Consider the following 57,671-nt stretch of genomic DNA (forward strand, 5'->3'; position numbering starts at 1 on the left):
CGCCTGAGGCAAGCGTCGGGCGGCGCGATGGTCGCGCTGTGCGTCGGCCTCGGCTCTCGCGAAGCACCCTCCTGCTGAACTTTGAATCCGATCGGTTGGGCATCTCTCCGTGTAGGCGGGTGAGCTTGCGGAAGCAGATGGAAGGCCGCGAACCAGCTTCGGTCATTGCACCAGGCGATGTCTCAGCAGGCGCGGCACCACAGTTAGACAAGCGTGAGTTCGACTGACTCGCCGTGAATCAACGCACGGTAAAAGCCATGTCAGCCCAGAATGAAACCCGTTCATGGAAGGAAAACCAGCCCATGGGCCAAGCATCGCCCCGCTTTGCACTCGATCATATGGCGACACCCGGACTTGACGTCAGGGCACTTTTCGCTTTTGCCCGCGACCAGGGCCTGACCGATGTCCAGATCCGCAGCCAGCTGTGCGGTAACGATATTGCACTCGGCATGCCCGCTGCAGACGTCCGGTCTGCCGCCGCCGAGGCGGGCGTTGGGATTATTTCCGTCAATGCCCTGCAGCGCTTCAATGAGTGGACACCCGCCCGCAAGGCCGAGGCGAGCAAGCTCGCCGATTATGCGGCGGCCTGCGGAGCCAAGATGCTCATGTTAGTGCCGGTCAACGACGGCTCATGGCCTGCCAATGGCGAGCGCCGAGGCGATCTCCGCGTCGCCTTGAAGGCGCTCAAGCCGATCCTCCAGTCGCGCGGTCTGATCGGTCTCATCGAGCCGCTGGGCTTCCAAACCTGCTCGCTTCGATCGAAGCACGAAGCGGCTAAGGCCATTGCCGCGATTGATGGCCAGTCAGTCTTCCGCCTCGTGCACGACACGTTCCACCACACGCTCGCCGGGGAGACGTTCTTCTCCTGCGACCTGACCGGTCTTGTGCACATTTCAAGAGTGAACGATCCAATTCACTGGATTTACCCGGATCGCGTCCTAGCCGGTTCCGACAATGGCAGCCAGATCCGGGCCCTGCTTGATGGCGGTTATGGGGGCCCCTTCTCATTGGCATCCTTTGTCGACGCAACCGACCCGCTGGAGGACCTCGCAGGCTCACTTGCAGCGAGCATTGATCTAGTCCGACACGGACTATTGACGCGAGTGGCGGCGTAAGACGCGGGAGTAAATTAGGCGTGCCTGCGACGCCTTTTGGCGTCCTGCAGAGAAGTCATTCGAGACGCCTCCTGTAACAATACCTCCCGCATCCATATGCTTGCCGGATCGCTGTTGTGAAGGGCGGGCCATTGGACGGCCTCAGTGAACGTGGGTAGTGGCAGCGGCAGTTCGACGATCCGCAGGGGCAAGGTTCTTTCGAAATATTTAACCAGCCGGAAGGGCATGCTCCCTATACGAGCTGTGCCTGAAACCATCGGCGGGATCATGCTGAAGGCCTGCACGACGACCTCGATACGTCTCTTCAGGCCATGCTCAAGCAAGAACCGTTCCTCGATGGAGGGCTTCAGCAGTCGCCCGAACTTGACCGCAACGTGCCTCATCGACATGTATCTCTCGAATGTCAGCTTCCCTGGCAGCTGCTTGTTCGTGGGGCAGCCTACGCATACGAATGTGTCGTCGAACAGCGCCGCTCTTGGATGCGCGCTCGACATGAAAAATTCCGCACAAATCAGAAAATCGACGTCGCCGCGCCGGAGAAGCTCATCGGGCTCGTCGTCGAGAGGCAGCAATTCGAAGCTGATGGCGGGTGCTTCGCGTGCAACACGCTCCACGACCTTTTCGAAAAACACAAGTGTGACGAAATCGGAAACAACGATCCTGAAGCGGCGATCGGATTGAGCTGGGTTAAACGGCTCCCAGGAAATAATCGAGCACTGGATTTTCAGGAGTGCACCGCGAACTGCCGGGGCGAGTGTTTCCGCACGCGCTGTTAGAACACGTTCGCGGCCGCTCATCGTAAACAGTTCATCGTTGAAATAATCGCGCAGCCGGGCGACGGCCGCGCTCATGGCCGGCTGACTTAGGTTGATGCTGTTTGCGGCCGCCGAGAGGTTGCGCTGGGTCAGCAGCGCGTCGAGCACGACGAGGAGGTTCAGATCAAGACCCTTGAAGCGCATGGCTTTCAATTATCCATAGCGTGGATGCTCGCGATCTAAACAATCGATTTTACCAAACTTCCATGGCGCTGCATAGACACCTGAGATGCAACCGATCACGCCACTGCACGGCGTAGCCGCTCACTTGGACCTGCTGCGCCGTTTCCTCACGGCTGGCGAGGTTGATTTTTTGGTAGGCGAACTCGGATTGTACACGGTGCATCCGGATCTTGAGAGACTCGGAATGAGCCATTCTATCCGCGTCATGCGCCCGGTGCTGCAGCAGTTCGGCATTCCATTCGCCTTCGGCACGGTTCGGCACGCGCCGCGGAACCATCTTGAGAGGTTCTGCACAGACGGCGTAGTGCCGGGCGTCTGCGTCGCCACACATGATCGCGACCGCCACTGCGGTCGAGATTGCGATCAGGCACTTGTCCGCTTGCACCCGGTCGGCCCTCAAATCCACCCCGCGATCCGCGTCAATTTCGATCCTTTGCACCGAAACTGGCGCACTCGCCGTGCCCGTAAGCGGCAAGTAGCAACTGCGATAGATAGGCTGAGGTCTGATGCTTGATCACATAACAGTCGGAGCGGAGGCACGCGGCTCGCGCCGAGCAGGAGTAAACAACCGAGACCTAAGCTTTGATTTCGCCAAAGGTATACTCATTACTTTGGTGATAATTGGGCACCTATTGCAATATTGTATTTACCGCGGCACTGACGCCTTTTGGCTGTCGCCGTATTACAAGTCGATATACATATTTCACATGCCTCTCTTTATGGCGATAAGCGGCTATCTCTCTTCCAGGGCAATTTTGCGAAAACCGTTCATTCAAGCGGTCAGCGATCGAGCAACCCAGTTACTGCTGCCAATGCTTTTCTGGTGTGCGTTGATTTGGACGCTAAAGTCCACCGTGATGGTTCCGCCGAAGAGTGTAACTGATGGATTCTTGGGACTGTTAACCGAGGTCATTGGAACATACTGGTTCATATGGGCTGCGTTTATTTCGTTCATCCTGGTTAAGTTTTTTACAACTTTCAATCGTCTATCGATGTGGATCATAGGCGCATCTGCAATTGCGATCGCAATCGCCCCCATCACATCATCGATAATCCCGTCGATAAGATACACTTACCCATTTTATTGTCTTGGGTTCTTTTTTGCTCAATCTAAAGGCTGGCAGGAGAGTATCATCTGGGCGAATAAATCAATTTTCTTATTTTTACTCTCGATAGCAGCTCTCATATGCCTCCTATGGTGGGATAAGCAGACCTACGCCTTCAACAATCACGTGTTCATCAATGATGAACTGTCAGCTAAGCAAGTATTGCTGATGTTTTCCGGCTCTGTGTCGGCTTCTGGAGTGGCAGTGCAGCTTATGTTTCAATGCTGGAGAAATGTCCATTCGACCAGAATAGCTCGCTTTGTCGCGGTCGAGCTTGGTCAGAGCACGCTGCTGCTTTATCTGGTTCAGGGTGCCGTGTTTCGCCTCACGGATTTTATACAGTTTGGGGAAGCCTGGAATCTCACGACCAGAATCGCGTTCGCAGGTGTTCTTGGAGTGGCCATCGTCCTGATCGCGATGGCAATTCGAAAGATTGCGCGCGACCTTGGATATGTGTCGCGCACCGTTGTCGGAGCGACGCCACGCCCAAGTCTGCTCAAACCTCAATCTGTAAGCAACTAGCCACGTGAAAAATTCTTTTCATCGCTCCGGACCTATCCGATCAACTGTTGTTCATGTCGGCCATTCGCTCATCTGCCGCGAAATCGGCATGAACACGACGAGCACGTCCTCCACACGCGTGGGCGGCAGGTCGAGATACAACACCTCTGAGTTGGACCGTACGCGAACGCACACGATGGTCGCGATGACAAGCAACCACGTTACGGACGGATAGGGCATGCGTTTCAAAGGCCTTGATCTGAACCTCCTCGTCGTGCTCGATGCGCTGCTGACCGAGCGCAACCTTACGGCGGCGGCAAACAGCATCAACCTTAGTCAGCCGGCCATGAGCGCCGCCGTCGGCCGGCTGCGTAATTACTTCAACGATGAACTGTTTACGATGAGCGGCCGCGAACGGGTTCTAACCCCACGTGCGGAAACACTCGCCCCCGCGGTTCGCGGCGCACTCCTGCACATCCAGTGCTCGATTATTTCTTGGGAGCCGTTTAAACCGGCTCAATCCGATCGCCGCTTCCGGATCACGGCATCGGATTTCGTCACACTCGTGTTTTTTGAAAAGGTCGTGGAGCGTGTTGCACGCGAAGCACCCGCCGTCAGCTTCGAATTGCTGCCGCTCGACGACGATCCGGATGACCTTCTCCGGCGCGGTGACGTCGATTTCCTGATCCTTCCGGAATTGTTCATGTCGAGCGCGCATCCAAGAGCGCCGCTGTTCGACGAAAGATTCGTGTGCGTAGGCTGCCCCACGAACAAGCAGCTGCCGGGGCAGATTACATTCGAGAGGTACGTGTCGATGAGGCATGTTGCCTTCAGGCTCGGCCGTGCGCAGATGCCCTCCATCGAGGAACGGTTTTTGCTTGAGCATGGCCTGAAGAGACGTGTGGAGATCATCGTGCAGGCCTTCAGCATGATCCCGCCGATGGTCTCAGGCACATCTCGTATAGCGTCCATACCATTCCGGCTGGTTCAGCATTTCAAAAAGACTTTCCCCCTGCGGATCGTCGAACTTCCGCGGCCACTACCCACATTCACCGAGGCCGTCCAGTGGCCCACCCTTCACAACAGCGATCCGGCAAGCACCTGGATGCGGCAGATAATGTTGCAGGAGGCATCCCGCATGTGAAGTCGCGGGCGCTCCTGGTCTAAGTCCAGATGGTACTCAGCGCCTCGTAGGGTGCAAACGACCCGCAAAAACCGGGTCTGACTGAGATTCGATGATTTTGCATGACCAGGTGTGGTGCTGATTTCCCGACGCTGCAGCCGGGTGCTTCCCGAAAGATCAGGCGGCGATTGAGATACCGCCGTTAGCAGAGACCAAGCCTGCAACCGCCAAAAATCGTGCGTAGGATCGGACCGCGCGGCTGATGTGTTTGCATCTTCCCCGCACTGCACTGACGGCCTCTTTCAAGCGGTCTAGGGTTCGCGCTTCGGGCCAAGCAAGAACACCGTCAAGGCGGCGAGGAACGAGGCTACGGCGCTGTAGGCAAAAACACTGGCCACTCCGGCAGTGTCCACGAGCAGTCCGCCGAAAGCCGCGCCGGCTGCGATGGCCACTTGGAACGTTGCGGCCATCAGCCCACCGGCGTTCTCCGCCTGCTCGGGAGCAGCGCGCAGCACCATCCATGTCTGCAGTCCCACCGGCACCGCGCCGAAGGCGAAGCCCCATACTGCAACCGCAATCGCCGCGGTCCAGGCCCATGCTCCCAGCGTAAGCAGCGAGACAGCGGCCGTCGTTATGATCAGGGGCGCCAGGGCCGCGACTGCCTTGAGGCTGTGCTCGGCCAAGAATCCGCCGGCTAGATTGCCGAAGAAGCCGCCGATGCCAAAGGCGAGCAACACGAGCGAGATTGTCTCGATATCGAGCGCGGGAACATCCTCAAGGAAGGCGCGGATATAGGTGAAGGCGGCAAAGTGCCCGGAAGCGGCCAGCAGGACCACCAAAATCGCGACTTTGATGGTCGGGGTCCTGGCCACATCCAGCAGACTGCGAAAGCTGGCCGCTCCAATCGGAGGCAGCCTCGGAAGCGTCACGAGTTGCACTACCAGTGTAGCGGCGCCTGCGACTGCAGCGAGCATGAAGCCGCTTCGCCATCCCCAGATGTCGCCGACATAGGCGCCAATTGGAGCCGCGCAAACGTTAGCGACGGTAACGCCGGTGAGAATAATCGACATGGCTCGCGGCAGGAGGTCACTTGGAACGAGCCGCATCGCCAGCGCTGCCGACATCGACCAGAAGCCTCCAATCGCTATTCCGAGCACGACGCGGGCAGTCAGGAGAACCGGCAGCGACCCCGCTACGGCCGACAGAACGTTCGACAGGATCAGCAGCAGCGTCATCGCCCACATGACGATCCTGCGGTCCAGGCGATTTGTGATGACGGCCATCATCGGCGCCGCGACGGCACCGACGATTGCAGTCGCTGTCAGCGCCTGTCCAGCTGCACCCTCGGTGATACCGAGATCATGCGCGAGCGGCGTCAGCACGCTGGCAGGCAGAAACTCTGCCGTCACAAGCCCGAAGGTGCCCAAGGCAAGCGAAATGACCGCACCCCATGCGGGGCCCGCCCGTTGATTTGGCTGTTCCGGGTCATGCAGAACGCCGCCCATGAAGCCTGTCGCCGAATCGGTCATGAACAGGGTCTCCAGTTTCGACGTGCTGCAACATCGGCGAGGCTGCGCTCCCGCATTGACGCCAGAAGGGCCTTCCGCTCGGGCGTTGCACGCAGGGGGTGTTCATCGCTTCGCGATACGCAAACGTTCGGCGCAAATGTGCACGGTCCTTGGGCGCTCGCGTTTTGCCATGGTTCTGTTGTTCTACGTGCGTTGATGGGCTCTAACGGGTGACAGCAAGCGCCATGCCATTTCGCTTGGAGGCACCGAATCGGACTGTCTTTGCCGAATTCCTGTTGGCTTGAGCAGGGCTGCGGTGCCTTGACCTAGACCGAGTGCGCCGCACATCGATTTCGTCACCCGAACCGATCAAAAGAGCGTATTGGCCGGGCACCGGCTCGGGAAGGCACCGAGCCCGATGCATTGCCGCACGCCGCCCTGCATCGACCGCGTAAGGCTTTGTCTCTAGCGGGCAATTGCGTCCGAAGGCCGCCGATCTTGGAGGACGCGGGCATCGCACCTCTACCATCGCGTTGTTGCTGCTCCCGCTATCGAGGAGGGTCTTTGACGCCTCCCCCCATCAGCACCGCGCGCGCCGGTTTGCCCGCGGCTCGGCCGTGCGCCTATCCGGAAACGTTGTTGTGTCCCAAGGCGGACGAGAATGTCGCAAGAGCGACCAAAAGATCGCCACGGCCGGTCTGCCCGTACGGGGGCATGAAAGGCAAATGACACGGCAATCACTTCCTCGACAATTTTGTCAGTGAAGACGTCAGCAGTGCTTCATAAAGCTCAGCCGTGATTGGCCAACGATTAGACGGCGTGGCGCTGTCGAATTCTGACGCGAAACACCGCGACGAGAGCCTTGATGCCCTATCGCCACGGGCATGTGACGCTGCCCGATGCTACAGCATGTATGCGCCAAACCGGGCGCGATCGTCCCCGTAGACCCAGCCAGCGCTATTGACGACGGGAGCGGCGACTAACCTGTCTTAGTCAACAGCAACCCATTGCTCCAAACGTGGTCCACGCATCCCCACTCGCACGCCGCCGCGGCATCCGGAAAGAACCCACGTCCGTTAAGGTTGGCACTGGTGTTGCAGAGCAGCGGAATGCCGGTGAGTTGTTCATATTTCTCCAGGAGCTCTGCAATAGGGTGATCAGATTTTCTAGACACTGTCTGTAATCGTGCCGTCCCGTCTAAATGAACGACTGCCGGGATTTTCTCTTTCCACTCCGAACGTGTTCGGTGATCGAACAGCATGTAAGGATCCGGCGTGCCAGGTTCGAATATCTCATGTGCACGATCCTCCAAGCATATTGGCGCTACCGGCCGGAAGTGCTCTCGACGTTTCACTTTATTGAGGTGGTCCTTCATTTGCGGCGAAGTCGCGGCTGCCAGGATGCTTCTGCCTCCCAAGGCTCGTGGACCAAGCTCTGCACGGCCGGTGAGGAAAACGACGGGCTTGCCGTCGGCGAGCACGCTGGCCAGTTCTGCCACGCTGCATGGAGCAGCCTGCCATCCCGGAGGCACAGGGCCATCCTTAATGTTTGGTCCGCTGTAGACCGACCAATCGAGGTGAACGAGGCCTTTGTCGGCAGACAGCGCGCAGCAAGCAGCACCGATCGCCGACCCGCTGTCGTTTGGAAACGGAGGCACCCAAACTGTGTCGAACAAACCGCTCGCCCGAAGTGCGCTGTTCCATTTGATATTCAGCCCGCATCCGCCGGCGATGCACAGGTTTCGCGTTCCGGCAACCGAGAGCCCACGCAGCGCGATTGCCATCTCGCGAACGAGAAGACGCTCGAGAAAGGCATGAAACGAAGCAAGTATGTCCTCAGGTGTCTCGGCGACCAGCCGTGACTCGGCTGCATCGAAGAAATCATGCACGGCCGTGAGTAATGCGTCTTCGGAGCGGCTGTTGTTTCTATATTCAATTGCACGCTTCGTGTCACCAGCGAAATGTTGGTCGTAAAGCTCCCCAAATACTGTCTCGATCTTTTCGTTGACAGATCCGAGCGCGATATAGGCCATCAGCTTGCCGGCAATATCCAGATTCCAGCCGGTCCTCGTTTCCTGCCTGTAAGGACCGAAGTGTTGGCCCGCGGCGGCATAGGCATGACCCATCATCGGAAACAGGCATTCGATAAACCGCACTCCGCTTGGTTCCACGTAGTAAAGCCGCGGAAAGATGAAGCCGTCCCATACCAGGCAAAGGGCAGGTTCTTTGGCTTTAGCGAATGGGCTGGTGCAGTATGCGGAAGCTACGTGGCCAAGGACATGCGGATAACTTTCATAAGAAAATACTCCGCCGCCCAGCACGAGGCCTGAGCCGTGACAAGCTGTCAGGGGACTTTTAGGATCCCGCTCCATATATGGTGCCCCGTTGAGAGTGACCGGCGTGCCCTCACTAACAACCTGGAATTGCGACTCGATCTCACCGTCCCAGCCATCGATGACGAACCGATCAACATCGCGCGGATCCAGGCCATGTTCCGCTAAGGCGGCAACAATCGTTTCAAGACGATCGATCGATTGATATCGTGGATTATTGTCGAGTTTCTCCTGCTCGATGCAAAAGACCAATCGGCCGTCCTCGACGACAGCGATTGCCCCGTCGTGCGTGAGCTTGATGCCGCAAATTCGCATTATGGATCCATGTCAAAGTTAGCTGTGGAACAACTTAGAACAGCCGAGGAAACGTGAGATGGAAAGCACGGAACATAGGCTTTCAAGCAATGCGCTATGCAATATGAGGCCCCATCGGTAAACTTGATTGTTTGGATATATTGCATCCATGCTGTGAATATGCGTGCCATGTCCACGGGCGACTGGCCCGGTTGATGCACGACGATGAGCGAAAGCTGGATGATCAATAAGTGGCCAATACCGCCGGCGAGTATGGGCAAAAGGTGCGTGGCCGTTCCTCTCTTCGGGGTCGGCCGCCGCACAACCGTGCGGTGATGAAGCACTCCGATGTCCTTGGCGGGCTCGACTACCTCGCGGCGGATTATCACCGGCACGACTTCTCCAGGCACGTCCACAACGAGTATCTGGTAGGCCTGATCGAGCGGGGCGTCCATGACGTCTGGTGCCGGGGCGAGACGTGGCACGCCGGCAGCGGCACCATCGCGACCTTCGCGCCCGGCGAACCGCATTTCGGGGGTGCCGGTGACGATCTTGGCTGGAGTCAGAAGATCTTCTACCTACCCGAAGGCCTTGTCAGGCAGGTGCTTGAGGACAGCGGCCAAACCGAACCCGGAACGATCGACTTCAAGAGCCCGTTCCAGGAGAATGCCGCAGTTGCGCGCGGCCTCAGCGCGCTTTGGCGCCAGCTTGAACATCAGCACAGCTCGGCACTGGAGATAGAGGAGCATCTGATCCGTTGCCTGCCCTACATCTTCGCACAGGTCGGCAGGTCGCGCGTTGCTGAGCGCAAATCCGTGCCACCCAGATTCCGCGACGTGCGCGACTTCATCCATGCCCACTCCGATGAAGTCCTGCAGCTCGCCGCCCTTGCCGCCCTCGCCGGATGCTCCAAAGCGACGCTGATCGACGGCTTCAAGGCCCATTTCGGGGTGCCTCCCACCCGCTACCTGATCCAGGTCCGCATCGACGAGGCGCGACGGCTGCTGAGGCGAGGTCAGAACGTCGCCGAGGTAGCCGTGGCGGTCGGGTTCGCAGACCAGAGCCACCTGACCCGACAGTTCAAGGCCGTATTGGGGGTGACGCCGGCACGTTACCTCTCAATTTGAATATCGTTCAATAAAGCGCTCGGCGACCCGTCTAACTTGGACGCTCAATGGATGAAACGAGCGTCAAGACCATGAGCGACAGCAAGCAGACCCGCCCTCGCGGCTTCACCAGCGACAACATCGCCGGAGCCTCCCCTGAGGTTATCGCAGCAATCACGGCGTGCGCTTCGGGTCAGGCGCTTCCCTACGGCAATGATGAGCTGACGCACACGGTCGAGCGCCAGCTCGCCGCAATGTTCGAGCATGAGGTCGACGTGTTCCTGGTCTCGACGGGGTCTGCGGCGAACGCACTGGCGCTCGCGGCGATTACGCCGCCATGGGGCAGCATCCTCTCGCACGCCGATGCACACATCCACCGCGACGAGTGCGGCGCGCCGGAGTTCTATACTGCGGGAGCAAAGTTGGTGCAGCTCCCGGGTGAGGCCGGCAAAATCGACATCGACGCCTTGGCGGCCAGTACCACGCGCATGGTGGGCGACGTCCACTCGGTCCAGCCATCCAGCGTCAGCATCACGCAGGCGACCGAGGTCGGATCGGTCTACGCTCTTGATGAGATCAAGGCGATCGGCCATATCTGCCGGTCGGCGAACCTGCCGCTCCACATGGACGGTGCCCGCTTCGCCAATGCTCTCGTCACTCTCGGCTGCTCGCCGGCCGAGATGACTTGGAAAGCCGGCGTCGACCTTTTGTCGTTTGGCGCCACGAAGAATGGAACATTTGGGGTCGATGCGGTCGTCTCGTTCCGCAAAGATCTCGCGAGCACGATCGCCTTTCGGCGAAAGCGGGCCGGCCAGTTGAGTTCCAAGATGCGCTTCATGGCGGCGCAAATGGACGGTTATCTGAGAGATGGTGTCTGGCTTCGCAACGCGGCCCATGCCAATGCGATGGCGTCGGAGCTCGCGCAGGGGTTGGCTCCCCTGCCGGCTGTAAAGATCCAGCAGCGTCCCGACGCCAATATATTGTTCTGCCGGCTTCCCATGCCCCTGATCCGGGGGCTGCTCGACATGGGATTCTGCTTCTACCATGATCGCTGGCAGTCCGGAATCGTGAGGTTCGTCACCTCTTTCGCGACGACCGGGGCCGACGTGTCCGACTTGATCGGCGCGGCGACCAGTCTCTGCGCACCAATCGGCCCGGCTCGTGTTCCGGCGGCGCCGAATGAGTGTGGTTGAAGGCTAGGCCACCGGCGCCGGACGCGGCGCCGGGCGCCATATGGCAGGCGGCCCAGTCGGCCGCTTGGGCAAGATTACCGGACAGCGGCTTGTCAACTACTGTTTGTTCATTACCGCACCGACGGCGGTCCTTTCGAACCGACCGAGGAACACCGCCAGGGCCGCAAGAGAAGGAGAAAATGCCGCAGGCTAAATCGCCAGGCGCGCCTCATCGCCCGAAACTCAGCCCCGAACCAGTCCGGGCGTGCTCAGGATCACGTCGCGAACCGCCTCATAGTAGCCGACATAACCGGTGCAACGACAAATGTGCTGCGCAAGCGCCTGCTCGATCGTGCGTTCGACTTCGGCCCTGCGGATCGGCTTCCTCATTAGATGCTCAACCAGCACGGTTGCACCAGTGACAAAACCCGGCGTGCAATAGCCGCACTGGAACGAAAAATGTTCGACGAAGGCCTGCTGAATCGCGGAGAGCCGGATGACATCGCCATTCGCGCCGCGTTCGGCATGCGCTTCGATGGTGCGGACGGACTTGCCCTCGAACAAATGCGCGCCGGTGATGCAGGTCCGGATCTCGCGGGAACTTCCGTCCGGCCCATCGAGAATGATCGCGCAGGCGTGGCACATGCCTTCCCCGCAGCCGAGCCGCGAGCCTGTAAGGTTCAGATATTCGTGCAGGAAGTCGATCATCATCAGATCGTCCGGCACATCGACCGGGCCGACCTTGCGATTGTTGACGATCATGGAGAGTGGTCGCGTGGCGAGGCTCACAGCAGGGCCTCCAGGATCTTCTCGGGCGTGATCGGTGTCTGATAGAAGCGCTTGCCGATGGCATGGTTTAGGGCGTTAGCAACCGCCGGAACGATCGCAATCATCACGACCTCGGCCATGCCCTTCGGCGGATCGGTTTCAGATAGTGGCGGCAGCACCTCCGACGTCTGCGTCCAGACCGCGACATCGGTCGCTTGCGGCAGGCGATAGCGGTTCCAGTTCCAGGTGCCGTCACCGGGGCCGTCCTCATAGAGCGGCAACTCCTCGAGCAAGGCATGGCCGACTCCCATCGCGAGGCCGCCCTGGATCTGGCCGGAGACGAGTTCCGGTACGATTTGAGTGCCGCATTCAAGGATAGAATGATGTGATAGGAGCTTCACGTCGCCCGAGGAGGTGTCGACGGCGACCTCTGCGATCGTCGCCATGCCAGTATAACAGGTGCCGGCACCGTTCTGGCACTGCGGCGGATAGAAGACCTGGCGCCGGTCGAGAAAATGGAACCCGCCCGAGGTCATCAGCGCCTTCAACTCGGCTGGCGCGCTTCGGCCATAGCAGACCGAAAGCGCATCGACCGGCAACCGGACGGCGCCGACGTTCGGCACGTCGAACACCGCCTCGGCCCATTGCCAGCGATTGAAGACATGGACGCTGACCCCGGTGACCAGACCGAGCTTGTGCGCCACTGCCGCGAGCTGATCCAGTCCAAGCGGCTCCATTCCATCTGCCGTCAATTTGCCGTCGAGGACTCGCGCATCGGCGATATCGATCGCGAGCGGACGCGCCTGCCCGCCACCCGGCCCGCCCGACCAGAGCGCGATTGCCGCCGGCCAGAGCGACAGGCGCAGCAGTGCGCGGGCCGCCGTGCGCGTTGCGTGGCCGATGAAACACGCGCTGCTGGAGGCGCTCATCGGTGAAATGAATGAGGGCGTCCAGCGCGGGTTCTGCGCCAGCGCGTCCTCCTCGTCCTGTGGCGTCGTATAGGGCTCCTCGGTAGAAACGAGCGGCATTTCCGGCCACTCGACCACGCCGAAGGCGCAGTCGTCCGGCACCTGGCCGATGATGTCGGCGACCATGACCGCCTGCGACGTGGTCAGGCCCGTACCGATGTCGTTGCCGTTCTGCCGCATGGTGAGCTGGCCGGACGGATCGAGCGACAGCGTGGTCACCGCTGCGTCCGCTCTGGTCCCGTAATCCTTCTGCACCTGCGCGAAACCGACGCCATAGCGCTTGCCCGGATTGGCGGTGTCGAACGCCGTTTTCTTCGCGGCGCGACCCTTCCAGAGCGGATGGGCACGGGCCCGTTCCAGGATTTCCTCCGTCCTCAGGACCCCGCCGGGACGGGCGCCCTGCGAGTTCTTCATGCCAGTCTTGAACGCATTCTTGAGGCGAAGCTCGATCGGATCGATGCCGAGCAGTTCGGCCGCCTCGTCGACCATCATCTCGGTCGCTGCCAAGGTCTGGAGCGCGCCGTATCCACGCGTCGAGCCGGCGTCAACGGCGCGCGAGGCCCGGACCTCGACAGAGAAATCGCTCTTAGGCACGTAGTAGATACTGCGCGCCGCGTTGGCGCCGACATTGCCGACATCGGGCGAGACATTGCGCCGCCCGCCGGCGTCCATGCGATAGCTCCCCTTCATGATGCGAAAGGCGTGCGTGGAGCGATCGACGACCAGCGTGTTCTCCATCCAGAAGGCATGGCGCTTCAACCCCATCTGGAACTGCTCGAACCGATCGTTGGCAAGACGCACCGGCCGCCCGTCGCCATAGAGGCCTGCCAGGACGGCGTAGTGAGGGAAGATCGAATGGTTTTTAGTGCCGTACCCGACCGTATGGCCGATCGAAAGATCGAGCGCCTTCACTGCGAACCGCGATTTCGACAGCATTTCAAGCGTCGAGGTCGCCACCTCGTAAGGCGATTGGGTCGCGAGGATTGCGTGCAACGTCGAACTGCCCGGCTCGAACCAGATATTGCCGTTGTCGGCTTCCATCGCCGAGGCGTCGATCGATTGCGAGAAATAACTTCGCTTCAGGATCAACGCGTCGGCGCCGGTGGCCGCGATCTCGCGCTCGATCTCGCCAGCCGCCCACATGGCACGGGCCTCGGCATCACCGCTCTGATCCGGCTTCGGCCAGACGACCTGATCTCCGTCGAAATCGCCGTAGATCGTCGTGCCTTTTTCGAGTGGAGCAAAAATGTTGGCATCGTCCGATGTCGCGCCGACGATGCGCACGACACGGCCGGCGCCGTAATGCGGCGGCGTGCAGTATCCGCCGACCGCGCCCCAGCGCACGACCCCCTCGGCGACACGGACCAGCCGCTTCGCGGCGTCGAATCGCGCGAAATCCTTGTAGATCAAGAGCGCAACGGGCTGACCGAGCAGACGCGGCGTGCATCCCTTTGTCACCAGGAACATGTCGCCGTAAAAGCCCGGGGCCGCTGTTTCCGGCGGCACAAGGCCATCGCGGACAAGGTCTTCGCCAAGCACGAGCCGGTCGGGCTTGAGATCCTCGCCGAGCAATGAGAGGTCCAGTCCGTCGAACGGAGCGTTGGCCCGAGTTCCACGAATAAGGAAAGCATGGCTCTGTTCCTGCGGCCAGCCGGCCACGTCGCGGGCTCGAAAATCGCGGGTGAAAGTCTTGTCGCCGGTGACCTTGGCTACGGCGTCGATCCGGAAGCGCGGCCGACCAGCCGGTCCGATCCAGTTCGGCAAACCGTCCGACCGATTGGCAATGAGCGCCGCCGCAGGCCGACCCAGAAACCCGATCTTGACCGATATCCCCGCGCCGGCAGCCGCCGCTATGAACTGGCGCCGCGAAAACCTGCCGTTCATGTCGTCTTCCCGAACGGCCCAGAGCCCGACCTCACACTCGGCCGGCTCGCCTCCCGGCGTCGCTGAAAAACGAAACAGTCCCGCCAGATCATGAAAATCGCGAGAATTCCTTTGTACAAGTCAGCACCATTGAGCCGCCTAACTTCCGCTTCTGATCCGAACGTTCTGGCAGACATTGTCCTCTGTCTAGTTCGATGCGTTCGAGCCAAGCCGGCTGGCTTACGGTGGTGTGTCGCTCTTCAGCCCGCGGAATCGACATTGCGAGTTTTTTCCTTCTGCATCGGACCACCGTGATCGGCCAGTCTTATTCGCACAGCCTATACTTGCCTTTTCGCCGCCGACCTGCATTAGGCGTCGCAACTGTATTCAAGCTGGGGCTCAGCCTTTCCCACGTGAAAACACGCTCTGCTCGCTCTTGAGGAAGGCCGGTTTGTATGGTCGACTTCGTAATGATATTAGTCCTGCTTCCATCTGTTCCTGTGTCTGGCCGCCAGACAAATCGACAGCGCGACCGATGGCGGCATTCGGCCATCGGTGTGTCGCTGTTGCCTGCAACGTTTGAGGATCATCTGTTGCAGGAAGCTTGCCAAAGGAAAAAGCTTTCAATTACAACATTGTGAGTCGCCCTATGTCCGACGGACCTCTGACTTTGTTGCAAAGCCGACAGACCTACTCGAGACATCTGGCGTGATGGCTAGTGTGGACGTTGGGCTTGGCGTCGCGCAGAAATGTCGGTGGCGAGAGCGCGCGAATGTCGCTCGCACGGTAAGCTAAAGCGTCTTTGAGCCGTGCCAGGCAACCAACGCAACAGGTTTGGCTGGCTCCGGTTGATGGTCACAGCCGTTGACGTACCCGGCCTCTTCATGCTGCTCGATGTTCAGCGCCGCAGGCCTCGAGGTTTTCGCCCGCTTCCACGTCAGCGGCCCCAGATATCGGCCGAAGCCGTGGTCAAGCGGACGTTTTCATCGCCACTGCGTGGGCAATCGCGCGCAATGGTGATTGCGGTGACGCTCACGGCTTGCTCACAGCTCTCTGCTCGCGCATGAACATTGCCCGCGCGGCGAAACGGCCGGGAGCGGCTGGCCAACTCGCGCCGCACTCCTCAACCACCCCGCTTCGCCCCTCGCCGACAATCCGCAAGTTCCTGAAGGCCGCCAAAGGGGTCGAATTCGCAGCGGTCGACTTCACGCCGTTGGCACTGCTCAGCGCCCGCGCGCCTGAAGGCGCGCGTCGGGTGCTCGTGAACCGAGCCCGCTTTTTCTTCGGCAAGCTCAGGCGGTCTCGGCCATGCGGCTTCGCCCCCTGGCGCGGGCAGCCTCTCGGCTGCTGACGGTCGCCGGCCCATGGGCCGGCGTCGTTTCTTGTACTGGCCTTCCCCGGTGGCGCGCGGTGGGCGGCACTCCCTTCTAGGCCCGCCGCGGCGTCCCGCAACCCTTCGCTTGACGCTTCGGGTCCTCCTCTTCGTTCCGGTCCTTCGGATGCGGCCCGCCTTGGACGTCGGGCCTTTCCGGTCGCTTTCGCCGCCCACCCCGCTCACATGGGGACTTTGTCGTCAAGGCTGTCTTCGCATATCTACCTCAATGCGTTGTGATCCTAGGTCCGAGCCTGTCGTCTTGGCGCGGTGATAACACCGGTCCAAACTCACATACGGTCGCTGCGCTGTGGCAGCTGCACCAACATCCCGCTTTCGTCGGTAAGGCTCAGGGGAACGCGACCAATCTTCCGGACGGCATTTTAGGCCAAGTGGGGTGGGAGGTTCGTTCGCCCAGGATCAGCCGGGAGCGATCAATCCCGGCGGATGGAAAAGAGTACGTTGATCATGCCGGCTTCATGACAGCGCCCTCAATGACAGCACCATGATGAACATACTTCCATAGCGCGATCAGAAGTTTTCTCGCGAGCGCAATAATGGCCGGCTTCCGGCGCCTGCCACCGTCGAGCGCGACCCTCTCCTGGAACCATTGTGCTAAAGCCGATCGAGGTTGATGCAAAAGCCAGAACCACGACAATTGCACCATCACGGTCCTCAGCCTCGGATTGCCCGCTTTCGATACGCCCTGTTCCCGGCTGATCGATCCGCTTTGCCACGGTGTCGGCGTCAGACCGGCATAGGAGGCAAGCTGCCTTCGATTCGCAAATTCGCGATACAGACCCTCGGACCAAAGCACCTCGGCAAAGTCCGCTCCCACGCCGCGCAGTTGCTTGAGCATCGACATTCCATTGGCGACTTTTGATGGGTCGCATTCATTGCGAGCCACTTCGTCACGCGCTGCTTCCACGTCCTTGATTTGCCGAAGCACGAGCTCGATCCGGTCCAGTGCACGGACAATCTCCGCTTTGAGATTAGACGGTAGTTCACGACCGTCTCCGGTCCTAAGTTCTTCCAGTCGAGTGCGGCGGTCCCGCTTCAGCGGCTCAAATCCAACGATGCCCTGCGAGAACAAGAGCCCCTTGACCCGATTCACGATCTTGATCCGCTCCGCGATGAGAGCGCGTCGCTCACGGCTGTTGCGCTTTCGGTCCTCTTGCTCGGGCGATGGCGGAACGACCATGGCGCATACCCGCGGCTCGCCGCGCTTGTAGGCAAGCAGGGCGCGAAGGAGGGTCTCGCCATCCAGCTTGTCCGTCTTCGCCCGGCGCTTCCTGCGTGACGTGGCAATGGATGCTGCATCAACCACATGGCTTTCGATACCGTCACGCTCAAGGATCCGATGTATCCAGAAGCCGTCCAGGCCAGCCTCCTGGATTGCGATCATCGGCACGTCACGGCCCGTTCTGCGCCGAACCGTCGACTTCAACTGGCTGATAAGGTCGAACAATCCGGCCGTATCGCCTGCCTTGACGACGCGCTTTGACATCTTCTCTCCGTTGCACGGCAACAAGCTTGTCACCAACCAGCTCGAGCGACTGAGTTCCAGGGACAGGAAGATAGCGCCGAGTGTCGTATGGACCGCATCGGTTTCAATCTCAGTCACGTTTTCAGCTTTCATGTGTTCTATCCCTCCAAGTTGTTCATGAGCAATACGCCGGCCAAAGCGAGTTGATCGCAGCTGCAGTCATCGCTTCGCGATGTGGTTTTGGTTGTTGCCTGCCCCCGCTCGCGGGGTGGGCGACGCTCCTTTCTAGGCCCGCTGCGGCAGGCCGCAATGTTCGCTCCGCTCACATCCTCCACTCCGTTCCGGCCCTTCGGGTGCGGCCTGCCTCGTTCAGCGGGCCAAGCCAGTCGCGTTCTGCCGCCCACCCCACTCACGGGGGCAGGCACGCGAGATCGGGATCGAGCGCTGCCTCCACCGCCCATGGGATCTTCCGGGGAGGGCGCGGGATTGAAGAGCGGAGGACCAGACGATGGGTGCAAAATACAAGCGTTCCGGTAGCCGAGAGGCTGGCTCAGGCAAGAGCGGGCGCACGGGCGCGAGCCTTTATCAGGAAATCACAGATCGCATCATCGCCGAGCTGGAGCGCGGCACAGTGCCATGGGTCAAGCCATGGGGCAGTGCGAAGGCCGGTCTCGGCCTGCCCAGCAACGCGGCCACCGGTCGCCGCTATTGCGGCATCAACATCCTGATCCTTTGGGGCGCCGTCTTCGAGCGCGGGTATGCCAGCCAGAGCTGGCTGACCTTCCGGCAGGCTCTCGCGCTTGGCGGCAATGTCAGGAAGGGCGAACACGGCACCACCATCGTCCACGCTGACCGCTTTGTTCCCAAGGAAGAAAAGGAACGCGCCAAGACGGATGGCGATGAGCCGCACGCCGTCCCCTTTTTGAAGCGCTTCACCGTCTTCAATGTCGCGCAATGCGACAACCTGCCCGAACATCTCTATGCCGCCGCCGAGCCGCTGCCCGAGCGCCAGATCATCCCGCAGGCCGAGGCGCTGATTCACAGCTGCGGCGCTGACTTCCGCATCGGCGGCGATCGCGCTTTTTACATGCCGGGCAGCGACTTCATTCAAGTGCCGCCGCAGCCCGCTTTCTTTCACCAGATCGACTATTACCGCACCTGTTTCCACGAGTTAGGTTTCATCGCAAGTGTCCTTCCCGCTGCAGCGCATGCAGGGAGGGCTTAATCATGACCTCTCAGAAGCGCGCAGGCGTCTACGCTCAGGTTACCGAGGCGATCATCGCGGCAATCGAAGCCGGTGCAGGTGACTTCGTTATGCCGTGGCATCATGATGGAACGGCGACATCACGGCCCACAAACATATCTTCCGGAAAGCCTTACCGCGGCGTGAACACTCTCACGCTTTGGGCCGCGGCGCAGAGCGCCGGCTATCCCAAGGGCGTGTGGGGAACTTATCGCCAATGGCAAGCCCTGGGCGCCCAAGTCCGCGGAGGCGAGCGATCCACGACGATCGTCTTCTGGGGCCCGGTCCGGGGCAAATCCGACGAGGGCGAGGCCGACGCTGATGGTTCAGAGCGCACCATGCTGTTTGCGCGTGGCTATTCGGTGTTCAACTGTGCTCAAGTTGACGGATTTGAGCCTGAGCCAGTGGCTCCTCGTTCAAACAACGACCGCATCAGCGAAGCCGATACATTTTACGCTAACCTCGGGATCAACACCGTCTTCGGCGGCAGTGAGGCATATTACCTCCCCTCTGCCGACAGGGTGCATGTCCCGGCTCTCGCTGACTTCAAGGACAGTGCGTCGCATTATAGCGTTCTTTTTCATGAAGGCCTTCATGCGACAGCAGCCAAGCACCGGCTGGACCGGGACCTCTCGGGTCGTTTTGGCTCGGAGGCCTATGCGATGGAGGAGGTTGTGGCAGAGCTTGGAGCCGCAATGGTTCTCGCTGACTTGTCGATCTCGGCTCGCCCGAGGCCCGATCACGCGGCTTACGTTGCCAGTTGGTTGAAGGTCCTTCGCAATGATTCTTCCGCCATCTTTGCGGCTGCGAGCAGGGCTCAGAAGGCCGTTGATTGGATGCATGCGCAGCAACCTTCTAGCGAACTCAGCGCCGCCGCGTAGCCGACGGTTCAGCGGCGGGCCCCAATGCGGCTCGCCGCTGTACCGACGCTAATTGCCCCTCCACCGTCCTTGCTCTGTGAAGCAGGGCGAGGTTTTGGCTTGCCAGGCTACGCTTTTCTTCCGCATGCCGCTTGGCATCGGCGCGCAAGAGGGCAATTTCGGCCTCCAGCTCGCGAACCTTTTCGGCTAAGTCCTTCGAAGGCCCGGGTCCCTCAGCGGCGGCCTCGATTTCATCGAGGATGTCCCGATGTGTCGTGTAGAGCGGGTTTCGGCTTTTTCCCGCCTCACGTGCAACTGAAGCAGGGCTGATCCGGACGATCCGCCCCTGATGATCCGGATGGCGGCCCTCGCCGCGTACCAGCCGGGCCAAGGCGGCGCGGTAGGCTCGAGCCGCCGACGTAGCGGAAGGCGAGCGTGGTTCACTCATCCTTTTCTCCGATCCTGGTCAGGACAGTGTCGCACTGTTCGATCACCTCTGTCAGAACGGCGGCCGTCATGGCGTTGGCCCGCGGGAGTAGATCTAAATTCCGGCTTCGACGATCGCGCCAGTAAGGCGCATGGCGCAGTTCAATCACCATGTTCGCGCAACCCAGGCAGACGGCCGGGCTCCGGCCAGCCTCGCTCGGACCGACCTCGCCGCCGCAACGACTGGTCTCCCGCTGGAACACGCACCAACCATAGTCGCAGGCATGGATGCGCAGATCGGTATCGGTGAGAACGAACTCGATGTAATCCCGGCGTACCTGCTCACCCGCTCGTCCCCGGAAACACGCGTTGTTCGCTGCGATTCGCTCGCCCATGCGACCGGCAAGTCGATCACTCAGCAGCATCCTTTCCAACGCCGTCGCCGTTTCAGCCCGGTTTTCGTGTTCGATCAGTTGGCGGAGATCGAAGTCGTTGCCGACGTACCCCCGCGCGGTCATGGCGACCGATGCATGCTTGAAGTGTTCGGCAAGGCCAAGAAGCTGCGACCTGTCCTTTCGGGCAATGAATCGTGCAAAGGTCTTGCGGAACTGGTGTGTGCTGAACGACCAGGGCTCTCCCTCGTGCAGCGGCACCCCGACGTGGCGCGCAAAATCGTTGATCCGCCAGCCGATATGCATATGGGTCACCGGTACGACCTCGCCATACTGCGTGTTCTTGACGAGGAAGAGCTCACGCCTTCCGGATGCTTTGCGCAGCGGCGCGCTCAACTGTTCAAGCAGTTCCACTGCCTTCACAACCGGCTCTGGGGCAATCCAGCGTTCCATTCGACCGCCATGCTGGTCAACCGTCTTGAACAACCTCGCCACCAGGTAAGCTTGTTCGACACCGGTTTCTGCAATCGGGTGGGACTCTATGGCGCCAATTTCGATCGACAGAATCTCGCTCACGCGCATGCCGACAAAGCCGGCGATGACGATGTAGCACGCCTCCACGAGACGAGTGGCGGCGTGGCGGACCGCATGGGCGCCGAGCAGTGCTTCACCGGCAGGGCCTGTCAGGTTTATGCTGCGCAATGCCTTTCGAACATGATCCGAGGCCTGCCTTCTGGTCCCTTGTGTCAGCCCAGTTTCATGGGCCTGGCGGCGGACAGTCTCGGCTCTCACGATGGTCGGGCCATAAATTTCCACCCACTGAAGCGCGGTATTCAGCAATGAGATCGCAATGGGGTCGGGGATGAACGGGATCGCACCGCGCGTAGCTGGGGTCAATCCTGCCGCTTCATAGGTGGTTTCTTGTGGCAAGGGATCGACCAACGGGGCATCATTGAGCTTGGCTCGCTGTCGATAGAGATCCTTCAGCACCAACATGTAGTTGACGATGGTGTTGGCGGTGATTGACTTCGCCTTCAATCCTGGACGCGTCGGCAGCCAAGTCCGCAGGCGCTCCACGGCCCCGGCATCAATGCTGCTGAACGTCTCCAGTCCGTCAAGCGCCATCCACCCAATCATGGTTTTTAGTGTCACGGCTTTGCTATGCACCGACGCTGGCGACAGACGTTTGCGCCCGGTCGGAGGGTTCACAGTCATCGACCATAGGAACTGCTTTGCCGCCCTATGGAGACTGCGCCATGCCGTTTCGCTGATGACAGCTCCCTCCGGCAACTCTGGCGTCCAGTTTATCTTATTCTGGTCAGCGCGCCGGCCGGCAGTGCGGATATCGAGCAGCCATTCATCGTCGCCGAAGCGACTCCATGGCGAGACCGGCGCTTCAGCCCATCCGGCCACAACGGGATTTTCGGCGAGCAGCGTTTTCATTCGATCACCGGCAAGGCTGGCGCCTCTTTCATAGACGCAGCCAGGTGAAGCTCGGATGAGAAGCGCGGCAAGATGTCGTTCTCGAGGATTTCCAGTTTCGGGGCGTAAAGAAGACGCCAGCGATCTGGCGCCAGTTCCTGACGCGCCGCGACAAGCGCATCGCGCGTGGATATCAGCCGCGCCAGAACATCCGGATCGAGCGGGATGACGGCGTTCGGGCAGGTGAAGCAGCCAAGCCACGCCGTACACAGCCGGCCAACTTTCTGACCTTCCCCGACGCCGGCGAGGGGATCCTTGCAAGTGAAGCCGGCAGCCGTGGCATACGCGGCGTCGGTTGCCGATATTTCGTCCCTCCGCTCAGGAGCGTCAGTACCACGAACAATATCGACGAAGCGTGCCTGCAGGTCGCCGACGATGCGTTCTTGGGCTCGTCGGACGATCGGCCGATCGATATACCGTTGCGTTGTGTCGGGGGTGACATGGTTGGCGAGAACCTGGGTTTTCAGAATGTCGTGGCCGAGTGCCTCGTGTGCGAGGGTAAGTCCCGTTGTGCGCAGGGCCGCCAAGGTCAAAGCAAGCGGGTCTCCTTTCTCGTCAACGAGATCGTGGCGCTGCACAAAGAGCCGAACATGCTTGCTGGCCAGATAGTTGGGGATCAGCTGTGTTGCGCGTGAACCGTTTATGCTCGCAACAAGGAACAACCGATCGCGGTCGTCAGCGGGAACGTGCGGCAGCAACCCCGCCGTCATTTCCAGAACTCTGTCGACGAGGTTTGGTACCGACAGGCTCTTGTCGCGCAGGAAGCTTCGACGTTGGAGTCGGCTCGAACGGCCCTTCGACCATGTCATCACCTCTCGCCCCTCAAGAAGCAGATGATCGCTCATGCAGTCGCGCCGCAGGTCGCGCAGGGCTTCGGGGTTGGCATAGCTCTGCGCGCCTATGGCGATCATGTATGGGATCAGCGTTTCGGGCAGGGCATGAAGATAGCTGGAAAGCTTTTGGTTTCCGCCGTGTCGAACCGAGGCGAAGTGAAGCCGCCAGCGCCCGGAACCTCGCTTCAGCGTAACGTTCTGCGGAGGCATCAGTCCGCCGTAATGCTCGACAATAACTGCAAGCATCACGCCGAGGTCGTCGAGGTTTAGCCGGCTGAGGTCACGTTCCCTTGCGATCGCTTCTCGGTCAACCTGTGAGAGAAGTGCCTTTCCCCTTTGGAAGGTCGCCCAGCTCGCCTCGATGTCTTTCCGGGCCGCCGCCAGAACAGCTTCCATCTCTGATCGGCTTAGCGCCTCTCGCGGGCGCGTCTCCGCATTCTTACGAGGAAAGGCATTGAACGGGATTTCAAGATCGCAAGCAACGAGGTCGGGTCGGTTGTGCTTGAGCCAGCCGATCATCTGCTTGAGCACCGACCAGCTGCCATGACGAGAACTCTTGGTCCATGGCTTAGCATTGAGCCAGGCTATAAAGGCGTGCAGCACCGCCGTATCGACATCCCCCATCGACGTGATCTCGGAAGTATGATCGTTCAGGAAGGCAAACCAGCGAGAAAGTGTGTTGAACGCGCCTTCGCGAGTAGCCGGGCTGTGGCCGGCATGATGGTGACGGAAGGCAAGCGCAATTTCGGCTGCAATCCTCGGCGCAGTTCGATAGACGGTGAAGTCGAAGCTGCTTTCCGGTCGACCGTTGGGATCAAGGAAGTTGACCACTAGAGAGCCAGGCACGCCCACAAGACCCACTGGTGATGGATCGAGCCGATAATCCTTGCGTCGCTGTGCCATTATAACAAAGCCTCATAAAGGTTTTCGACCGATGCCTCCGCAAGCGTCAGGTCTGTCGCCACAACGCGCAAATAGATCGCCGTAGTGGTCAGATCGGCATGTCCCAGGAGAACTTGCAGAGTGAGGAGCGGATTGAGCTCCGGCTCCTGTTGTGTCCGCCGTTGCAGGAACCGGAGCATCGAGGTCGCAAAAGTATGTCTCAGCGCGTGGAAGCTAGCAGTCACACCGGCTGCCGTGGCAGCAGCGGCGAACATCGCGCCTACGCGCCGAGCACTCACCGCCCGTCCAGCTTCCGTCAGAAAGACCGTATTTGGTTCCGCATAGTTCGGGTTTCGGGATTTCGCGCGCCGTATAATGGCGGCGCGCTCCTCACGTACATAGGCAAGCGTACGGTCGACCAAAGGCTGTGGCGGATAAACGGTCCGCGCTTTCCCGCCCTTGGTGGTCTCGATCTTTATTGCGGTAAGGGCATCCGAGCTTTCCCGCGGAAGCACGCGCAGCCGCAATCCGGCAACTTCCATCCGGCGCATACCGGTGGTGACAGCCCACTCCACAATCAATCGATTTCGCGAGTCCAGCCCGCTCATCACCTGGCGCATTGTTGCGGGTGACAGAGGTCTCGGCAATGTCGATGTTTGTCGGACCGTCAGCTCATTGACAGTCTGGCGTCCACCAGTGGCGTCGACGTGCGCCAGGAAACCCTGCGGTCGGCTTCGCGATAGTGCCAACTCGTCCGCGGTAAATGGCAAGTGGTGAGCAAGGCCCGCACCAACGCACCATCGGTAGAACAGGGCCAACGTTCTGATGCGACCATTGATCGTACCGCGCGCGTAAGCGCGCCTGGTATGATCGCTTGGACGAAAGAGCATTCGATCTCGGTAAGCTGCGATCTCCGCTACTCCGATCGCGTCCCACACCCATTCATTGGCCTCAAGCGTCTGCCACCAATCGTAGAGAGTCTCTCCATAGGTGCGCCATGTCTGCCGACTGCGCGTGCGTCCCCGCACCAGAGCGATGTGCAGCAGCCACGCGCAAGCTGGTTCGACAAGTCGCATCTCGTTATCGAGAAGCATGGGGACGCCCGGGCGTGATATGCCGTGCGGCGCAAACTCTTCGGTGGTGAATAACAGTTCGGCCATGGGTTCCCCAATTCGCGCCGCCCGCCGCTTTGCCGGGCAGGCCCTCGGGCCCGCCCGGCAAAGCGGCGGGCGTCCCACGCAACCAAAACTGTCCTGATTCTAGTTCAGGAAGATGACAGAAAGGACGCGCTGGAGACGGGTCCTAACACGAGCTTGGCCACTGGACCGGCCATCCAACCCGGCTTGCGCGCGACCTTTCCGGCTCCTTCGGCTCGAAGGCCTATGCGCGCGAGGAACTGGTCGCAGAAATCTGCGCAGCCTTCGTCTGCAGCTCTCTCGGCATCGAGCCGACCGTGCGCCATGCCGACTACATCGGCTCATGGCTCGCCGTGCTGCGCCAGGACAACCGCGCCATATTCCGCGCCGCCAGCCAAGCCACGAAAGCCGCCGATTTGCTGCTTGGCCTCAACGCCGGCGACGAAGGCAAGCCCCATGACGAGATTGCCGCATGAGCGCGCTCGATTGGCCATGCACGACCGCCTTGCGCTTCTGACGGCGCGCCGAGCGCGCGCGCTCGGCGCAGAAGCCGCTCGCATCCGCCTGTTTCAAAAAAGCCGCTCTCAATCAACCCGAACCGTTTTGGAGGAATTCCGCAATGATCCTGATCACCGACGACCTTTGCGCCCGTCTCCTCGCCAATGGCGCCTCCGACACCGAGACCGACCATGTTCCGGTCGTAAAACTGTTCGATCCGACCGGGGCAGCAACCTGGCTGTTGAGCGAACTGGACGCCGACGGCGACACGCTGTTCGGCCTTTGCGATCTCGGCTTCGGCTTTCCCGAACTCGGCAGCGTCAGCCTTGCCGAACTGCAAAGCGTCAAGGGCCGGCTTGGCCTCGGCATCGAGCGCGACCGCTGTTTCAAGGCCGAGTTTCCGCTCTCCGTCTACGCCGAAGCCGCTCGGCTGTGTTGCCGCATTACCGAGGATGAGCGGCTGCTGCGGCAGGCAGCAGACGCGCTTGCAAGCCCCCATTCCGAGCTTCCGCCTGACACGGCGGAACAGACGCGCCGCTAGGGCGCGAAAACCGTCCCGCCGCGCCGGCCTTGCGGCCTTTGCGGCGGGAAAACCTCAACCAGACCGAAGGAGACAGATCATGCAGCTTGCTCATATTCCCCTTGATAGGCTTAACATTTCCGCCCTCAACATGCGCCACGGCAAACGCGCGCCGGATATCTCTGACATCCTGCCGTCCGTTCGCGCGCGCGGCGTTCTCGTGCCGCTTCTGGTGCGGCCCAACGGAACGCCGGAAAGCTTCGAAATCGTCGCCGGACGGCGACGCTATTTCGCCGCCAAGTCGCTCGCCGACGAGCGCGGCGAGAGCGACGCCTTGCCCTGCGCCATCATGGAGGACGGCGACGACGCCGATGCGCTCGAAGCCTCGCTCATCGAAAACATCGCGCGCCTCGACCCCGACGAGGTCTCGCAATGGGAAACCTTCTCGCGGCTGATCAAAGAAGGCCGCTCCATTGCCGACATCGCCGCCACCTTCGGCGTCAGCGAGCTTCAGGTGAAGCGCATCCTGGCACTTGGCGAGCTTCTGCCCAAAATCCGCGAAGCCTACCGCCGCGAGGAACTCGACGCCGAGACGGCGCGCTATCTCACCATGGCTTCGAAAGCGCAGCAGAAGGACTGGCTGGCGCTTTATGCCGACCCCGAGCAATACGCGCCGCGCGGCTACCAGCTGAAACAATGGCTGTTCGGCGGCCAGTCGATTTCCACCAAGGTGGCGCTTTTCGCCATCGAGGACTATCCCGGCCTCATCGTCTCTGATCTCTTCGGTGAGGACAGCTATTTTGGCGATGCCGACCTGTTCTGGCTCAAGCAGAACGAGGCGATCGCGGCCAGACGCGACGCCTATATCGAGGCCGGATGGAGCGAAGTGACGCTGCTCGAACCGGGGCAGTATTTCCATTCTTGGGACCACGAAAAAACCCCGAAGAAGAAGGGCGGCAAGGTCGTCATCACCGTCTCGCATCGCGGCGAGGTCGAGTGTCACGAGGGCTGGCTGTCGCGCAAGGAAGCGCGGCGCGCCCGCGCCGATGGCGAGGGCGGCGAGCCGGACGAACAGGTCGTCAAACCGTCGCGGCCTGAGCTCACCGGCCCGATGCAGAACTATGTCGATCTGCATCGCCATGCCGCCGTGCGCGCCACCTTGCTCGACCATCCCGCTATCGCCATGCGCCTCATGGTGGCGCATGCGATTGCCGGCTCAAGCCTGTGGCAGGTGCGCCGCGAGCCGCAGCGCCCGGCGAACGAGACGGTCGCCGCCAGCCTCGCCGCCTGCAAGGCCGAAGCGGCCTTCGCCGAGAAGCGGCGCGAGGTTTGGCGCTGATTGGGCAAGCGGATGCCGATGGCCCGCTCGCCGGCGGCCATGGCGACGCCTTCGTTCTCGCCGGCTTCTTTGCCCGTCTGCTGGCGCTCTCCGATGACGTCGTCCTGCGCGTTCTCAGCCTTGTCATGGCCGAGACCCTCGAAGCCGGCAGTGCCGTCATCGAGGCGCTTGGGCATAATCTGAACGTCGACATGGCTGCTTCCTGGCAGGCGGACGAGGCGTTCTTCGAGCTACTGCGCGACAAGGAAGTCGCCAATGCCATGCTCACCGACATCGGTGGCAAGCCCGTCGCCGACGGCAATGTTTCGCAGAAGGTCAAGACGCAAAAGAAGATCATCCGCGACTTCCTTGCCGGCGAGAACGGTCGCGAGAAGGTGGAAAGCTGGCTGCCGCGCTGGATGAAATTCCCCGCCGAAAGCTACACAGCGCGCGGCGGCTTCCGCACCGCCGATCAGTGGGCCAAGGTCCGGCACCTGTTCGTGTCGGAGTGACCGGCCAAGCCTCGAGCGGCGGCATTTCGAAAGCCGCCGCTTGGGGCACCTCTCGGGCAGAACCGGTCGCACTTTCGCGATTTTTGCAGCGCACTGCCGGCGGTGGTCCAACGCACATCGATGCCCTTCGCCAGCCCTGTGCCAGGCCCGAATGCGCGCCGAGCGCCACACGGGGTTAGGCACGTCGTCGCTGGCTGCGGTGCCTGAACCCGTGCCAAGCCCGGTACCGCCATGTTGCTTGGGGATCGTGCCAGCCGATCGCGCGATCTGTCTCCCAAGCGTCTTTCAGGACCATTTCCCTGCGGTTGGCTTGTCGACCTATGGGCGGTTCCGGCCCGCCCGAAACCCTCGGCCAGCAGCTTTTTTCCCCGCCGCCCATGGCGGCTTCCTCGCGCCCGCTTCGCTCCAAAAAAGCCGCCCGCTCGGGTCCTGCGCTGCCGCTGCGGCCCTGTCGGGTTCAGACGGGCCGGACGCGCCCATCACGGTCCGCCATCGCAGGGGAATGGTCCCCGGCGACAGCAAAACAGGAGACTAACATGACCGCGATCGGATACGTCACCAAGCAGGAAAACGGCGGCTACAAGGGCCAGCTCAAGACGCTCAGCGTCCGCGCCGACATCGACATCGTGCCCAACCAGGGCAAGACCGCCGACAATCATCCAGACTTCCGGGTGCTGACGCAAGGCGTCGAAGTCGGCGCCGGCTGGACCCGCATCGGCGAGGCTTCCGGCAAGGACTATGTGAGCCTGTCGATCGCCGCCCCGGAGTTCGGTCCGCGCAAGCTCTACGCCAATCTCGGCCGCGCCGCCGGCCAGGACGATGACGACACCTACGCCATCATCTGGAACCCCGTCGACTAAAACGGCGGAGCTCCGAGCCCCGCGCCGCCACCGGCGCGGGGCTCATCCCAAGAGCGGCGAAAACTCGCCCCCGACTCTTCGCCCGTCCCCGCAGCGACCTCGCTCGCCCATCCTCTCCATTGCTTCTCCTTAAGCGACACGAGGACAATCATGGACGACGAAAACGAACGCGCCGCCCGCGCCAAGAAGGGCAGCCCGTTTCTCAATACCGCGCAAGCAGCCTTCTATATCGGCCTCTCCCAGCGCACGCTCGAAAAGATGCGGCTCAAGGGCGGCGGCCCGAAATTCCGCAAGCACGGCCGCTATGTCCGCTATCACATCGACGAGCTCGACGAATGGTCGAAAGGCCATCCGCACTACGGCGCTCCCAAAGCCGGTTCCACGCCGGCCGACGATGGGGGCCGCTCATGAGCCGGCGTCCTTTTCTGCGCATCATCGGCTCCGGCCTGCGCCGCGTTCGCGCCCGCAAGACGATCGCCATTGCCACGATTGGCCTCAGCCTTTTAGGCTTCACCACGTTCGCAAAACCCACGCCCTGGCTGGTCTGGAACGCCTCGGCCAGCGCGCCGATCGGCCTCTATCGCATCGCTACGGGCACGCCGGCGCTGGGCGATCTGGTGCTCGTCCGCCCGCCTGATTACGTGGCGTATCTGGCGGCCCAACGCGGCTATCTGCCTGGCAATGTGGCGCTGGTCAAACGCCTTGCCGCACTGCCAGGCGAGCATGTCTGCGCCTTCCATGACGCCATCATCATCGGCGGCGACATCGTCGCGCGCCGGCTCAAGATCGACGCCCAAGGCCGGCCCTTGCCATGGTGGAACGGCTGCCGGGCACTCACCAAGGACGAGGTGTTCCTGCTCGGCAACGAGACCAATCGCTCCTTCGACAGCCGCTATTTCGGGCCGGTGCCGGCCCAAAAAATCATCGGGAGGCTCGTGCCGCTATGGACCGAGTGACCCTCCTGATGTTGGGCATGATCGCCACCGCGCCATGCGCCTTTTCCGCCTCGACCGGCGCCGAGCCGGTCGCCATCTCCCAAAGTCCGCAGCTTGGAAAGTGGCAGAAGTTCGTCGCGGAAGCCAGCCGGCGTTTTCGTGTTCCGCAGGCCTGGATCCGCGCCGTCATGAATGCCGAAAGCGGCGGCAACACCATGCGCGACGGCCGCCCCATCACCTCTCGCGCCGGCGCCATTGGCCTCATGCAGGTGATGCCCGCCACCTATGCGGAGATGCGCGTGGCCAATGGTCTCGGCCCAAATCCGCACGATCCGCGCGACAATATTCTGGCCGGCACCGCCTATCTGCGAGCCATGTATGACCGCTTCGGATTCCCCGGCCTCTTCGCCGCCTACAACGCAGGCCCCGGGCGCTACGAAGGGTATTTGAAGCACGGCAAGCCATTGCCCAAAGAGACCGTCGATTACCTGGAGCAGCTCAGGGCGGCGGGGATTTCGGCCACCGACATGAAGCAATTCAAGGGCAAATCTGTCGCTCCGGAGGGGCCAAAGGCACCCTCGGGGCGCTCGTTGTTCTTCCTCCACGACCGTGTTCGCGCCGGCATGCGAAACGGCGATCTCTTCGTGCCGCTTGGCAAGGATGGCATGCGGCCAAAGGAGCCACATGGCTAGGAGTTTGGGGCGGTGGCGCGCGACAAGGGCAAGGCGCGTGAGGCAAGGCGCGTAAGGCAAGATAAAGGCACCGCCTCTTTGAGGTGGTGAAGTCTTTGTCTGCACATCGTTTTTCCAGGAGGCAGTTTGCGGCGCCAGGAGGCTGCGGCGCCTAAGCGGTTGATCTGGCTTTGGATTACCCGGAGGCCGGGATGCAGGATGATGAGTTCCGACCGAAGCTCGGGAAAATAGGCTCCCGCGGTTCGAAGGCCGGCAAACGCTATGCCGGTCAGGTTCGGGCCGCGATCAACAGGGCCGGCGGCCGGCCGCAGCGCGGTGGTCGCTTCACCGGAAGCCGTACAGGGCGCGGCGGGGCGGCGGCTGCGCTGCTGAAATCGCGCGATCGCTATGCCGCCTTCCGCCAGCGGCGGGTCGTCGTCAAAGCCCGCTTCGTCAAGCTCGCCGGCAAGGGCGCGGACGGGGCGCGTGCGCATCTGCGCTATCTCCAGCGCGACGGCGTCACCCGCGAAGGCGAAGCTGGCGAGCTCTATGGCGGCGATAGCGACCGCATCGATGGTAAGGCGTTTGCCGATCGCACTGATGGCGACCGCCATCAGTTCCGCTTCATAGTCGCACCAGAAGACGGCATCGAGTATGAGGACCTGAAGCCGCTGACTCGACGTCTGATGGCTCAGGTGGAAGAGGACCTCGGGACCAAGCTCGACTGGGTCGCGGTCGACCATTTCAACACCGGCCATCCGCATACGCATATCATCGTGCGCGGCAAGGACGATCGCGGCGAGAACCTCGTCATCGCAAGGCAGTATGTCTCGAGTGGAATCCGCGAGCGCGCGGCAGAGCTGGTCAGCCTCGACCTTGGACCTCGCACCGATCGCGAGATCGAACAGCGCCTGCGCCAGGAAATGGAGCAGGAACGCTTTACCAGCATCGACCGGCAACTGCTGCGCATGCGTGACGATGACGGTCTTGTTTCGACGAACGGCCGCGACACCTTTCGCCAGACGCTGCACCAGGGTCGCTTGCGAAAGCTCGAGCGGATGGGCTTGGCTGATGAAGTCGGCCCGGGCCGCTGGCGACTCGAGGGCGAGCTGGAAACCACCCTGCGGCGCATCGGCGAGCGCGGCGACATCATCAAGACCATGCATCGCGAGCTGGCCGGCAAGGGGCTCACGCGCAGTGCCGCCGACTGCGTGATCCACGATCGATCCGGCGAGGCGGCACAGCCCGTCGTCGGCCGCGTCGTGGCGCGCGGGCTCGCCGACGAAATCAATGACCGGCAATACCTTGTCGTCGACGGAGTTGACGGTAAAAGCCATTGGATCGACATCGGCAAAGGTGAGGCCACCGAACCCACGCCCGAAGGCTGCATCGTGTGTGCCACCCCGAGGAGCACCGAGCCGAGGCAGGTCGACCGTACTGTCGCCGAGATCGCCGCCGCCCATGGCGGCCATTACGACGTGGATATCCATTTGAAGCACGACAAATCCGCCACCGAGAGCTTTGCGCAAACGCATGTCCGTCGATTGGAGGCGATCCGGCGCGCCATCGGCGGCGTGGAGCGCGAGCCGGACGGCACCTGGATCATCGCGACGGACCATCTCGATCGCGTCTGCGACTACGAGCGCCAGCGGGCCAGGACCGAGCCCGTCACCGTCGAGAAGCTCACTTCGATGCCCCTGGAGCGGCAGGTCGGCTTTGACGGCGCCACCTGGCTCGACCGCGAGCTGGTCTCCGATATGCCGGGATCGTTGCACAACTCCGGCTTTGGCCGTGACGTCCGGGAAGCGCAAGCCCGCCGGCGGCAATGGCTGATCGCGCAAGACCTCGCGCGCGAAGAGCAGGATCGGATCGTTTACCGCGCCAACATGCTTTCGATCCTGCGGCAGCGTGAGTTGAACCGTGTGGCTGGCCAACTATCGGACGAACTTGGACTGTCGTATTCCGAAGCCAAGCCTGGGGTTCGGATAGCAGGCAGGCTGCGCGAAAAGTTGGAGCTTGCCAGCGGCAAATATGCCGTCATCGAGAAATCGCGCGAGTTCACGCTGGTACCATGGCGGCCTGTGCTCGATCGACACCTCGGTAAGGAGGTGTCCGGGATCGTGCGCGGTGAAGGGATTTCCTGGACCCTCGGGCGGCAGAGGAGCGGGCCAAGCGTGTGATAGTGGCGCCCCCATCGTCACGTCGCACAAGCCGCCGCCCTGCGGCAAGGGAGACGTCCGCGTCTGCTTAGGCGGCGGAGACATCGCTTAGCTGCTCAACGCTCTTGCCGTATTTGCGCCTGTAAGCGGCAAGGAAATCGTCGTCGCTACAGATGCAGCGGCCGCTGGAATCTTTGGCCTTCGGATCGTGCAAATGAGAGCCAAGGGGCCGCAAAAGATTCACCCGAGTGCTCGTCATCGGGCCCATGGGAAAACCCGCACTATGCTTGACCAGCTCCGCGGCAAGCATAATCCCGGCAAGCGCAGACTGAAACGCCATCGGAACCGCGGCTCGAACGAGGCGACTTCCATCACTGAGCTGGAACACCAGACCGCCGCAGATCGCCTGCTGATAAAAGGTGCGCAGCGGCTGGCCAACAAACGGGGCTAGCGGTTCAAACGGCACAGCCATCGCAGCAGCCACCCGAACAACAAAGTCGTTGGGAACTCCGGCATTCGTCTGCAGGAGCGTTTTCACCTGCTCCTGTGCTTCCGGTATTCCCAGTTCCTCGGCAATCAGCTGGTGCTCGTCCTTGGATTTTCCGGACGGCATGTACATGCAACAAAGGCAAGCCTGGCCGTAGTCGAAACCATGCCGGGAGATTCCGAGATCGTGCTCCTGGGTCCAGGCATTCGCGATCCATCGGGGCAGAGCACCTTGGACAGCCAGACGGTCGGCGGCGGTGTCAAGCGCCACACCCACCTGGTCGAAGACCCAATTGCCCCTGCGCGCAACATATTCTGCCCACTTCACCGGGTGCGCCTCGACATCGAGGGCGGTCGATCGAAGGACGGTGGTTGCAAGGACCGCCTTGGACATGCCTATCTCCGCCTGGCCGGCCAATGCGTAGCGCTGCAGGTTCGAGAGTTCGATCGCTTCGGGATCGATTACATGCAGGCGACCCGAGAGACCGGGTTGTCTCGCTAGTGTCCAAAGCGCGCCATGACCTATCGCGCCGAGCCCAACGAGGTGCGTTTCGCCAAGATTGACAGGGAAGTCGATCGGGCCGGCATCGCCGGCCTTGGTCTTGTCGTAGCTGTATAGCGAGAGGTCGATGGTTTCGTCCAACTCGGCGCCGGTCAGCTGGGCGGCGAAGATCGTTCGAAAGACATTGGCGGCGCCGAAACAACTGGCGGCGCCAGCTCCATAGGGCAGCAAACTTGGGCCAGAGCCCACCGGGTCTGTACGCGACAGCTTTGCCGCCCAACCGTCCGATCCCATGAAGAAGGTTGGGCACCGCAGTGATGGGCGCGTTGCCCCTGCCACCACGCACACGCTGGCAGACTTGCCGGAGCGCCGGATGCCTACTTTCGGATTAATCGACTTTGCCAAGCGCTCCAGCGCTCGGGCTTGCGAGTTTGCCGCGCTGTCCAAGGGGAGTATTGCCAGAACCGGATAGAGTCTGGCGAGCAACCTCACCGCAAGATCCAGCGTCGCGCGGCCTTCGGCGCACGAAGCGGCCTGATTGTCGAAGGCGACAGCCACGACCTGCTTTTCGAGAGCTGCCTTGAAGTCGCCCAGATGAAAGTCGGCCAGCACCTGAGATGCCGCCGTGGCAGCCCGGTCGATGAAGTTTGCAAGGGCCATCGTCAGCTCGTTATCGTGATCATTCGCATCAGGGCCGCGGACGCGACCTCATTCCAGTTCGCCTTTGCGTCAAGTCGATAGGCAGCGACGCGAGCAAGATCGAAAGGCTCACGGGCGAAATTCGGCACCACCAGCGACAGACACCCAACCGTTGTAGCAACCGCATAAGCGTCGTCGGTCGTCGAATGGTAGGCGCGGCCCGGATGGCTGTGAATCTGGGCCAACAGTTTCAGGCCGCTTTTGTAGAGCCAGACGTTGAGCCGGTGCAGTTCTTCGGCCGGAACTATCACGCAAACGCCATCGCTTGTCCGAATGTGACGCTGCGCCGGGATAACCGTCTCTGTCACGGCAAATTGCCGGTCTTGCTGAACGCCGACCCAGAGCGCCATCCCCTCATTGCCCTCGCGACCAACTGAGCGCAGATGCGCATGCGTGGTGGAGATGCAGCTCCGCGGGAGAGTCACGCTCGTTACATCTTTCAATTCAGTCATTCCGGTATCGCCTGAGGCGACACCGCCATTCCCACGATGGTCGGTTGGAGCTGAATCTGCAACTGCTCTATAGGGTTGATTCCGTATTTGATGATCTTGTCCAGAATGAAGGCCAAACAGCCTTCTCCAGAACCCCGATGAAGTAGCCATGGGTCACCCGAATGGGCTGGATTATCGTGGTATTCCCGCACTCCCGCCATGCACAGGAAAGGTTCGTGCTCGGGCCCGTTGGCCTGGATGAAGTCCGTCAGCGGCACGGCGTTCTGCTGGATGAGAGCTCCAATCATCTCCGGCGGCGTCCCGGGCAGCGGCGGGCGTCTCAGCATTTTCAGGTATAGATCTTTCCGGGCAATCCGCTGGCGCGTAAATGGATCGACGAAGCCCACCGACGGCGGTCTTAAGTCGTAGTTGGTGAAGTCGACCTCGCTCGCTGCGCTAATCACCCGCGGTTTTAACTTGGGGCTTCCGAAAATAAAGAAAGCGCGTGGGAAGCTCGCCTCAAGCAGGAAGCAGCCCTGAGCCCGATAGGCATCGGCATATGGCCGGAAACGGCCGATCTCCCGATCAAACTTCGCTCGGGAGACCTCCGGATCCACAGTTTGGGGTTCAGGCACCTGCAACGCCCGCCTTCAGACTGAGGAACAGGGTCACAGTGTTCGCGAAACCGAGATCGCCAACTTTTTTGTCGACGTCGAGCAAGTTGCCGGCCTCGTCCTTGAATTCCCAATTCTCGGCCGGTTGGGCGACGTTCTGCGTGTTTTCAAGGGCTTTGGTACGAACCACGTGCAGCGGCTGGTTGGGATTGGCTTCGACCTGCGTGGGCTGGCCGTTCACCACCACCGTGATCTCGATCTTGCCTGGCCCGCCGGCGTGATCGTTCTTACCTGAATCCTTCGACATTATCCTACTCCTGTGGCTTGCCAATCCCGCCCCCCGTGCCCACCTGCTGGTGAGTCCGTCGGTCTTCAATCGTCCACGCGGCGCCACGGACCGCGAGTACGCGAAAGACAGGGAATAAGCTACCGAATCGGTGCTGCGTTCTTTTATCCGTGACTTGAGCGGCAAGTAAAGGGACGGAAATTGCTCTTCACGACTATAATCGATTAGAGCAAGGCAAAATATTGAAGACCCCTCCCCGATTCCATGTGTTCCTTCACTCGCCTGCTCCACTTGCAGCGTGCAAGGTTGGCCGACCCCGTGCAAGTCAGCCGGCCGAGCTCGTGCAAGTCCGCCGGCCGGTATGATTTCATGTTCGGGCGCTGTGACGATTTGGCTGGGGCGGCTTCTGGCCACTGCAATCTTGACGCAGGGTTTATAGTTGCGGCAAGCGCATCCGCGCTGGGAACAAACGTTTTGAGCGGGCGGTTTGCCTGGCGCTGGCTGAAGTGCCTGCCGGCTGGCCGGCGAGCTGTCGCCGCGCCGAAAACTCTTGGCGGCGGCACCAGAACTGCGCGCCAAGGGCGCCGGCGACGTTATTTTTACTCCCGAATGAAGATGCTGTCGCCGGATCGCTTGTGACAAAAACCTGTCGCGCTTTGCGGCGCCGCGCCTGTTCGAGCGACTGTAACTGCTCGAGGCGGTGCGCGAGCTGTCGGGCCGCCCCCTTCCGGCTGTTTGGGCTGTAGCGATGAACCAAGCGTCCGCCCGCCGCAAGCCGAACGATCAGGCGTCGCTGTTCGGGAACATCAGCCGGTGGAACTGCGCTGGCCCGAATGGATGGGCCGCGTCGAAGCGGTGATCATTGCAGCCAACGAAGCGGCGCCGCGCGAGGTGCTCGCGCTGCGTCGTAGGCAAGGGGTGTCTTGACTTGGTCATCGATGAGATTCGCGCTGAACTCGCCGGCCGCCCTTTATGAGTTGTGTCGGTCGCCGGCGGCTAGCACCACCTGGGCGTTGTCGCTTTGCGCCACAGCGACAGGCTCAGGACAGGACGACTGGTCGGGTGGCAGCCGGTGATCGGGATCGTGAACCGCGACATGATCGCCGTCGACAAGATTGGCCGGAAAGATCACCAGGTCGGTGCCACCGGCATGACGCAGCGACAGGACAGGATGCCGCGCAGCCCGGCCGTGATGACCATGTCCGCAAGCTGCCATGATGGCGGGGTTTTCTTCTCGATGCGAGCGATCTGGCGCCCGGGACAGTCCCATTTTTGCCAGGGGCCGTCCCAGCCGTCCAGGAGTCGGCGATCGGTTCGTTGCGGTACCAGTAGATCGCCTTGTCTATGTCGCCGGTAAGTTCCGTCGCAGCCGAGATCACCTTCACCATCTCGCGCATCCGACCCTGCAGGCGCTCCGATGACGGGTTACGAAGCGTGTTGCGGTAAACCCCCGTCAACTGGGCCAGGTTGGCTACCTTCACGCCGAGCGCCTGCGATAACCGCTTCGGCGAGTTGTAGGGCGTCCGCGGCTCCTGCAGACTATCGAGGAAGCCTGTCAGGGATCGGGTCATTGATTGCCGGCTGCCTTCGTTCCCGAAGCCACGCCCTTGAAGACAGAGAGCGAGGACACCTGGTTCAGCATCGAACACATGTTGTTCGGACCATCGAAATTGAAGCCCAAGCATTTCTGGTCCACGGCGCAAGCAGTGACGCAACTGGCATAATTGCTAGGCTCGTTCGAATAGGAATCGCCTACGACCACCGTATTCTTGTAGAAGACTAGGCTGGAATACTCGACCTTGCTCGCGACCGCGGGCTTTGCTGCCATGGCGGCGTCCGGAGCCCTAACCAGGATCGAGGCATCGCCCTTCAGGAAGCACGCGGAGTGCTTCTTGTCATAGGTGATGGCCTGACATTGATCGTCACCCTCGCATCTGGTCTGGCATTGATCGAACGAGAGGTTCATGAGCGGCATTCCTTGGAGGTCGAACCCCATCGCGTCCCAACCATCTTGCGCGATGAGCTTCTTGGCCGCTTCGGCCCGTCCAGAAGGGAGCTCGAAGTCTGCTGGGCTAAAAGCCTTGCCGTCGAGCCAAGCACATTTGGATGCAAGCTCCCTGGCGGAATCGTCGTTTAGCCCGACTGATGCGAGTGTCGCTGGCGGCGCGATGGGAGCTTGGGGCGTCGCCGTTGGGGTCAGCCGGTTTACAAGGTCTGTGTTGACATCGACGCCGTTCACAAGCCGACGGGTGTAGCACCACGCTCGATCCCAAGTGGGATCGTTCTCTTCGGTGAAGTAGTGCCCCGATGTAAGCGTCCAGTGAGCACCCCCGAAGTCGACCTCCTTCGTGAGGAACTTGTTGAAATCCTCGGTCACCTTGTCAGGCTTGGGCAGCGGTGCCGGTGAAGGCTCGACCGGCTTTGCTTCCTTAGGTGGATCGGTTCGGACCGACTTGGGTTGTGTGGTCATGTCAGACGGATCGAGTCTGTCGGTGTGCTTCTCGACCGGCTTATCAGGCGCGACTGGCGGTCTGATCTCACGCCCGAAGAACAATGCTGCTCCATAACCAATGCCGACCGCAGCAACCGCCACGGCTGCGCCCGTCATCATCCTGCGGAAGGCATTAGCGCGGGCCATCCTGTCGTAGGCTGCAGCTTCAGCCTCCAGAGTGGGAATTGCCGCTTGCTTGACGACCAGGTCGACCGCCTTTTCGAGAAGTGCAGTGTTATGCCGGACCAGCACGTTTGCGACCGCCCTTTGCTGCTACCTTCACGAGATCCACGACGTCCGCCGGCAATTCCTCGTTCAATGCTTTGCGCAGCGCGTCTGGATCGTCGGTGAGTACTGGAACATACAGAATCTCCTTCACCACTTTTTCGACCGGGACCTCGACGCGCTTTTCCACCTCCCTGTCCACCGGCACTTCGACGGGCACTTTGACAGTTCGCACTCGGTGCCAGCGCCACCTTAGAAGCAGACGCCGGATCAGACGTGACAACCGGTTCTCGGAACGAGATTCAGCCTGTGCAGCGATGCGCTGCAGACCGAGAGCCACCATCGCGGTGATCGGTCCGGCAAGGCCGGCGATGACCGCAAGCGAGCCAAACCAAATGGCCGCTATCTTTCCTGCCTCGCCTTCGCTTACCTGTTCAGGCTTCTCGCTGTACCACCGCGCTGCAATTCGCCGGATCTGGTCAGTCCGAGCCAGCGGGATTCGCCTTTTCTCAAGCTCGTTGAGTTGCTTTGCTATCTCGTCGCGTCTCGCCTGGTTTGCTGCAAGCACCTTTCCTTCAGTCGCTTCGGCGCTCTGCGCCGCGGACAGGTCTTCTCGCGCTTGAGAAAGCCGTCGCTCCCAATCGGCCGAAATCTCGTCCAGTGACTTCTCCAGATCCACACGCCGATTTTGCAGCACCTGTTTCTGTTCATCGGTCATCTTGGGGCTTTGTAGCCTCAGCCGGTCGAACTCAGCGCGGGCAGCCGCGATCTGCTCATCAAGGTCCTGAATCTGCGGGTCGTACTTTGCCTCCGTCTTCGTGCGGGGATTAGCGAGCTTTCCGATCCCGTCTTCCCAGCGCTTCGCTGAAGCCGCGTCGCCGCTTACCCTGGCGTCTTTGATCCGTTCGACGTAACTGTCTCTTTGCCGCTCAAATTCCTCGACCGCTTGCTTGACCCTTGTGTCTCTTTCCGCAACCAGGTCCGTGCGCCTTTGCTCCTGATCCTTAAGCTGTTCTCTTGCCTTTGCCGCCTCGGGTGTCAGTGCCGTGGTGGCTTGTAGTTCCGCGTCGACATCCCCGATACGCGCTTGAATTTCCTTTCGTGCATTGTCGGCAAGGGTGCCCACCTCCTCAAGACCGGCCTTTGCTTTGGCAACCTGATCCGTCTGTTTTGCCGCTTCATCCGAGGCGGTCAGCTTTGCGTTTTCCCTGGTGAGAGTGTCGATCTCATCAGCTATCTCCTCGTATTGCAGTTCACGAAGAGTGCCGGCGCGCTCCAGGCCAAGCAGCACAGTTTCGAAAGTGATGCCGGCAAGCAGGAGCAGGAAGATCAAAAGTACAGGCTTCCAGAACCAGGACGCGCTGTACAGAAGCGTTGCGATCGGGATTTTGGTGAGTTCGGCAATCGACACGATGAAGAACGGAGCGCTTGCCAGAACCAAGTCCATTGCCGTGGCTGATTGGCTGGCTTCGAAGGCTTGAACACCCAAAGCCAGACCGGTGGCCAATCCGATGATGGATGCTGTAATCTCGAGCGCCCAAGCGCCACGGTATGTCCACTGGCCGTAGCTGGCCAGCTTTTGGCTCATGCTTGAATTCACTCGGCGCCCCGCCTTTTTACTTTCCCATCTTACCCTGCCATTTAATTGCTGGGCTTGCATCAGGAAATTTTCTGAAAGGGGACAAGGCGGTCAACAAGTTGGAAATATCCTTACTATGATCTGGACGAGTTGTGTTCCCGTTGAACAAGCCGGCAACAGAGCGCTCAGACATGGGCTCCTTTGGCCGCTTTCTCGGCTGGTCGAAACGCGAAGGGCCTACTTCAAGAACCCGAGTGCGGAGGTCTGTCGCACTGTTTTTGCGCAGGGACCGAGCTCGAACTGCAAAGAGGGGTTTCCGTCCTGTAGAGAAACTCTACCGCTTTGACCGTCTCCAACCGGCTGCGACGGCCTCGGCTTCCGAGCAGAACCACCTTTCCCCCTTAGCCGGGCTAATTAGGGTTACGCTATAATATTTTTGTCCCGGTATGTGATAGATGCGTTCGCCCTCAGCCGATATATTGCCCTTGATATTGCAGCCGGCATTTCCGCTACTGAAAACTGAAAGCGGTGCAGTCGTTGGCTCGTCGTCACTATGTTGCGCTCGCCAGTCCCACGGCGCCTGAAAAGATCCCACCCATAAACCGACCCTCGCAGCACTGGCCTTCGATTGTTGCGTTGCATATTCGCCCTGACTGTACTTCGGCCAATCGAGAGCTTCGCCATGCTCGACCATCCACGCCGCCACGTTGGCACCGTCAGATCGGGTGCAATCTCCGACAAAGCGCCCGTAGCGATCCCACGTAACGAACGAGCAGTGAATCGGCCTGGAGGCAGCCAGGAAATCATCCAGCGCTTGGGCGGAACGCCGGCCGCAGGGATATTCGAACCCCTTCGCATCGTCGCAGTACTGGCGGCTCTCCGGCGCGTCGATCCCGTTGAGGCGTATTCGTTGACCATGTACCTCGATCGTATCGCCATCGATGACCGAGGCGACTCCACCAATCGCGACTGGCTTCGGCTTGATCAGGTTTTGCAAATTGATCTCTGGCAGCGAGCCGGTGTTATGCATGACAAACTGCGTCACCAGGGCGGTAGCCGCCGCCACAGTTACCAGCACGAGGCGGAGCGGCACGCTTGCCCAACGGCTGGCGCGAGAGCGCTTGGCGCGGAAATGCTTCATCTGCCGCCAAACAGCCTTTTGAGCAGGCTCCAGAAACTGACGGTGGTGCGGTCATAGACCCGATTGTAAGCGGCTCGCTTAGGGTCGGTGACCCATCCCAAACCGCGTGGAGCCTTCATGCCGAGACTTTGCTTCACCATACGCTTAACAGATGTTCTGGCCGCCAAGCTGCGTTCGATGCTTGGTCTGCGGATCCCCACTTTCATTTTGCTCCCCTACCTCTCGCAACCCACGCCATCATGATCACGGTCAAGGTGGTTGCGATCGGACGGGCCGACCGAGACAGGTCCCTGGACGACAGGGTTGTTGCCTCTACCGCCGGCGCAGTCCAGATCGGCGCCGTTGTTTGGCAAGGCAGACGCCGGCTGCGGCGTTCCGCGGTACCTTTGAATGACAGCCGTCATCCGCTGCCCGTCGCCCTCGATCTTCGTGTTGTTGCTGTTGGGGTTGAACGGGTCGACCGTCTGGAGAAGCTGGTTCTGGCGAGCGGAGTCACCTGACGCCAACGTCATCGTGTCGTAGTTGTTGAGATAGTCGGCCGCGCAGCCGCTAACACTCAAGGCCACGATTGCGACGCACATCGAGATCTTCCTTCGCATGACGTCGTTCCCGCCTTACACCGGGGAGGGATTGATGCCGGCTGATTTCAACTTCACTCCAAGTTTAGCTCGCGTGGCGCAAGCCGCCTTGTCACCAGCAACGCATTTGTTGTTCGCATCCTTCCAGTCCAACAGGGCGGTGTTGATCCAGCTGCCAGGCGCGCGGGCAATCCCATAGGGCGTAGCCGATGCACCGGTAACAACCGGCGCTGCTGCCGCGCCAGCTTGTCCATGCGGCGCACGCTTCCAGCCGCTGATGATGAGACAATTTCTCATGAAATCATCCTCGGCAATCGCATTGCCGATAGCATTGCCAACCCCGGCACCGGCAACAAACCCCGGCGACCCGATAGCAATATAGCCTTGGTCTACTGACCTTTTCTGAAGTTCGCACTGTGCATGAGCGACATCGAAACTCGGCCCATACCCGATCTGAACGTAATCTGCTTGATTGCTAGTTTGACAGCCGCATAGAGCGGCAGCCGCACAGAGTGCCGGCAACACCTTTATTTGCATATCCCCCCAACCCCTCCCATGGCTGAGGCCAGCATCTCTCAAAGCAAATATTAGCGCAAGAGACCAAATCCATTCTGGTGAACGCTGAACTGAAGTTGCTGTCGTCTGATATTGTCCGGGTGTAACGGGCGCTCTCAGCTGGCAAGCATGCTTGGCCAACCCGCTCCATCGAATGACCAGACCATCTCACTCATGACGGGGGATGAGGTACGCTCGTATCGGAGAGCAAACACGAACCAGCGTCATTACAGCCTCTCCGTGTTCGCCTTCTGTGCTTCGAAATGCCTGATTGTGACAGTCCGGGCGCGATGTCGACATCTGCACGCCGGTCGAAGCCGCGCTGGCTATTCAAACGGCGGCGAGACTTGATGCTTTGGATTCGCTAAATTGTTGTGACGGCCATGGCAGAGGAACGCACCTTTGCGCGATTGCGTCCCTCCTTCCCCTCATCATCGGCTGCGAGCGGTGGGCGGCGAAAATCACCATGACCGCATTCGCTTGCAGGCCCACATGGCCGCATGTCGGCGGCGCATGTCAATGTCGGCGGCGCCATTACCAGGTGGGAGGAGGCCCAGCGCAGCAGCGCCGTTCTGCACCACGAACTCGGCCAGGTGAAAGATGGCGTCGCGCGCCGGATTATCGTGACGATCAACGAGCAGATCCACAGCGGGGTGCGCGAGTCGGAGGACCGGCCTGATTCGCAGCCGAGCGGTCGGGCGTATCCCCTTATAATGGCAACGGCGGCTTGGTTGGCCAAACCTTGTGGACGTAATCCGCGATCCCCGAGGCGCGCGCGATGTAAACCTCCGGCAAGTCCAATAAAAACATTTATGGCGAAGTGGGTCATATGCAAGCCCTTCATAAGCAAGACCACACGATAAAGGCTGGGAAAGCAGACATACGATCTTGCATTTCAGTGATGTACTGGAAGCGAGCGAATTTCATATCCGCTGGCATGTAATGCCGGAATCAGATTGGACAGCGCCACAACGGTCTGGTCGCGCAGACCGGCTTGAGTGCCGGAATCGTCGGGAGGGCAACCGTCATGCAAGAGCACGATTGCGCCAGGCCGGACCGAAGCGAGCACTGCATCGACGATCGCGTCGGTGCCGGGCCGCGCCCAGTCTCTTGGGTCTATCGACCAATGAAGGGCGGCCAGCCCGGCGATCTGTGACGCAGTGAACACTTCTTCGCTCCAGGCGCCGTATGGCGCGCGAATGTAGCGGATCGAAGCCTGCGGGCATGCTCCCATGATGGCACGGTTCGCCTCAAATACCTCACGTTGCACTTCGCCCAAGCCGCATTTGGACAGATCCGGATGAGACATCGTGTGGTTGCCCACCTCGTGCCCTTCTGCGATCATTCGCTGAAGGAGATCCGGGTGCTCTGCGGCATAGGCACCAATGACGAAGAAAGTCGCTGGCACCCCGTTTTGCGCCAGCACATCGAGTATCTGTGGTGTGAAAAATGGATCGGGACCGTCGTCAAACGTCAGGTAAACGCTCGGACGGCCGGTTCCATCAGCGCATTCACTCTGCACCTCATATATCTTATCAAGATGCTTCATAGCTGCGTATCCTCAATTGTTGTACCGGACATCGGCCGCGCAATCGGCATAGCCAAGAGAGCACGTGCTCAACGCGCGAGACGTGCAGGTCGGGGTTCGGCACTCCGGAGTGGGCTCGTTCGCGAACGTAGACGCAATGGCCGCCACGCCGTACCGACGATCTGGTCGAAAAGCAGAGCGGCTCGCTTAGAGTTCGGCGCAGAGCAGGAAAGCACACACCAGAAAACGCATACACCGACAAACACCACCTAAGGCCGCATCTTGAATTGTTCTATGCGACGTCCTTTCAATCGGCAAAATCGATTGTTTCGATGACGAGCATCCACTTTGCGGATAGACGAGACAAAGGCCTTGAATCTGAACCTCCTGGTCGTGCGACGCACCCACCGAGCGCACCCTCACGGGGTGGCAAGCAGATCAACCCCAAGAGCCGGCCATGAGCGCGTCCGTGTGCCCGGCTGTCAATTATTCCGACGATGGACTGGTTACGGCGAGCACCCACGAGCGTGGCCTACCCCGCGCGTGGAAACCGTAAGCGTCTCAGAGTTGAGCGACGACGTCCCGCAGCATCTCGACGCCTTTTTCGATCTGCCGGATGCCCAAGGCGGAATAGCCCACGACAAGCCCGACGCGATCGGCCTCTCCTGCTCCCGACTGCCGATGATAAAGCGGCGAAATGGGGTGCAGACCTAGACCCGCGTATCGCGCGGCTTCGACCAACGCCGTTTCGCGCGACCGCGGCAGGTCGTTGAACCATATGACGACGTGCAGTCCAGCCTCTGCCCCCTGGACGGCGATCCTATCTTGAAAACTCCGTTTCATGGTGGTCAGCAATACTTCCCGGCGCTCGCCGTTGAGGCGGCGCACGCGGCGCACATGGTTTTCATAGCTGCCGCTCTCGATCAGGGAGGCCAATGACTCCTGCTCGGCTATCGGAGAATGCCGGTCGGCAAACTGCTTGGCAGTTTCGAAAACCTGCTGCAATTCCACCGGCACGACGAGATAGCCGATGCGCAGCATCGGCGAGAGCGTCTTGGAGATGGTGCCTAGGTAGATGACGGCCCCATGATCCTCCAGGCTGTGCAGCGGGGGAACGGGGCTGATATCGTAGCGATATTCGCTGTCGTAGTCGTCCTCGATGACGTAGGCGCCCTCGTCCCGCGCCCATTCCAGAAGCTGATGCCGCCGCGCGATCGGCATGACGCCGCCGAGCGGAAACTGATGCGACGGCGTCGCATAGGCAAGCCGGGCCGCGACGCCCGCCAGTTGCTCCGTCTGCATGCCGTGCTCGTCAACCTCGACGGGAACCGGCGTGGCACCTGTACTGGCAAAGACCTCGCGCGCCATCCTGTAGCAGGGGTCCTCAATGACGAAGCTGTCCCCTGGGTCGAGCAGCAGGCGCGCGCAGAGATCGAGCCCCTGCTGCGAACCATTGACGATGACGATCTGCTCAGGGTCGCAGCGCACAGTACGAGCGCGCCAGAGATAGCCCTGAAGCGCCTGGCGCAGCCGGCGCGAACCGCATGGATGGTCGTAGGCGAGCCGTGCCGGCCGCTGCGCCATCACCGCGTTCATCGTGCGCTTCCAAACGGATGCCGGGAAATCTGAGGGCGCCAGGTCGCCATATCGGAAATCGATCTTCAGCCTGTTGGGCAGGTAATCCGGCCAGCGCCGAGCGCCACGCAGCCGTTCGCCATAGTTTGACAAGTGACCCGGGCCGGCCTGTTTTTGGGGATTGGCCGTTAGCTCAGGTCCGATCAGCGAGGACGCGACACGATGGCGCGCGCCTTGACGGACGTCGATGAAACCTTCCGCCGCCAGCTGCTCGTAGGCAGCGGTGACGGTCGTCCGCGAGACTCCAAGTTCCTCGGCGAGACCACGTGAGGAGGGCAGTTGGCTGCCGGTGTTGTAGACGCCTCTGAGGATCTGCTCGCGAAGCGATTCGTAGATCTGGCGCGCACCCATGCCGTACGAGCGGTTTGAGCCACCGGGACTTGGAAACTGGACCATTTCTTTTCCTCCCAACTGGACCAGTTTGCAGCTATTGTTGCAGAAAGCCAAGAGTTGTCCGAAGTCGATGCCCGAGCCCGACCCCCGCTCCAAGACTGAAAAACTGGCACAGTTTGCGAGCGGCCAATTCGGCTACCCGCGCGATAGGCTGCGGCGCTCCAGTCGAACTCGCATGGATTAGATCGGCGTTGCCAACTGAGGTTCGCGTCACGCTAGGAAGACGTTCAACGTTCCTCGCGGAAATCCTTCAGCGACGCGTGGCGCAGCTTGAGAAGCGCAGCGCTCTCTACCATGCCGCGCGGCTGGAGATGTTGCACAACGGGGTGCTTGAGCGAAAGGAGCAGACCGACCGTTCTGCTGAAACGGTCGAGGAAGCGGCGGAAATATTCGCCGAGGCTGTTCGCCCTTGCCGGAGGCACTCAGACGCTCGGTATGTGAGAGCCAGGCCGTCACATCGGGCTTTTGCAGTAGCAGACAACGGACGGCATCACTCGTCCCGGCCATCCGGATATCGGCGCTATCATTCGCGCTCGAACACCTTGGCTCAGATCGACCGACGCCGAGAGCGGCCCGTCGTCGCGGCTTATCCTTGGCGATGCCGATAGTCCGATCAATCACTCGGCCGGCCCGACCCGCGTCCGCCAGATATCCGAGTTTGCGCCGCCTTATCGCCTGGCTTATGCCGCCACGGATCGCTTCGACCTGGTCGCTTCAGAGCCTCACCGGCCAAACCCCTTCCTCCGGATCTGCCGACATCAACGGTTTTATTTTCGACATCCAATGCGCCCGTCGAAGTCCAACAGCTCGCGTTGGCCACGCCCTCATTCGCTGACCTCGACACGAGGCGATGACGCGTTCGACGCGGCTCCAACTGCCGGCTCCGTGAACGAATTTAATCTTCGGACTCGCCTTTCGCCGACGCCTCGAAGCGCGCCATTGTGCGGGACTCCAGATCCGCGACATGCCTTGCGCAGGTCGTGTGAGCGCCAGGCCGAGGCTGAAGTCCATATAGTTGGCGCGGCACCAGTCGAAGACCTGCGGATTGCAATAAATGGCTGTGGATCAGGATCCGGGTGTTCGGCCAATTGCTCCGGATCCCCGCACCAGGCGGCCTGTCATAGGAAGGTTCTTGGATGCACCGGTGTTTCGGCAGCTTGTATCGGTCGTCCAGGCTCTGGCATCATTTCTGGTGGACCCGAACAGCTTGTGAGGGGTGCATCCGAACGTGGCGCTGCTCCCACAATCGTCTCAGCTCTGATGTGAGAGCCTCGCGCTTGGCTTGATCCAGCGTAATCGTGTCGAGCAGATCCGCGAGCACGGCCTCGCCTTCGATCCGCGTCAGCAGATCGAACAAGTCATGTGATATACGCGCACAGTCACGGTTATCCGTTCGAATTTCGCAGACGGTCTCCTGGCGATCCTGCGCCGTGTATTCGCGGACTTTATGCAGGGATACATAAGGCGGCAATGAAACCGCGAGCGCAGTCCAGTCCTGCAGCGTTGCGGCCCGTTTTTTGACGAGGTACGGCCCGACCACAAGTCCATCCAGCTCTGTCGTCAAGAACGTGGCAATCGAGTCTGCAACTGAATCTACGATCGGCTCGGCATTGTTGTTAAAGGACGTGTTGAGCAGCATTGGGATGCCCGTCCGCTGCTTGAAGGCATTGATGAGGTTCCAGTAGGCAGGACTGGCCTTGCGCGATACTGTTTGCAGCCGAGCCGTACCGTCGACGTGCGTGATGGCGCCGAGCAAACCACGTTTGGAATCGTGCACACGAACTACGAAGTTCATGAACGGAAATTCGCACGCGCTCCCCGGGAGGTCAAAAAATTCGCGCGCATCCTCCTCCAGCACTGATGGGGCGAACGGGCGATACCCTTCCCGCTTCTTGACCATAGCGTTGATCCGGTCCTTGTTTGTGGCGGGCCTGGGGTCGGCAAGAATGCTGCGATTTCCGAGCGCGCGCGGCCCGAACTCCGAACGACCTTGCACCCAGCCGATCACGGCGCCACCCGCCATCCACTCGGCTGCCCTATCCGCCACTTCCTCGGTGCGTTCAAACTCCAGGTGCCCCGCCCATGCCTTTAGTTCCTCTTCGACAGCGTGATCACTCGCGAGATCCGGCCCCCAATAAACCTCCTGCAATCGCGCACGCGGCGCGGGGCGGCCCAGCTCATTAGACGCGATTAGTGCAGCGCCAAGTGCGCACCCAGCATCATGCGATGCGGGCTGCACGAAGATGTCTTCGAAAAGTCCTGAATAGAGCAGCTTGCCGTTCATGGAGCAATTGTGCGCGACTCCCCCGGCCAGGCACAACCGCGTCATCCCGGTGGCCTCACGATAATGCCGAAGAATGTGAAACACGATGCGTTCGAGCGCCTCCTGTAACGACGCACTCACATCCTTGTGTTGCTGGGTGAATGGCATTCCCTTTTGCCGAACCTGAATGCTGCGGAGCAAAGTCGGGCCGATGCGGTCCAGGTGGACGCGATACTCGCCGTTTGCTGACAGTTCATAGAACTGCTCGAAAAGCTCGCGATAGGGAACGGGATCGCCGTAGGGGGCAAGCCCCATTACCTTATACTCATCGAACAAGCCGTAGCCGAGATACCGGATCGTCTCGAGATAAAATTGCCCAAGGGAATTGTTCTCTGGGAAAGTCGCTAGTTGCTTAATTTCAGTACCGGATCCTATCGCCATGAGGCCCGACAGGAAATCACCAGAGCCATCGACCGCAAAAATCAGACTTTGCTCGAAGCCCGACATTGCAAAAGCACTCACGGCGTGCGCCTGATGGTGACTTACGAACGAGATGCGCGAAGCGTCAAGTTCGGTACCGAATTCCTGCGCCAACAGCTTCTGCACCAACAGTTTAGCATCCAACGGAATGGAGGCATCCGGCTGGGAAACAAGCATGTTTTCCAGCATGGCATTCGAGTAGGCTTCGGTAGCGTAGAACGCCACACGATCGATTTCGCTGAGCTGAACCCCGGCTGCTGAAAGACAGTATTGAGCCGCACTAATTGGGAGCTTGTTGGAATGTTTGATCCGATTGAGGCGCTCTTCTTCTACTGCCGCAATGACCTGTCCGTCCCGGACGAGCACCGCAGCGCCATCGTGCATGAATGTGTTCGGAATCTGAAACCTGTTTTCATAGACTTTGTCCAATCCGCCGTTCAATCCTAGACACAGCATCTTGCTCTCCATTTGTCGTGTGGAATACTAAATGGGCCTGTCTCGAGGCGGTCCGATCAAAAGACCGGCTGCGTTGTCATTCGCCCCCCGGCTAACGCCAGTCAGACATCACTGACCTCAAAGAATTCTCTTGGGTCCACCGGGATCAACATAAGATCCTGTGCTCGAGACGCCGGTTGTTCCATAGCGTTGTGAGATTGAATCGACGCCAGCTAAACCCTTCGCGGCACATGCTGGCGATGTCGTTTTATTTGCGTCCATAGCGCATAATTTATCTCCTTCTCTTTCGCGTCAGCGCATCAGTCGGCGGCGCAACAGCGCCATCGAGAGAAAGAATGGCAAGAGTGCGTACAGGCCGAGCACACCGATGTGCAGGGCGATGCCGGCGATCGGGCGATCAAGCATAATCGGGCGAATGAGGTCGATCGAATGTGACAGCGGCATGCACCGCGCTATCTTCTGAAAGGCCTCAGGCAGCTGATTCAATGGGAAAACGGCGCCCGACAGGAACAGCATAGGTGTGAGCACAAGCGTCTGGTAAAATACGAAGTAATCGTAACTGGGCGAAAGTGCGGTGACGATCATCGCGAGGCTCGCAAATACGCATCCCGTCAGAGCAATGATTGGCAGCCCATAGAGGACGGACGGCCAGGCTGCATAGCCCAACGTTACCGTGACAATTGTAATTGCCGTACCGGCCAGGAACGCCTTCGTGGCTGCCCAGGCCAGTTCACCCAATACGATGTCGCCGAGGGTGACGTGCGTGTACAGCATGGCTTCCCATGTACGTTGAGAATGCATGCGAGCGAAAGCCGAGTACAATGTTTCGAGGGTAGAGGCGGTCATCGCACTTACCGCGACCATGCCGGCCGCCAAAAAGGCGATATACGACGCACCGTCGACGTGGCCGACCATTATGCCGAGACCGGTGCCGAGTCCGAAAAGATAGATCATCGGATCGGCGAGGTTACCGAGAATCGACACGAGTGCGACTTTCTTCCATGCCAGATAGTTGCGGCGCCACACCGCAACCCAGTTCCACGCATTGGCCGGCAGCGCCGCGGCAAAACCTTCAATCATCGTTCACTCCTCCATCTCGCGCCCGGTCAGCCGCAAGAAAACATCCTCGAGATTGGCTGGGCGCAGAAGAAGACGCAGACCTGCACGCTCCTGCAGTCGCGTGCGCACCTGGTCAGGGTCTGGCGCATAGCAATAAAGGGTTTCGCCGCTGATCTCGATGCGCTGAGAATGTGGCTTGACCAGCGAATGCAACTCGTGCGGATCGCCGCCGTAGATCTCCATGACCTGGCATCCTATATGCTTGTCGATAAGCGCCTGCGGGCGGCCTTCGGCGATGTTGCGACCTCTTTCGAGCACGCATAGCCGATCGCATAATCTCTCAGCCTCTTCCATGAAATGCGTCGTCAGGATAATCGTCTTGCCGCGTGCCAACAGGGCGCGCAGCCGCTCCCAGATCAGGTGGCGCGCGTGCGGATCGAGGCCGGTGGTCGGCTCGTCCATCACAATGAGCTGGGGGTCGTTGATCAAAGCCCGCGCCATCGTCAGGCATCGCTTCATCCCGCCGGACAGTTCCGAGACACGCGCATCCGCCTTTCGCTCGAGGCGAGCGAATTCGAGAAGCGACGGGATAACCGCTTCGCTCTGGCGTGTGCTCATGCCGAAGTAGCGGCCGAACACCAGCAGGTTCTCGCGTACGGTGAATTCCTGGTCCAGATTGTCGAATTGCGGGACCACGCCAATGCCCCTGCGTGCCAGCCGAGCGCGCGCCGGCACCGGGACGCCGAGCACCGTGATCGTGCCCGCGTCGGGGCATGTCATGCCAAGGAGCATGCGCGCTATCGTGCTTTTGCCCGCCCCGTTTGGTCCGAGGAGGCCGAAACACTCGCCCGACGCAACGCTGAACGACAGATCGTCGACAACGACCTTGTTCCCATACGACTTGGTTACGCCGGCAAAATCGACAGCGACGGTCGACAGAGACTCAGGCAGGGAGCTTTTCGCACTTGTTTGCCCGTGAGACTTCCGTTCGATCGGACCAGTCTCGAGCCGCCGCAAATCCTCATGGCCCAACTTCCCACTCAACACTTGATGTTCCTGGTCCTGGCTCAAAGCTCTTCCACCTACGTGACTATTGCTGTTCGCTGTAAGTTGCGTCAGGTCTCACCAAGTTGTTCTTTGGAATGGCGCCACCCGTGTTTGACACATTGGCCGCAGAGCCTCGCGATAACCAATCGCTATTGCTCAATGTACACAGCGCGTATGCTTTCAATGGGAGCAAGAGAAAAATGTTGATGAGTGTGTGGAGCGAGAATCCGAGAAATCGAAGTTGGCGCGAACGAAACGCTGCCACGCTGCAGCGAATAAAAGTCATGACTGCGATCGTCAGGCATGCCGTCCAAGGCACGGTACCTGTCGTTACGAATTGCGCGAGCCCCGCCAGGAGCGACAAAGACAGCAATAATGGGCCAAGATTCTGCCCAATCACGTCCAATGTGAGATAAATATTAAGGCCGCGCAGCAGTGGGAGCCCCAGCAACGTGTCACGGAACGTGCTCCGGGCCCAGCGAAGTTGTTGACGCAGATAAGGCCCCATGCTGTTGGGAACGACTGTTGCCGCGATGGCCTCCGGGACATATTCTGTTCTAAAGCCTGCTTTCAGCATCAAGATCGTAAGGTGGCGGTCCTCACCGAAGTCGCTCGGCTTCCCTCGAAAGCGCTGCGTCTCGTACTGATCCAGCAGCGAAACGAGCGCGGTTCGCCGGTACATGGCACACGGACCGCAGCAACACATGACGGCACCGAACCGAGCCTGCGCTGCCCGCTCTTCGTTGCAAGCGAGCCAGTATTCCATGTCAATTAACCGCGTCAGCCAAGTTTCATTGCGATTGCTAGAGCGCGTCCTGTTTAATCCGGTTCATATCCTGCGGCTTTGAAGTAGTTGGCACATTCGGCTGGGGTGAAGAGGTCGACGACCGCACCGACCGCGTCCCACAAAGCGTTGATGGTCCTCTCGGCCTTTGCTCGCAGCAGCGCCTTGAGTTTGGCGAAGGCGTTCTCAATCGGATTGAAGTCGGGACTGTAAGGCGGCAGGTAGAGCAGGCTCGCGCCTGCGGCCTCAATCGCGTCGCGCACGCCGGCGGCCTTGTGGGCGGGCAGGTTGTCCATGACGACTACGTCGCCCTCCGACAATGTCGGGACCAGCACCTGTTCGACATAGGCCAGGAACACGTTGCCGTTCATGGCGCCGTCGTAGACGAAGGGCGCAGTCATGCCCGTCAGCCGCAGCGCTCCGGTGAAGGTCGTGGTCTTCCAGTGGCCATGCGGCACGCCGGCCCGGCAGCGCTCGCCGCGCGGCGCTCTTCCACGCAGGCGGGCCATCTTTGTGGAGAGGCCGGTCTCATCGATGAACACGAGCTTCGCCGGATCGAGGTCGAGCTGGCCGTCGAACCAGTCCCGGCGCCGGTTCAGGATGTCGGGGCGATCCTGCTCCAGTGCGTGCGCGGACTTTTTTTGAATGTCCAGCCGTGGCGGCGAAGCCAGGCGCTCAAGGCGCTGCGGCTGATGCGCACCGACTGCTCGGCGACGAGCCGCTCCACCATCTCGTTCAGCGTGATGTCCTTGCGCTCCTCGATCAGCCTGACGATGAAGGGTTCATGCGCATCGAGGCTGGAGGCGCGGCGGCGGCCCTGCGGGCGGGGCGCCAGTTCGCCGATCTTCGCCCGCGCAATCCAGCGGATCGCGCTGGACACTCCCACGCCGAACCGCGCCGCCGCTTGCCGCGCCGACATGCCCTCGTCCGAAGCCTTCAAGACCCGCGACCGAAGATCCATGCTCAATGCTTTTCCCATCGTCAACCTCCATCGAGGTGGACGTTGAATCAGCACAAAACGCAGCCGTCACATCACAATCGATTCATCGATCACAGGAAGTGCTCTAGCCGCCAACTGGCCCATGGCGGCGCCGATCGCTTGATCTTGCATCTTTAGCGCAAGCCTTGTGATGACGTCCGGTGCGAGTATCGTGTCCGAATCCACATTGAGCACCAAATCTCCGCACGAGCGGCGAACCGCCGCAATCTGTGCCTTGCGCTTTCCGACATTCTTTGGGAGCGCAATGAAGTTGAACCTCGGGTCTCGCGCGTATTCCTCGTGTACATCTATGAGGGCATCGCGGTTTCCAGAACCGTCATCAACAACATAGACCTTCAATTCTCCGGCATAGTCCTGACTTGCGATGGAAGCCAGGCAGTCCGAGAGGGTGCGAGGTGCCTCGTTGTAACTCGGGATAATGACATCGACGCTCGGCCAAGGCTCACAGCCGGCCGGTTCGCCCGACGTCGGCGGTACGTTTGCAGGCAGGGTATGAAGAACCTGCGCGGTCTTATAGACGGTCGACAGCAGCGCATAAGAGCAGACGGCGACAATACTGGCTGGAACAAAGAGGTTCATGAGATGTCAGATTTTTCAGTGCATTTGAGGAAGCGAGCGGACAATAAATCCGTGGTCAAGGCTGGGTTCAGATCGGTCAATGCGATGAGGGGCGGGTCGCGGTGACTGATATCATTGCGGGTGTCCCTCATAGCTCTGGACCGTTCCGATCGATCAAAGTGCCGGCCGGCCACTGGCTCATTGAGCGTCCAATTGGGAGCACCATGACGAGCACGTCGTCGTCGACTCGCGTGGGAGGAAGATCGGGGTACACGTCCGGGTGGGTTGAACGCACGCGGACGCCCGATAAAATGCTTGCCAAGCCTTTGCGGCAAAACCTGCCAACATGGTTCCGGAGCGCGGGCCGAACCGTGCCGAAAGCGAATGGAACGCCAAGCTGCTGCAGCACTGGATACATCGCGCTGATCGAATGGGCGATTCCTAGCCCCTCAAGATCCGGACGCACCCCGTACAGACCGAGTTCAGCGACAAGCAGATCAGCGTCGCCAACTTTGATGTATCGGCGCAGCACGCCCAAGTGAGCTGCTACTCCGTGCACATCATAGCCGATTGCGCGGACCTCCGGCCTTGCACCGGCCCAACTTCGACCGCCTGCGAAAGCCTTTGCACTAAAGGCTCCGACAGGCTCATAGATCTTCTGGAAGAACTCAGAGAGTTCGAGATGATCGGAAAGCCGCAACTCATTTTCCCAGCACAACCTCCACTGCACGTCAGAGCGCATGCGAAGACTTCCTCTTTTTCGGGTTCTTTTGCGCACTACGCGGTTGGTGGAGCGGCGGTGCATGTCATGTGGGCGGTCTATGAACGACCTGCACAGATTGGTAAAATTGATTGTTTAGATCGCCAGCATCCACGCTTTGGATGCTAAAACCATGCGTTTCAAAGGCCTTGCTCTGAACCTTCTGGTCGTGCTCGATTGGGCCGATAGAGCGACGGCGCCGACGGCAGCTGTCGGTGACACAACCTGCTTCAAGACGGCCAGCGCGTGGCTGCGCCTCGTGCCGAAGCAGCGGTCAAGTGGAGCATGAGCCCGACTGTCAGGCGTCAGCAAACACTGCGACCGTTGGGGCACGGTCGCAGCTCTGGTTGGCCGGCGGCAACAGGATCCCGGGAAGCCTCTGACTCGACAAGTTGCGGCAAGGCGGCATGCCGATTGCGCGATTGTCGCGCTCGCCAATAGGAATTCAATGCTCTCGAGTGTTGCCGGTCAACCGGACTGTCGGTGAAAGCACCTGAGGGCGGAAAGAAGGGCGGCCCGGATGGCGAGGTCGCCTGATAGGCGGCGCAGGTTGTCGTCTTGAGCTGCCTCCTGTCCAGTCGATTTGACGAGGGGCTGCGATGCCGTTGCCGTGGACCGCTGCTTCCAATGGGCGCGGTGGACAGGTCTCGTATGCCGGCTGCGCCGTATCCAGCTGAGAACGACGTGCGTGCAAGCAGGAGCCGGCTGCGCGTTGCGCGGGTCAAAAATTGGCTACGCCGCCACGCTGATGATGACTCCAATGTGACCGGGGTTCACCGCCTCAGCATGGCCGCAATGCCATGACGGACAAAGGGAAGATGTTGTCCCAGGCGCAGCGCCACATGCCTTGCTAGCCGTGCCGCCGGATGCTCGCTTGAGTAGAGTCCGACGAGGATATTCGTAGCATGATAGAGCGGCGCCGCCGACAGGCGCAATCGGCTTTCATATCTGTGGAGCATGTCGGGATCGGCAATGTCGCGACGCTCAAGCCATGCTGTCTCGATAGCATGGGCGAGATGCTTCTGGCCGCCGAGGCCGATGTTGAAGCCATGCGCGGTCACCGGGTGCATGCCGATGGCAGCGTCGCCGATCAATGCGGCGCTCGGCGCCCGGAACCTGTGCGCCCAGGTTGTAACCAACGGGTAGATATGGCGTTGGCTTGCCAGGCTCATCTTGCCGAGGCGCCCTCGACAGCGCTTTGTCAATTCAATCAGGAACAACGCGTCGTCAAGGGCAAGCAGTCCGTCGGCCTCGTTTGAGGGCAAAGTCAAAAGCAGCGACGACACGCCTTGCGCGAGGGGCAACATCGCTACCGTCTGATGATGATCGAACCATTCGATCGCGATCTGGTTGTGGGGGCGCTCGTGCCTCACTCGGCAAATCAGCATCGAGTTGCCAAGCCGATTGATATCGGCGCCGATGCCGAGCAGATTGCGGGTGGCGGAAAATCGCGAATCGGCAGCAACGAGAAGCCGGGCGGTCAGTTGCCTGCCATTGGAGAGCGTTATGACTGCTCCCTGGCGGCTGTTTGTTGCACGCACGACCGAGTGGCCGCACAACAGCCGGGCGTGGCCCTGCAAGCGGATGATCTTGAAAAGGGCATCGCGGATCTGGCAATTCGGGACCAGAACGCCCAGTGGTTCTGCGGACCGGGCCGGCGAATCGAAACACAGCGCGAAGGGACTCGATCCGTTGAGGACGCGTGCGCCTTGAAGCGGTGACTTGTCCGAAGCGCTGATAACATCCCAGGCGCCGAGCTCGCGAAGGATGCCAATCGAGGCGTGGGTGAGCGCGATCTCGCGACCGTCGAAAGCCGGATTTGCCAGTCTTCCCAGGGACTGTCCTTCGACAACCGCCAGTTTGAACTCGCTGTGGGCAAGCGATGCGGCGAAGGAAAGACCGACCGGCCCGGCGCCAACCACAATGATGTCGAAGTTGTCGTCAAGGCTGGGCATCAGCGTGCCGCCTGCGCGTCGGCTCTCTTCGCGAAACGCTGCTGGAGTCGAGCCGTATGTCGCACATCGATCGCGCTGCGATCCATGGTCCGCCGCATCGCCTCAGGCGCGTTTCTCGCGTCGGTTCTGGCTGGTGAAGCGTCATTTGCCCGCCGTATGGTCCGGATTGTCAAGATGATGGGAGCGACGATCAGGCTGTCGGTCAGCACATGCGTTTCCCCTGAAGAACTGGCCGATCAAACCACGCCGACAAGGACATGGCTTTGATCTGGGTCAGTCGAGGCCCAACCGGAGGTCGGATGACCTCGATGCAGTGTGCTAGCTGATCCCATGACGACGCCATGGCACCCAGCTAGCCCAAGGGAGAACCAGGCGTGTGATCTGGGGAAAGCTGTTTCAGGATTTTTGCGAGATCAGCGAATGACCGGCTCGCCATGGAAGCGCCGGCGCGAGGGCGGCGACACGCCGAAGCCAACTTCCATCATCAATCGTGGCGTGCGCGAAGGCACGGTGCCCATATGGAAGCCAAAGGGATCCTCGACAAAGCCAAGGCCGGCTTCGCCGGTCAGCGTGACGGGGCTGTCATCGCCATAGACGTTGAGAACCTCATGCGCGGGATGGCCGACGAGCAGCGTCAGTTGATGCTTGAGGATCCGCCGCTTGTGGCTGCCCCGGACATAGACATGCGGGCCGGTGCCCTCGTCGACCGGCGCCAGATAGAAGAAGAATTTCAGCATCCGCCAGTCATCGAGATCGAAATGATACTTCCCCAGCGAGGCACGGTTCTTGTCGGCGTCGGAAGCCTGGCCGGTGGGAAAGCTCCACCACACGCGTGTGGTGATCAGTTTCGCCTGAGCGCCCAGATAATGCGCGGCGATGTCGAGCAGCAGCGGGTCGTTCTGGATTGCGACCGCTGCCTCGCAGCCGAGGATGCGTTCGAAATAGTGGCCGCTGAGCAAGGAACGGCCGAAACGCTTCTCGGCCCCGGCATGGTCCTCAGGCATGAATTCGAGACGCCGATCGAAATTGCCGAAACAAGGCGTGCACCGGGCGAAGGCGGCGATCTCCTCATGGATGAAAGTCGGAAGGACGAGCCCGCAAAACAGCCCATCCGACCGCAGCGCCTCGACAACGTCCTGGCGATCGACGCCGGCAAACATCGTGTCGTGGGCCTTTTGCGACACGCAAACCGGCTTTGCCCCACGCCAATGCATCCTGCGGGCCGGCATGGTGCGGGCCAGCACGAACATCGGCAGCCATGCCGGGTTCTCCCGAATGTCCGACAGATAGGTGGGAATGCGCACGGCGATGCGGCGCAGCACGCCGCCGTCTCGCGCGATTGCCTCGAGACTAGCGGTGCCGGATTTGTCAGGGCTCGAAAGGGTCATGAAGGTCCTCAGCTATGAATGCGATATCGACGAAGCCTCGGTTCTCGCTGCCCCGCCGCTGGGTTCCAAGCCCGATTCCCGCAGCGGAAGGACGTCTAGCTGGGGGTCGGATTTTGTGCAATGCACAATAGCCGTTGCGCGTGGCAAATGCTGTTAGGATCAATGTCCGAAGTTCGTCTGACAGAAGACCCCGCCGAGCCTTCGATCGAGAACAGCCGTATTTTTGAGATCGGGGCCCTATAAACGCCCCCTGAATGGCAACTCTGTTTCTGGGGAAGCTGGGGAAACGGTCGCCAAGTGCACCAACTCGCCATTGCTGATCGCGGTCGCTTTGAACGC

47 protein-coding genes and 6 pseudogenes are annotated in these 57,671 nt (G+C 60.6%); 17 read left to right on the forward strand and 36 right to left on the reverse strand.

Annotated elements, in window-relative coordinates:
* Nucleotides 1-302: 302 nt before the first annotated feature.
* Complete coding sequence (locus EJ067_RS10310) at nt 303-1,115, forward strand: TIM barrel protein (protein WP_095811718.1); 813 nt, start codon at nt 303-305, stop codon at nt 1,113-1,115.
* A gap of 14 nt (nt 1,116-1,129) precedes the next feature.
* Here EJ067_RS10310 and EJ067_RS10315 read toward each other — a convergent pair whose 3' ends face one another.
* Complete coding sequence (locus EJ067_RS10315; protein ID WP_126089574.1) at nt 1,130-2,074, reverse strand: LysR family transcriptional regulator; 945 nt, start codon at nt 2,072-2,074, stop codon at nt 1,130-1,132.
* A gap of 109 nt (nt 2,075-2,183) precedes the next feature.
* Between EJ067_RS10315 and EJ067_RS35240 the strand changes: the two are divergent.
* Together EJ067_RS35240 and nolL are read left to right on the forward strand one after the other, a co-directional pair.
* Nucleotides 2,184-2,441 (forward strand): annotated as a pseudogene (locus EJ067_RS35240) (acyltransferase); the annotation flags it as partial.
* A gap of 178 nt (nt 2,442-2,619) precedes the next feature.
* Complete coding sequence (gene nolL / locus EJ067_RS10325) at nt 2,620-3,741, forward strand: nodulation factor fucose acetyltransferase NolL (RefSeq protein ID WP_126078951.1); 1,122 nt, start codon at nt 2,620-2,622, stop codon at nt 3,739-3,741.
* 51 nt (nt 3,742-3,792) lie between these two features.
* On the opposite strand, the gene EJ067_RS35795 is transcribed toward nolL, so the two are convergent.
* The gene (locus tag EJ067_RS35795; protein ID WP_126078952.1) at nt 3,793-4,047 is read right to left on the reverse strand and encodes a hypothetical protein; all 255 of its coding nucleotides are present in this window, start codon (nt 4,045-4,047) and stop codon (nt 3,793-3,795) included.
* On the opposite strand from EJ067_RS35795, the gene EJ067_RS10335 reads away from it, so the two are divergent.
* Nucleotides 3,959-4,864, forward strand: a complete 906-nt coding sequence (locus tag EJ067_RS10335; protein WP_126078953.1) for a LysR family transcriptional regulator — start codon at nt 3,959-3,961, stop codon at nt 4,862-4,864. The two genes, EJ067_RS35795 and EJ067_RS10335, sit on opposite strands and share 89 nt — an antisense overlap.
* 290 nt (nt 4,865-5,154) lie before the next feature.
* Here the strand turns inward: EJ067_RS10335 and EJ067_RS10340 are convergent, their stop codons facing one another.
* Together EJ067_RS10340 and nodU are read right to left on the reverse strand one after the other, a co-directional pair.
* A complete protein-coding gene (locus tag EJ067_RS10340; protein WP_126085772.1) occupies nt 5,155-6,372 on the reverse strand; it encodes an MFS transporter in 1,218 nt (405 codons plus the stop codon).
* Between the two features lie 958 nt (nt 6,373-7,330).
* The gene (gene nodU / locus EJ067_RS10345; protein ID WP_126078955.1) at nt 7,331-8,998 is read right to left on the reverse strand and encodes a nodulation protein NodU; all 1,668 of its coding nucleotides are present in this window, start codon (nt 8,996-8,998) and stop codon (nt 7,331-7,333) included.
* A 230-nt stretch (nt 8,999-9,228) separates the two neighbouring features.
* Here nodU and EJ067_RS10350 point away from each other — a divergent pair, with 230 nt between their 5' ends.
* Nucleotides 9,229-10,104 carry an AraC family transcriptional regulator gene (locus EJ067_RS10350; RefSeq protein WP_126078956.1) on the forward strand — a complete coding sequence of 292 codons (876 nt, stop codon included), beginning with the start codon at nt 9,229-9,231 and terminating at the stop codon, nt 10,102-10,104.
* Between the two features lie 47 nt (nt 10,105-10,151).
* Nucleotides 10,152-11,276 carry a low specificity L-threonine aldolase gene (locus tag EJ067_RS10355; RefSeq protein WP_245467210.1) on the forward strand — a complete coding sequence of 375 codons (1,125 nt, stop codon included), beginning with the start codon at nt 10,152-10,154 and terminating at the stop codon, nt 11,274-11,276.
* Nucleotides 11,277-11,498: 222 nt separating this feature from the next.
* Here the strand turns inward: EJ067_RS10355 and EJ067_RS10360 are convergent, their stop codons facing one another.
* The 3 genes from EJ067_RS10360 to EJ067_RS10370 form a co-directional block, all read right to left on the reverse strand.
* Nucleotides 11,499-11,966: a 2Fe-2S iron-sulfur cluster-binding protein gene (locus EJ067_RS10360; RefSeq protein WP_245468239.1), complete on the reverse strand. Its 468-nt coding sequence runs from the start codon at nt 11,964-11,966 to the stop codon at nt 11,499-11,501.
* 74 nt (nt 11,967-12,040) lie between these two features.
* The gene (locus EJ067_RS10365; RefSeq protein WP_126078957.1) at nt 12,041-14,875 is read right to left on the reverse strand and encodes a molybdopterin cofactor-binding domain-containing protein; all 2,835 of its coding nucleotides are present in this window, start codon (nt 14,873-14,875) and stop codon (nt 12,041-12,043) included.
* 1,817 nt (nt 14,876-16,692) lie between these two features.
* Nucleotides 16,693-17,865 (reverse strand): IS110 family transposase, encoded by a 1,173-nt coding sequence (locus tag EJ067_RS10370; protein ID WP_189343228.1) that lies wholly within the window; start codon nt 17,863-17,865, stop codon nt 16,693-16,695.
* A 355-nt stretch (nt 17,866-18,220) separates the two neighbouring features.
* Here EJ067_RS10370 and EJ067_RS10375 point away from each other — a divergent pair.
* Together EJ067_RS10375 and EJ067_RS10380 are read left to right on the forward strand one after the other, a co-directional pair.
* A pseudogene (locus EJ067_RS10375) lies at nt 18,221-18,889 on the forward strand (ArdC-like ssDNA-binding domain-containing protein); the annotation flags it as partial.
* Nucleotides 18,890-18,939: 50 nt separating this feature from the next.
* Complete coding sequence (locus EJ067_RS10380) at nt 18,940-19,836, forward strand: zincin-like metallopeptidase domain-containing protein (protein ID WP_126085774.1); 897 nt, start codon at nt 18,940-18,942, stop codon at nt 19,834-19,836.
* Here EJ067_RS10380 and EJ067_RS10385 read toward each other — a convergent pair.
* Genes EJ067_RS10385 through EJ067_RS10400 form a run of 4 tightly spaced genes read right to left on the reverse strand, consistent with a single transcriptional unit; the run spans nt 19,820 to nt 24,990 of the window.
* Nucleotides 19,820-20,263 (reverse strand): hypothetical protein, encoded by a 444-nt coding sequence (locus EJ067_RS10385; RefSeq protein ID WP_126085775.1) that lies wholly within the window; start codon nt 20,261-20,263, stop codon nt 19,820-19,822. The two genes, EJ067_RS10380 and EJ067_RS10385, sit on opposite strands and share 17 nt — an antisense overlap.
* Nucleotides 20,256-22,076 (reverse strand): hypothetical protein, encoded by a 1,821-nt coding sequence (locus tag EJ067_RS10390; RefSeq protein WP_126085776.1) that lies wholly within the window; start codon nt 22,074-22,076, stop codon nt 20,256-20,258. The genes EJ067_RS10385 and EJ067_RS10390 overlap by 8 nt, the downstream gene beginning before the upstream one ends.
* Entirely contained in the window at nt 22,073-23,851 is a 1,779-nt protein-coding gene (locus tag EJ067_RS10395) for a site-specific integrase (protein ID WP_245467990.1), read from the reverse strand. Before EJ067_RS10395 ends, EJ067_RS10390 begins: the two co-directional genes overlap by 4 nt.
* On the reverse strand, nt 23,851-24,990 hold the full coding sequence (locus tag EJ067_RS10400) for a site-specific integrase (protein ID WP_126085777.1): 1,140 nt from the start codon (nt 24,988-24,990) through the stop codon (nt 23,851-23,853). The genes EJ067_RS10395 and EJ067_RS10400 overlap by 1 nt, the downstream gene beginning before the upstream one ends.
* Before the next feature lie 146 nt (nt 24,991-25,136).
* Here EJ067_RS10400 and EJ067_RS10405 point away from each other — a divergent pair.
* From EJ067_RS10405 to rlxS, 9 genes and pseudogenes are all read left to right on the forward strand, one after another.
* Nucleotides 25,137-25,442, forward strand: a pseudogene (locus EJ067_RS10405) (zincin-like metallopeptidase domain-containing protein); the annotation flags it as partial.
* Between the two features lie 143 nt (nt 25,443-25,585).
* Complete coding sequence (locus tag EJ067_RS10410; RefSeq protein ID WP_126078959.1) at nt 25,586-26,005, forward strand: DUF2958 domain-containing protein; 420 nt, start codon at nt 25,586-25,588, stop codon at nt 26,003-26,005.
* 79 nt (nt 26,006-26,084) lie between these two features.
* The gene (locus EJ067_RS10415; RefSeq protein ID WP_245467211.1) at nt 26,085-27,323 is read left to right on the forward strand and encodes a ParB/RepB/Spo0J family partition protein; all 1,239 of its coding nucleotides are present in this window, start codon (nt 26,085-26,087) and stop codon (nt 27,321-27,323) included.
* Complete coding sequence (locus tag EJ067_RS35250) at nt 27,314-27,814, forward strand: hypothetical protein (protein WP_245467213.1); 501 nt, start codon at nt 27,314-27,316, stop codon at nt 27,812-27,814. Before EJ067_RS10415 ends, EJ067_RS35250 begins: the two co-directional genes overlap by 10 nt.
* Before the next feature lie 536 nt (nt 27,815-28,350).
* Nucleotides 28,351-28,674, forward strand: a complete 324-nt coding sequence (locus tag EJ067_RS10420) for a DUF736 domain-containing protein (protein ID WP_095811581.1) — start codon at nt 28,351-28,353, stop codon at nt 28,672-28,674.
* 150 nt (nt 28,675-28,824) lie between these two features.
* A complete protein-coding gene (locus EJ067_RS10425) occupies nt 28,825-29,085 on the forward strand; it encodes a helix-turn-helix domain-containing protein (protein ID WP_095811580.1) in 261 nt (86 codons plus the stop codon).
* Nucleotides 29,082-29,630, forward strand: coding sequence for a S26 family signal peptidase (locus tag EJ067_RS10430; protein ID WP_095811579.1), 549 nt, complete (start codon nt 29,082-29,084; stop codon nt 29,628-29,630). Before EJ067_RS10425 ends, EJ067_RS10430 begins: the two co-directional genes overlap by 4 nt.
* Nucleotides 29,618-30,301 (forward strand): lytic transglycosylase domain-containing protein, encoded by a 684-nt coding sequence (locus EJ067_RS10435; protein WP_126078960.1) that lies wholly within the window; start codon nt 29,618-29,620, stop codon nt 30,299-30,301. Before EJ067_RS10430 ends, EJ067_RS10435 begins: the two co-directional genes overlap by 13 nt.
* Before the next feature lie 191 nt (nt 30,302-30,492).
* Complete coding sequence (rlxS, locus tag EJ067_RS10440) at nt 30,493-32,460, forward strand: relaxase/mobilization nuclease RlxS (protein ID WP_126078961.1); 1,968 nt, start codon at nt 30,493-30,495, stop codon at nt 32,458-32,460.
* A 67-nt stretch (nt 32,461-32,527) separates the two neighbouring features.
* Here rlxS and EJ067_RS10445 read toward each other — a convergent pair whose 3' ends face one another.
* From EJ067_RS10445 to EJ067_RS10580, 25 genes and pseudogenes are all read right to left on the reverse strand, one after another.
* Nucleotides 32,528-34,087, reverse strand: coding sequence for an E2 ligase fold family C protein (locus tag EJ067_RS10445; RefSeq protein WP_126078962.1), 1,560 nt, complete (start codon nt 34,085-34,087; stop codon nt 32,528-32,530).
* Nucleotides 34,088-34,089: 2 nt separating this feature from the next.
* Nucleotides 34,090-34,578: a Mov34/MPN/PAD-1 family protein gene (locus tag EJ067_RS10450; RefSeq protein ID WP_126078963.1), complete on the reverse strand. Its 489-nt coding sequence runs from the start codon at nt 34,576-34,578 to the stop codon at nt 34,090-34,092.
* Nucleotides 34,575-35,192: a putative metal-binding protein gene (locus EJ067_RS10455; protein WP_095811716.1), complete on the reverse strand. Its 618-nt coding sequence runs from the start codon at nt 35,190-35,192 to the stop codon at nt 34,575-34,577. The genes EJ067_RS10450 and EJ067_RS10455 overlap by 4 nt, the downstream gene beginning before the upstream one ends.
* Complete coding sequence (locus EJ067_RS10460; protein WP_095811574.1) at nt 35,185-35,478, reverse strand: DUF2604 domain-containing protein; 294 nt, start codon at nt 35,476-35,478, stop codon at nt 35,185-35,187. The genes EJ067_RS10455 and EJ067_RS10460 overlap by 8 nt, the downstream gene beginning before the upstream one ends.
* 949 nt (nt 35,479-36,427) lie before the next feature.
* A complete protein-coding gene (locus tag EJ067_RS10475) occupies nt 36,428-36,673 on the reverse strand; it encodes a hypothetical protein (RefSeq protein WP_245467402.1) in 246 nt (81 codons plus the stop codon).
* 85 nt (nt 36,674-36,758) lie between these two features.
* Nucleotides 36,759-37,028: pseudogene (locus EJ067_RS35265) on the reverse strand (hypothetical protein); the annotation flags it as partial.
* On the reverse strand, nt 37,025-38,200 hold the full coding sequence (locus EJ067_RS10485; RefSeq protein WP_126078964.1) for a PAN domain-containing protein: 1,176 nt from the start codon (nt 38,198-38,200) through the stop codon (nt 37,025-37,027). The pseudogene EJ067_RS35265 and the gene EJ067_RS10485, both read right to left, overlap by 4 nt.
* The gene (locus EJ067_RS10490) at nt 38,184-39,761 is read right to left on the reverse strand and encodes a hypothetical protein (protein ID WP_126078965.1); all 1,578 of its coding nucleotides are present in this window, start codon (nt 39,759-39,761) and stop codon (nt 38,184-38,186) included. Before EJ067_RS10490 ends, EJ067_RS10485 begins: the two co-directional genes overlap by 17 nt.
* A gap of 325 nt (nt 39,762-40,086) precedes the next feature.
* Nucleotides 40,087-40,893 carry a thermonuclease family protein gene (locus tag EJ067_RS10495; RefSeq protein ID WP_189343229.1) on the reverse strand — a complete coding sequence of 269 codons (807 nt, stop codon included), beginning with the start codon at nt 40,891-40,893 and terminating at the stop codon, nt 40,087-40,089.
* Complete coding sequence (locus EJ067_RS10500) at nt 40,890-41,099, reverse strand: hypothetical protein (RefSeq protein WP_126078966.1); 210 nt, start codon at nt 41,097-41,099, stop codon at nt 40,890-40,892. Before EJ067_RS10500 ends, EJ067_RS10495 begins: the two co-directional genes overlap by 4 nt.
* A 9-nt stretch (nt 41,100-41,108) precedes the next feature.
* Nucleotides 41,109-41,492, reverse strand: coding sequence for an excalibur calcium-binding domain-containing protein (locus EJ067_RS10505; RefSeq protein WP_126078967.1), 384 nt, complete (start codon nt 41,490-41,492; stop codon nt 41,109-41,111).
* A gap of 15 nt (nt 41,493-41,507) precedes the next feature.
* Nucleotides 41,508-42,008, reverse strand: a complete 501-nt coding sequence (locus tag EJ067_RS10510; protein ID WP_126078968.1) for a hypothetical protein — start codon at nt 42,006-42,008, stop codon at nt 41,508-41,510.
* Nucleotides 42,009-42,921: 913 nt separating this feature from the next.
* On the reverse strand, nt 42,922-43,575 hold the full coding sequence (gene nodB / locus EJ067_RS10515; RefSeq protein ID WP_126078969.1) for a chitooligosaccharide deacetylase NodB: 654 nt from the start codon (nt 43,573-43,575) through the stop codon (nt 42,922-42,924).
* A gap of 540 nt (nt 43,576-44,115) precedes the next feature.
* The gene (locus EJ067_RS10520) at nt 44,116-45,585 is read right to left on the reverse strand and encodes a PLP-dependent aminotransferase family protein (RefSeq protein ID WP_126083521.1); all 1,470 of its coding nucleotides are present in this window, start codon (nt 45,583-45,585) and stop codon (nt 44,116-44,118) included.
* Nucleotides 45,586-45,809: 224 nt separating this feature from the next.
* On the reverse strand, nt 45,810-46,004 hold the full coding sequence (locus EJ067_RS10525; protein WP_126078970.1) for a hypothetical protein: 195 nt from the start codon (nt 46,002-46,004) through the stop codon (nt 45,810-45,812).
* A 761-nt stretch (nt 46,005-46,765) separates the two neighbouring features.
* Nucleotides 46,766-48,781, reverse strand: a complete 2,016-nt coding sequence (locus EJ067_RS10535) for a carbamoyltransferase (RefSeq protein ID WP_126083522.1) — start codon at nt 48,779-48,781, stop codon at nt 46,766-46,768.
* Between the two features lie 291 nt (nt 48,782-49,072).
* Nucleotides 49,073-49,861, reverse strand: coding sequence for an ABC transporter permease (locus tag EJ067_RS10540; RefSeq protein WP_126078972.1), 789 nt, complete (start codon nt 49,859-49,861; stop codon nt 49,073-49,075).
* Nucleotides 49,862-49,864: 3 nt separating this feature from the next.
* Nucleotides 49,865-50,833, reverse strand: coding sequence for a nodulation factor ABC transporter ATP-binding protein NodI (gene nodI, locus EJ067_RS10545; protein WP_245467340.1), 969 nt, complete (start codon nt 50,831-50,833; stop codon nt 49,865-49,867).
* Between the two features lie 97 nt (nt 50,834-50,930).
* Nucleotides 50,931-51,695 (reverse strand): annotated as a pseudogene (locus EJ067_RS10550) (glycosyltransferase family 2 protein); the annotation flags it as partial.
* An 11-nt stretch (nt 51,696-51,706) separates the two neighbouring features.
* A protein-coding gene (locus tag EJ067_RS10555) for an IS630 family transposase (protein WP_189510039.1) occupies nt 51,707-52,650 on the reverse strand; the annotation gives its coding sequence in 2 pieces (ribosomal slippage) (nt 51,707-52,314 and nt 52,314-52,650; 945 coding nt in all).
* A gap of 87 nt (nt 52,651-52,737) precedes the next feature.
* Nucleotides 52,738-53,250: pseudogene (locus EJ067_RS10560) on the reverse strand (glycosyltransferase family 2 protein); the annotation flags it as partial.
* Nucleotides 53,251-53,377: 127 nt separating this feature from the next.
* On the reverse strand, nt 53,378-53,971 hold the full coding sequence (locus tag EJ067_RS10565; protein WP_126078973.1) for a NodA family N-acyltransferase: 594 nt from the start codon (nt 53,969-53,971) through the stop codon (nt 53,378-53,380).
* A gap of 791 nt (nt 53,972-54,762) precedes the next feature.
* On the reverse strand, nt 54,763-55,944 hold the full coding sequence (gene ubiM, locus EJ067_RS10570) for a 5-demethoxyubiquinol-8 5-hydroxylase UbiM (protein ID WP_126078974.1): 1,182 nt from the start codon (nt 55,942-55,944) through the stop codon (nt 54,763-54,765).
* The gene (locus EJ067_RS10575) at nt 55,944-56,153 is read right to left on the reverse strand and encodes a hypothetical protein (protein ID WP_126078975.1); all 210 of its coding nucleotides are present in this window, start codon (nt 56,151-56,153) and stop codon (nt 55,944-55,946) included. Before EJ067_RS10575 ends, ubiM begins: the two co-directional genes overlap by 1 nt.
* Nucleotides 56,154-56,357: 204 nt before the next feature.
* Entirely contained in the window at nt 56,358-57,332 is a 975-nt protein-coding gene (locus EJ067_RS10580) for a hypothetical protein (RefSeq protein ID WP_126078976.1), read from the reverse strand.
* Between the last annotated feature and the right edge of the window lie 339 nt (nt 57,333-57,671).

The sequence above is a fragment of the Mesorhizobium sp. M1D.F.Ca.ET.043.01.1.1 genome (assembly GCF_003952385.1).
Lineage (GTDB): Bacteria > Pseudomonadota > Alphaproteobacteria > Rhizobiales > Rhizobiaceae > Mesorhizobium.

Excerpts from the sequence above, each read along its gene's own strand:
- EJ067_RS10460 (WP_095811574.1), bottom strand. The coding sequence starts at position 35,478 with ATGTCGAAGGATTCAGGTAAGAACGATCACGCCGGCGGGCCAGGCAAG.
- EJ067_RS10410 (WP_126078959.1), top strand. The coding sequence starts at position 25,586 with ATGATCCTGATCACCGACGACCTTTGCGCCCGTCTCCTCGCCAATGGC.
- rlxS (WP_126078961.1), top strand. The coding sequence starts at position 30,493 with ATGCAGGATGATGAGTTCCGACCGAAGCTCGGGAAAATAGGCTCCCGC.
- EJ067_RS10385 (WP_126085775.1), bottom strand. The coding sequence starts at position 20,263 with ATGAGTGAACCACGCTCGCCTTCCGCTACGTCGGCGGCTCGAGCCTAC.
- EJ067_RS10415 (WP_245467211.1), top strand. The coding sequence starts at position 26,085 with ATGCAGCTTGCTCATATTCCCCTTGATAGGCTTAACATTTCCGCCCTC.
- EJ067_RS10510 (WP_126078968.1), bottom strand. The coding sequence starts at position 42,008 with ATGCAAATAAAGGTGTTGCCGGCACTCTGTGCGGCTGCCGCTCTATGC.
- EJ067_RS10380 (WP_126085774.1), top strand. The coding sequence starts at position 18,940 with ATGACCTCTCAGAAGCGCGCAGGCGTCTACGCTCAGGTTACCGAGGCG.
- EJ067_RS10435 (WP_126078960.1), top strand. The coding sequence starts at position 29,618 with ATGGACCGAGTGACCCTCCTGATGTTGGGCATGATCGCCACCGCGCCA.
- ubiM (WP_126078974.1), bottom strand. The coding sequence starts at position 55,944 with ATGCCCAGCCTTGACGACAACTTCGACATCATTGTGGTTGGCGCCGGG.
- EJ067_RS10535 (WP_126083522.1), bottom strand. The coding sequence starts at position 48,781 with ATGCTGTGTCTAGGATTGAACGGCGGATTGGACAAAGTCTATGAAAAC.
- EJ067_RS10565 (WP_126078973.1), bottom strand. The coding sequence starts at position 53,971 with ATGCGCTCTGACGTGCAGTGGAGGTTGTGCTGGGAAAATGAGTTGCGG.
- nolL (WP_126078951.1), top strand. The coding sequence starts at position 2,620 with ATGCTTGATCACATAACAGTCGGAGCGGAGGCACGCGGCTCGCGCCGA.
- EJ067_RS10495 (WP_189343229.1), bottom strand. The coding sequence starts at position 40,893 with ATGAAGCATTTCCGCGCCAAGCGCTCTCGCGCCAGCCGTTGGGCAAGC.
- EJ067_RS10540 (WP_126078972.1), bottom strand. The coding sequence starts at position 49,861 with ATGATTGAAGGTTTTGCCGCGGCGCTGCCGGCCAATGCGTGGAACTGG.
- EJ067_RS10360 (WP_245468239.1), bottom strand. The coding sequence starts at position 11,966 with ATGATGATCGACTTCCTGCACGAATATCTGAACCTTACAGGCTCGCGG.
- EJ067_RS10400 (WP_126085777.1), bottom strand. The coding sequence starts at position 24,990 with ATGGCCGAACTGTTATTCACCACCGAAGAGTTTGCGCCGCACGGCATA.
- nodB (WP_126078969.1), bottom strand. The coding sequence starts at position 43,575 with ATGAAGCATCTTGATAAGATATATGAGGTGCAGAGTGAATGCGCTGAT.
- EJ067_RS10395 (WP_245467990.1), bottom strand. The coding sequence starts at position 23,851 with ATGGCACAGCGACGCAAGGATTATCGGCTCGATCCATCACCAGTGGGT.
- EJ067_RS10505 (WP_126078967.1), bottom strand. The coding sequence starts at position 41,492 with ATGCGAAGGAAGATCTCGATGTGCGTCGCAATCGTGGCCTTGAGTGTT.
- EJ067_RS10580 (WP_126078976.1), bottom strand. The coding sequence starts at position 57,332 with ATGACCCTTTCGAGCCCTGACAAATCCGGCACCGCTAGTCTCGAGGCA.
- nodU (WP_126078955.1), bottom strand. The coding sequence starts at position 8,998 with ATGCGAATTTGCGGCATCAAGCTCACGCACGACGGGGCAATCGCTGTC.
- EJ067_RS10430 (WP_095811579.1), top strand. The coding sequence starts at position 29,082 with ATGAGCCGGCGTCCTTTTCTGCGCATCATCGGCTCCGGCCTGCGCCGC.
- EJ067_RS10520 (WP_126083521.1), bottom strand. The coding sequence starts at position 45,585 with ATGGTCCAGTTTCCAAGTCCCGGTGGCTCAAACCGCTCGTACGGCATG.
- EJ067_RS10355 (WP_245467210.1), top strand. The coding sequence starts at position 10,152 with ATGGATGAAACGAGCGTCAAGACCATGAGCGACAGCAAGCAGACCCGC.
- EJ067_RS10425 (WP_095811580.1), top strand. The coding sequence starts at position 28,825 with ATGGACGACGAAAACGAACGCGCCGCCCGCGCCAAGAAGGGCAGCCCG.
- EJ067_RS10390 (WP_126085776.1), bottom strand. The coding sequence starts at position 22,076 with ATGAAAACGCTGCTCGCCGAAAATCCCGTTGTGGCCGGATGGGCTGAA.
- EJ067_RS10365 (WP_126078957.1), bottom strand. The coding sequence starts at position 14,875 with ATGAACGGCAGGTTTTCGCGGCGCCAGTTCATAGCGGCGGCTGCCGGC.
- EJ067_RS10315 (WP_126089574.1), bottom strand. The coding sequence starts at position 2,074 with ATGCGCTTCAAGGGTCTTGATCTGAACCTCCTCGTCGTGCTCGACGCG.
- EJ067_RS10445 (WP_126078962.1), bottom strand. The coding sequence starts at position 34,087 with ATGGCCCTTGCAAACTTCATCGACCGGGCTGCCACGGCGGCATCTCAG.
- EJ067_RS10310 (WP_095811718.1), top strand. The coding sequence starts at position 303 with ATGGGCCAAGCATCGCCCCGCTTTGCACTCGATCATATGGCGACACCC.
- EJ067_RS10450 (WP_126078963.1), bottom strand. The coding sequence starts at position 34,578 with ATGACTGAATTGAAAGATGTAACGAGCGTGACTCTCCCGCGGAGCTGC.
- EJ067_RS10475 (WP_245467402.1), bottom strand. The coding sequence starts at position 36,673 with ATGGCAGCTTGCGGACATGGTCATCACGGCCGGGCTGCGCGGCATCCT.
- EJ067_RS10340 (WP_126085772.1), bottom strand. The coding sequence starts at position 6,372 with ATGACCGATTCGGCGACAGGCTTCATGGGCGGCGTTCTGCATGACCCG.
- EJ067_RS10420 (WP_095811581.1), top strand. The coding sequence starts at position 28,351 with ATGACCGCGATCGGATACGTCACCAAGCAGGAAAACGGCGGCTACAAG.
- EJ067_RS10335 (WP_126078953.1), top strand. The coding sequence starts at position 3,959 with ATGCGTTTCAAAGGCCTTGATCTGAACCTCCTCGTCGTGCTCGATGCG.
- EJ067_RS10370 (WP_189343228.1), bottom strand. The coding sequence starts at position 17,865 with ATGAAAGCTGAAAACGTGACTGAGATTGAAACCGATGCGGTCCATACG.
- EJ067_RS10500 (WP_126078966.1), bottom strand. The coding sequence starts at position 41,099 with ATGAAAGTGGGGATCCGCAGACCAAGCATCGAACGCAGCTTGGCGGCC.
- EJ067_RS35795 (WP_126078952.1), bottom strand. The coding sequence starts at position 4,047 with ATGCTGTTTGCCGCCGCCGTAAGGTTGCGCTCGGTCAGCAGCGCATCG.
- EJ067_RS10490 (WP_126078965.1), bottom strand. The coding sequence starts at position 39,761 with ATGAGCCAAAAGCTGGCCAGCTACGGCCAGTGGACATACCGTGGCGCT.